The following is a 57,528-nucleotide window of genomic DNA, read 5'->3' as shown; positions in this document are numbered from 1 at the left end:
CGCGTCGTTGTACAGCACTTTGTAGGTGATGTTCGTCCCCGCCATCATCGCAAAGCGAATGGCCTGCACGCCGGAGTGGTTGTACGTCCCGTCGCCCAAATTCTGAAACACATGATCGCGGGTGGAAAACGGCGCCTCGCCCACCCAATTGGCCCCTTCGCCGCCCATTTGTGTGGACCCGATCGTGTCACGGTCCATCCATTGAACCATGTAGTGACAGCCGATGCCGGCATAGGCGCGATCACCCTCGGGCACGCGGGTTGAGGAATTGTGCGGACAGCCGGAACAGAAATAGGGCAACCGGGCCGCGATTTCTTCAGCGTTGTCGGCGCGTTTGGCCTCGGCCAGCTTGGCCAGCCCGCCCTCAATCGCGTCGGTGCCGCAGCCCTCTTCGATCAGGATCGCGCCCAGTTTTTCGGCGATCCACACAGGATCAAGGGCATAGCGTGTCGGGAACAATTCAACCTGCCGGCCATTTTCCCAACTGTCACCCTTATGCCAGCCATAAACCCGCCGACCGCCTCGGTCGTCAAAAATGGCTTCCTTGATCTGCACTTCGATCAACTTGCGCTTTTCTTCGACCACCACGATCAAATCCAGATCGGCAGCCCAGTCGTGAAAACTGGTGGCATCCAGCGGCCAGACCTGCCCCACTTTGTAGGTGGTGATGCCCAGCCGCGCGGCCTCGGCCTCATCCACGCCCAGCAAGGACAGCGCATGGTTGAGGTCGAGCCAGTTCTTGCCCGCCGCGACAAACCCGATCTTGGCGCCCTGTTTGGGCCAGACGATTTTATCGATCCCGTTGGCGCGGGCAAAAGCCTCAGCGGCGAAGCGTTTGTGATCAATCATCCGCGCTTCTTGTGCGACGGGCGTGTCCACGACACGGATGTGCAGCCCGTCCTCGGGCATCTCAAACTCAGGGTCTACAAAGGACAAACGGTGCGGGTCACCCTCCACCACGGATGTGACCTCAATGGTGTCTTTCATGTTCTTCAGCCCCACCCAAACACCTGCAAACCGCGACAGCGCATAGGCATAAAGGCCCATATCCAGAACTTCTTGCACACCAGCGGGCGACACGATCGGCATATAGGCATCGACCATGGCCCAATCGGATTGGTGCAAGGTGGTGGAACTTTCGCCCGTGTGATCATCACCCATGGCCATGACCACACCCCCATGGGGCGATGTGCCCGCCATATTGGCATGCCGCATCACATCACCGGACCGGTCCACGCCTGGCCCCTTGCCGTACCACAAACCAAAAACACCATCATGGGTGCCTTCCCCGCGCATTTCGGCCTGCTGGGTGCCCCACAGGGCCGTCGCCGCCAGATCCTCGTTCAAACCGGGTTGGAATTTCACATCCGCCGCTGCCAGAGGTTTCGCTGCCCTCTCCATCTGCATGTCCACGGCCCCCAAAGGTGATCCGCGATAGCCCGTCACGTAACCGGCTGTGTTCAGACCCGCCGCTTCATCGCGGGCCTTTTGCATCAACATCAACCGCACCAGTGCCTGCGTGCCGTTCAAAAGCACCTGATTTTTGGTCAGATCGAACCGATCGTTCAGCGAAATATCCTGACGGGTCATAAAGCACCTCCCATTGCTTGACGTCGCGAGTTTAACCCATCTTAGGTCAACAATTCTGACCTACCAAGACAATTTTGGCCTGACATCACGAACTGAAACAGACATAAAGGCCGCGCAACGACCCTAAAAATGTGAGCGGTATCAGATGCAACAAGGCTATCCGATGGACTGGGATAAGTTACGAATCTTTCATGCGGTGGCTGCTGCCGGGTCATTGACCCATGCGGGCGACATCCTGCATTTGTCCCAATCGGCCGTGTCCCGCCAAATTCGCGCGCTTGAGGAATCACTGTCCACCGTGCTGTTTCACCGCCACGCCCGTGGTCTGATACTCACCGAACAGGGTGAGCTGTTGTTTGACGCCACCAAATCCATGTCCCGCCGTCTGGATGCCGCCTCAGCGCGGATCAAGGACAGCGCAGAGGAGGTCTTTGGCGAGTTGAAGGTCACGACAACGACCGGATTCGGGACCCTCTGGCTCGCCCCACGGCTACCCGCGCTTTATGAAAAATACCCCGATCTCAACATCGACCTGATGCTTGAAGAACGGGTGTTGGACCTGCCCATGCGCGAAGCAGACGTCGCCATCCGCATGAAAGAGCCGTCTCAAGCGGACCTTATCCGCAAGAAACTGATGTCCGTGCGCATGCGCCTTTATGCCTCGCAAGAGTATCTGGACGCCGCAGGCACCCTTGATCAGATCGAAGACATCGGCCAGCACCGCCTGATCTGTCAGGCCCCCAGCGCGTTTCAGGTCTCAGCCGGGGCCACGTTGACGCAACATCTACTCAGCTATGACAAACCGCGCCTTTTGCACATGAACAACTATTTCGGGGTGTTGCAGGGCGTTCTCAGCAACCTCGGCATTGGCGTGCTGCCTGATTACGTGATCGAAGACTTCCCTGCCCTCGTGCGCGTCTTGCCCGATCTGGAAAGCGGCGAAGTGCCTGTGTTCCTCGCCTATCCGGAAGAACTGCGTCAATCCAAACGCATCATGGCCTTCCGCGATTTCGTACAGGACGAAATCATCGCCCACCGCAAAAGCATCCGCGACGCTGCTGCAGGTTAGGCGATCTTGGCCTGACACTCTTCGTAAAGTTTCACGAAGCCCGGACGGTTCATGTAAAGCGGCTTCTGGTGGCCCAATTCGACCAGTTGCGCGTGCATATCATGGGCATTCACAAACCGCCGCAACACGTGAACGAAACGGGGCCGCAACTCGGGTGGAAATCCGTCCCAGTTGGGCTCCAGCCCCCGCATAACCCCGAAATTCTGGATGATCCGCCACGATGATGCGCTGTCATCCACGGTGTGTTCGAACAGCGGCTCATCCCCCACCAGTTCGGTGTTGTAGCGTTTGTAAACGCGGCTTTGCCACAGCTTCACGACGCTGTCCTCACCCATTTCCTTGATCAGACGGGCCAACATATAGGGGCCCGCGAATTCCATTACCTGATAGACGTCCGTCTTGTCGCGCAGGTTGCGCGCAGTGCCTTCCATCATCGCTTTGGCCAAGGGCGACTTGGGCGGCATATACAAAAACCCGTTCATCACATCGCCCCGTTTGATCAGCCGGCGGCGGTTGTCGCGGAACACGATCACAGGCTTATCGCCCGTCAGGGGGCGCAAATCGCCCACGGGCAGCGTGTCTGCATCAATATACCAGCCGCCATAAGCATAAAGTGCAGCCATGCGCACGATGTCCGACCGGCAGGCGGGAATCCAAATATCATCATAGGCCGCCGCGATCTCGGGCCAGTCGCGCGCCAACAGGTCACGGCCGAAATCATCCGTCATCAACGCAAAGGTCCAATCGGGATAGGCGTCCATCGCGAAGCGGATGTTGTCGTGAAAGCGGTCTGACAGCGTGTCCAGATTGTCCCAGAAATAGAACAGGTTGGGGGTGGATGTGTCCAGCAAAGCGGCTTCTTGACCTAAGCTGGACAGGATCGACCCGTCGTTCATATCCAGTTTCGCCATGCTCTGCCCTTTGCCATTGTCCGGCCTTGCCAGCCGTTTTGTCTTTGTTAAACACTAGCCGCAGAACCCCCACCGGACAAGCGTGCGCAACACTCGCTTTGGGTGTAAATTGACGGACTTTGATCAACTGACCGTCGCGACCCATGTGCCACACGCATAGCGGGTTTGCACAACATCTGGTGTATATTCCTTGATCGAAACGCGGCAGCCCATTATGTCATCATGTATGAGGCGACGCGTTCGCTTTATACCTCCCTGTTGGACTTTGCCGGGCCTTGTGCCCGGCTTTTCTTTTTTAGCCTTTCAGGGATGCGCCTGCGACCGCAGTTAGAAACCGCCACTTTCGTTCGAAAAAAGACGCCAATGACGCGGCCGGTCCGCCGCGCGGGTCAGGACTGGAAATGCCCGATCATTGCGGCAACGCCGTCGCGGTACGAAGTCGGCGCGAAGTCAGGAAATCGCTTCCGAAACTTGTCGTCTGACATAATGGAGTCGCTCTTGTATTGGTAGTTCATTTCATGAACCTCCCGGATCAGCGGCTTGAACAGTGACAGACCGCGCAAGATCACATCAGGCACATGTGCGACCTTGTGGGAGGTCCCGAGCTGTTCGTTAAAGAGCGCCGCCATGTCTGACACGCGAACGGCTGGCCCGACAGGAAGATGAAATTCTTCACCATATGCCGCATCATCCAGCGCGGGTGTCACCAATGCGCGGCCGATGTCTCCGGTATAGGCATAGGTGTGTTGTGGACCCTCAGGCATCGCGACTTGAGGCCGCTTGCCGCGCAGCATGTTTTCAAGAAAGCTGATGTAGAAAGGCGAATTCACTGCGCCCGGGCCGTAGAAATCCGCAGCCCGCCCGACGGTTGCCCGCACGCGACCGGCACGATGCGCCTCCATCACGATCTCGACCGCGGCCTTGCGCGCCGCACCTTTTCGCGAAGGCGGCTGGCGCGACGTGGCCTCATCAAATGGCACGGGGAGTGGTGCCAGCCCGTAGAGATAGACGTTATCGAGATAAACAATCCTGGTCCCTGTTTTCTCACAAGCGGTGACCAAAGCCCGAGAGATCGCCGGAAATCCCCTCGTCCAGAGATCGGAATCGTACGGCAGCCCGACGCAGTGATAAACGACGTCAACGTCTCTCAGGACGCGCTCCAAGGCATCGGCATCCATCGCATCGGCATCGGCCCGCGTCAGCGCTTTTCCATCAAGGCCGTTCGCAGCAATGGCTTCAAGGGTTGCACGACCGATCGCCCCACCGGCTCCGAGCACTGCATGATATCCCATCCCCAAATTTCCGTCCTGCTAGTGCCGCTGCATAACATCGAAAGGAGACCTACAATAGTCTAAAGGGCACCGAAAATGGTCTAGAAACAGGACCATGCTGGGAAAGGAACCAGACATTCGTTCAATGGGCAGCACGCAACAAAAACGGCTCACTCCCACCATTCTTTCTATCGCCGCATAAATATTAATTCCCTCGGCTCTCCCTCAGGATCATTGCCCCCCATAGGAGGCACGCGTTCAACGCCACCTCCCCCGTTGAACCCCGCGCGCCCTTGGCATACACGTCGCGCAACGCATTTGAGGGGACCGTCATGCAAGAACCAGCCATCACCCAAGACTTGATCTCAGCCCACGGCTTGTCCCCTGACGAATACGACCGCATCCTAGAGATTATCGGGCGTGAGCCGACCTTCACCGAACTGGGCATCTTCTCCGCCATGTGGAACGAACATTGTTCCTACAAATCCTCCAAAAAATGGCTCCGCACCCTGCCCACGGAAGGCCCCCAAGTCATTTGCGGCCCCGGTGAAAACGCAGGCATCGTCGACATTGGTGACGGCCAGTGCATCGTCTTCAAAATGGAAAGCCACAACCACCCGTCATACATCGAACCCTACCAAGGTGCGGCCACCGGCGTTGGTGGCATCCTGCGCGATGTCTTTACCATGGGCGCGCGTCCTATCGCTGCCATGAACTCCTTGTCTTTTGGTGAACCCGACCACCACAAAACGCGAACCTTGGTCCACGGCGTCGTCGAAGGCGTGGGCGGCTACGGCAACTGCTTTGGCGTGCCCACCGTGGGAGGCGAAGTCCGCTTCCATCCCGCCTACAACGGCAACTGCCTTGTGAACGCCTTTGCCGCTGGCCTCGCTGACACCGACAAAATCTTCTACTCCGCCGCCTCCGGCGTCGGCATGCCGGTCGTCTATCTGGGTGCCAAAACCGGCCGCGACGGCGTGGGCGGGGCTACCATGGCCTCGGCCGAATTTGACGACACGATTGAGGACAAACGCCCCACTGTGCAAGTGGGCGACCCGTTCACTGAAAAGCGCCTGATGGAGGCGACGCTGGAACTCATGGCCACCGGTGCCGTGATCTCCATCCAGGATATGGGCGCCGCTGGCCTCACCTGCTCCGCGGTTGAAATGGGCGACAAGGGCGGCCTTGGCGTCAAACTCAACCTCGAAGACGTGCCCCAGCGCGAAGAGAACATGACCGCCTATGAGATGATGTTGTCTGAAAGCCAGGAACGCATGCTGATGGTCCTGAAGCCTGAGCTTGAGGCCGAGGCCCGCGCCGTCTTCACCAAATGGGACCTCGACTTTGCCATCGTGGGTGAAACCATTGCCGAAGACCGCTTCTTGATCTTGCACAACGGCGAAGTGAAGGCAGACCTGCCGCTGGCCACGCTCTCAGGCTCCGCCCCCGAATATGATCGCCCATGGGTGGAAACACCCGCCGCCGACCCGCTTTCAGATGTGCCGGGGATTGATCCCATTGACGGCCTCAAGGCGCTGCTGTCCTCCCCCAATTATGCGGCCAAACAGTGGGTCTATGAACAATACGACAGCCAAGTCATGGCCGACACCATTCGCCAACCCGGCCAAGGGGCTGGCATCGTGCGGGTGCACGGCACCGGCAAGGCCGTGGCCTTCACCTCCGACGTGACGCCTCGTTATGTCAAAGCCAACCCCGAAATGGGCGGCGCACAAGCGGTGGCCGAAGCCTACCGCAACCTGACCGCCGTGGGCGCCACCCCGCTGGCCACCACCGACAACATGAACTTCGGCAACCCTGAAAAGCCCGAAATCATGGGCCAATTTGTGGGCGCCATCAAAGGCATCGGCAAAGCGGTCAAAGCGCTCGACATGCCCATCGTGTCGGGCAACGTATCGCTTTATAATGAAACCGACGGCACCGCCATCCTGCCCACGCCCACCATCGGCGCCGTGGGGCTGCTCGCCTCCGAAGATGAGATGATCCTCGGCACCGCCCGCGACGGTCACGTGGCTTTGCTGATCGGCGACACAACCGGCCATCTGGGCCAATCTGCCCTACTCGCCGAAGTCTTCAACCGCGAAGAAGGCGATGCGCCTGCGGTGGACCTCGACGCCGAAAAGCGCAACGGCGACTTCATCCGCGCCAACCGCCAGTGGATCGATGCCTGCACCGACCTCAGCGATGGCGGTCTGGCCCTTGCCGCGTTCGAGATGGCCGAAGCGGCCGACACCGGTGTCACCCTTGACACCGCCGACACGCCGACACTCTTTGGCGAAGATCAGGCCCGCTATCTGATCGCCTGCAACTTCGACAAGGCCGAGGCCCTGATGACAGCCGCCGCCCAAGCCGGCGTTGCCGTCCAGACCGTGGGCAAATTCGGCGGCACGGATGTGACCATGGGCAGCGCCTCCGCCCCTCTCGAAGACCTTCAGGCGAAATACCGCGGCACCTTCGCAGACACGTTTGCCTAAAATCACCAGCGGGGGTGTTTTCATCGCCCTCCTTCATCTGGCCCAAAAAACTCCCCCCGGAGGGCCGATACCCAAATGGCACCCCGCCTTGCACGGGGTTACAACCCGCACCGCGCCGCAAAAATTCGTGGAATTTTTGCCGACCGCCCCGCAGGGACGCCCCCGCGTGACCGCGACAGACTTGCCCACGGCCCTCCCCCCTCCTACATTCAATCAAACAAGAACCGGAGCCCCCGCCCCCATGCCCATCACCGCCCATGAAATCGAAACCCTTTTGCGCGACGCCTTCCCTGAAGGCGACATCCAAGTTCAGGGCGACGACGGCCAGCATTTCGCAGCCTCCGTCACGGACCCCAGCTTCAAAGGCAAAAACCGCGTGCAGCAACAACGTGCGGTCTACGCGGCCCTCAAAGGCAAAATGGACGGCTCCCATGGCGAATTGCACGCACTGGCGCTGACCACCAAGGCGCCTGAATAATGCTCGGCTGGCTGACCATAGGCGGCCTTGCGCTGGTGGCGGCCATTCTGGCCGACGACTTGCTGGCCTCGCGCTATCGCCGCCCCCTCAGCCATATGCGCCCCACGCCAAAAGACGCCAAAAAACTCGGCATGGAAGAAACCGACATGAAAGCCGTTACGCGATCCATCGATCACAACCGGCGCTAAGACATGGAACAAACCGCTCCCTCCTGCGATCCGGCCCTTCTCAGCTGCATCACCCCAGCTGAGGTTCTGACCGTTCTGCCGTTCCTCGCAGCCGCCCTTCTGGCCCTTGGCATTTGGGGGCTGATCCGCCATGAACAGCGCAAACATGCGGGGCTGATGCCCAAACGCGGGACGGAACCCGGAGACGATGAACAACTGCTTTACGCCGGTGAACGCCATGTCTTTGGCCCCGGCAATGCCGATGCCAGCCGCGTCTACCGCGTCAGCCGCAACCCAAAAGATCACGCACGGGCGATGATGCCCGCCAAAGCACGAAAAAGGACGAACCGATGACAGCAGAGACCCAAATCAAAGAGACAGTGACCAACAACGATGTTGTGCTGTTCATGAAGGGCACAAAATCCATGCCGCAATGCGGGTTCTCAAGCCGCGTGGCCGGTGTTCTCAACTTCATGGGCGTCGAATTTCAGGACGTGAACGTGCTGGCCGATGAAGACATCCGGCAGGGCATCAAGGACTATTCCGACTGGCCCACCATCCCGCAGCTTTACGTCAAAGGCGAATTTGTGGGTGGCTGTGACATCATCACGGAAATGACCCTATCGGGTGAACTCGACACGCTTTTGGATGAAAACGGCGTGACCTACGACAAAGACGCGGCCAATAAAATTCGCGAAGCCAACGCCTAAACGGCTGTCACAAAAACAAAAAGCGCCCCGCCTTCATTAGGACAGGGCGCTTTTTTGTACTCTAAAAGGCGGTTCTAGCCTGCTTTGGCTTCGACCGTTTCAGCCAAAGCCTCGGCCTCGGCTGCGATGGCCTGCAAGGCTTCGATGGTTTGGGCGGGCACGACGGGCACTTCGACCTCGACCCGATCAGGGGCCACATCGCCCGATCCAGCGGCCTCCAGCTGGGCCTGCGCTTGGGCCAGACGGCCCTCGGCTTCGCGCACCTTATCCTCAAGCCCTGCCGTGCGGTCCGCCAGCAACAGACCCGCCATCAACAACATCCGGCTTTCAGGCATCCGCCCGATCTGCGTGCTCAGCGATGATGCTTCGACGTCCAACATGGCCGCGGCGGTCATCAGGAACTGTTCCTCGCCCTCTTGGCAGGCGACTTCAAAGGACCGGCCTCCGATCTTGATCTCAACTTGTGGCATCGCTGGCCTCCTTTTCGATGATCGGTGTCAATTCCTCCAAGATCGCGTCCATTTCGGCGGCGTCGGCGGACCGAGTGGCGCGCAGGGCGTCCAGTTCGGCCATCATGGCTTTGTTGACCAGATGCGGCTCACTCACGCCTTTGGCCACTGCATCGCGCAACTGGCTGTTGTTGTCGCGCAGTTCTGCATTGGTCTGGCGCAGACGTTGCAATTCACGGTCCATGCGGGCCGCACGGGCACGGGCCGCTTCGACGCTGGCCTCCAACTCCGCCAGTTTGCCGTCTTGCCGTTCTTTCAGCAGCTTCACACGTTCTTCCAGCTGGGCATTGGCTGTCTGTTCTTCATCCAGCTTGGCCGTCAGGTCCGCCACAGTGGCCTGCGCCTCGGCCTCGTCTTCGACCGGTGCCGCGGCCTCGGCTGGGGCATCCAGCCCCTGCAAACCCACTTTGATCCGTGCCAAAGCTGCCGCAATCCGGGCCTCTAATTCGGGAAGTTCACTCATCCGCCTGTCCTTTCCAGCCCCCCAAACCATGCGTGTTATCCGCCAAGAGGCCGCTGCCATCGGGCTGCTTGATCGAATCGCGCCCGCTTTCCAAAAGCCTAATGAAACGAATGGGGTCCCGCAAACGCCGAAAATCACGCCCGAACAGAACCTTACAGCAAAGCCTTCATGTAAAGGCACACCATCCTTGATCTTGGACCCTGCCCTGATATGACGCATCCAACACAATTCTCGTCAAATAAAGGATCATGCCCGTGGACATCCAAGCCCTTCGTTCAGCCCACCCCGAACATTGGATGCGCGCCGCCGCGATCCGCACATTGACACTTGATGCCGTGGCTGCGGCCAACTCGGGCCACTCCGGCATGCCCATGGGAATGGCCGATGTGGCCACTGTCCTGTTTGAAAAGCACCTGAATTTTGACCCCAAGGCCCCGCACTGGCCCGACCGCGACCGGTTCATACTGTCGGCAGGTCACGGGTCCATGCTGATTTATTCCCTGCTGCACCTGACAGGCTACGAACAGGCGACGCTTCAGCAGCTTAAGGATTTCCGCCAATGGGGTGCGCGGACGGCGGGTCACCCTGAATATGGCCACCTTGAAGGGGTTGAGACGACAACAGGTCCCCTTGGCCAAGGCATCGCCAATTCCGTGGGCTTCGCACTGGCCGAAGAAATCCTGCGCGCGCGCTTCGGCAAGACCGTAATCAACCACCACACCTATGTCATGGCCGGCGACGGCTGCCTGATGGAAGGCGTCAGCCAAGAGGCGATCGGCCGTGCGGGCATGCAAAAGCTGGGCCACCTGATCGTGTTCTTTGACAACAACAACATCACCATCGACGGCACAGTGGATATGGCTGACATCACCGACCAGTCCGCACGGTTCGAAGCCTCCGGTTGGCATGTGCTGGAAATTGACGGCCACGATCCGGTCGCGATTGACGAAGCGATTGTTGCGGCCAAGGCCGAAACAGGCCGCCCGACGATGATCAACTGCAAGACCCACATCGCATTGGGCCACGCAGCACAGGACACGTCCAAAGGCCACGGCGCGCTGACCGATCCAGAACAGCTTGAGGCCGCCAAGAAAGCCTATGGCGCCGATTGGGGCCCGTTTGAAATCCCCGCAGACATTAAATCCCAATGGGAAGCGTTTGGCGCACGCGGTGCAGCCGCCCGCGCCGATTGGGAAGCCCGTTTTGCCAAGTTGAGCAAAGCCAAGCAGGACGATTTCAACCGTGCCTTCGCGCTAGATGCCCCCAAGAAATTGTCGGCCACGATCAAGGCTTTCAAAAAGCAGGCGTCTGAGGCGGCCAAGAAAACAGCCACCCGGTCTTCATCCGAAGCCGTGTTGGAGGTCATCAACCCGATCATGTCCGAAACCGTTGGCGGATCGGCCGACCTCACCGGATCCAACAACACCAAAACCGCTGATTTGGGCGTGCACACGCCGGACAACCGCGCCGGTCGCTACATCCACTACGGCATCCGTGAACACGGCATGGCCGCAGCGATGAACGGCATGGTCCTTCATGGCGGCATCCGCCCCTATGGTGGCACGTTCATGTGTTTCACCGACTATGCGCGCGGTGCCATGCGTTTGTCCGCATTGATGGAGGTCCCGACCGTCTACGTCATGACCCACGACAGCATCGGTCTGGGCGAAGACGGCCCGACCCACCAGCCGGTCGAACATCTGGCCATGCTGCGCGCCACGCCCAACACCAACGTCTTCCGCCCTGCGGACACGGTTGAGGTTGCAGAAGCGTGGGAACTGGCGCTGACCGACAAGAAAACACCGTCCGTTTTGTGCCTGTCCCGTCAGGGCCTGCCTGTCGTGCGCACGGACCATAAGACCAAGAACATGACCGCCCAAGGTGCCTATGTTCTGGCCGATGCTGACGCAGGCAAACGTCAGGCGATCCTGATGGCCTCCGGCTCTGAGGTCAGTGTCGCCATGGAGGCCCGCGCCATTCTTGAGGCCGAAGGGATCGGCACCCGCGTGGTGTCCATGCCCTGCTGGGAATTGTTCGAAGCCCAGGATGAGAAGATCCGCAAGCGTGTGCTGCCCGGTGGTCCGGTCCGCGTCGCGGTTGAGGCGGGCGTGCGGCTTGGCTGGGACAAATGGCTGCTGGGCGAACGTGGCCGCGAAACCAAGGCCGGTTTTGTGGGCATGGACAGCTTTGGTGCCTCCGCCCCTGCCCCCACTTTGTTTGAAAAGTTCGGCATCACCGCCGAGGCCACGGCCCAAAAGGTCCGCGATCTGCTGGGCTAACCCCGCCGATACATGCTTTCAAACGCGCGTCTTGGGCCCCCAAGGCGCGCGTTTTGCGTTCCATTGCCCCTCACCCGCAATCTGCTACTGTTTGCGTCTCAACACCCAGAGGGCCCCATGATCAAATCCTTCACAGCGGCCCTTGCCGGCGTCCTTTTTCTGTCCGCCTGCGCGGACGGCGGCACACCTACCATCACCAAGCCCGGCGTGGGCCAGCCGGTGTCGGGGGGCTTTTCAGTGGTGGCGCCCAATGCGCCTTCGGGACCTGTGGTGGATCAGTTTGCGCGAAATTTTCTGAACACGATCCAAGCGGCGTCCATCCGTGATCGGGCGGAATATTGCGGCTATATCTTTAGGAACGCTGGCGGTCAGCTAGAGGCAACCCAGCCCCGCCGTGGCACCTTTGCCAGTTGCGAAATGCCTGTGCCCGAACGCGGGCGCGGCATCATTGCCAGCTATCATACCCATGGGGCCTTCGATCAGGGATATGACAACGAAGTCCCCTCCACCCTTGATCTGCTGTCGGATTTCCAGTTCGGGATGGACGGCTATGTGTCCACCCCCGGCGGGCGTGTCTGGTTGGTGGACGTCCAAACCCGCACCACACGGCAGCTGTGCGGGCGCGGCTGCGTGATCAGCGACCCGCAATACCGCGACACAGGCGACGCAAGCATCCGCCCCGTCTACACCCTACAGTCATTGCAACAACGCCAAGGCGCGTTCTAGGTCAGTGTGCTGCGGCTTTCTTGCCGCCAAACAATGGCTTGAGGATTTTCGTCACCATCGGGATCAGGGCCAACCCGATGATCAGCCCGAAAATACCGTCCAATCCGGCGGTGATCGCCCAGGCCACAAAACCCGTAAACCCGGCCGCCGCCGCTTTGATCGGCGCATAGGGCCAGTCTACGCCTAGGTAATGCAATTCGTTCACCAGAATGGACCCGCCAACCCAAAGCATCGCCAAAGTCCCCACAAAGGACAGCAAAATCAGGAAATACGGCATCGCCTTCACCAGACCGGTGCCCAGCGACCGTGTCAGCCCTGTGCGCCCGTTGGCGGCCATCCACAGCCCTGTATCATCGGCCTTCACGATCAAAGCGACAGCGCCGTAAACCACGACAGTGACCAGCACCGCAACAACGGCCAGCGCCATACCCTGCAGCCAGATCGACGCATCGGGGAAGTTGCTGGTGATCTCATTGAGGGTGATCGTCATGATCTCAGCCGAGAGGATGAAATCCGTCTTGATCGCCCCGCGCACACGGGTTTCTTCCAGATGGGCGGGGTCTTTGACCTCTTCTTTGTTGACGTGATTGTCCTTGTGCGGGGCCAACACGTGCCAGACCTTTTCGGCCCCCTCGAAGCACAGATAAAGGCCGCCCAGCATCAAAAGGAAAATCAACACAATCGGCGCAAAGGCCTGCAGCACCATGGCCACGGGCAGCAAAATCAACAGTTTGTTGAAAAACGACGCCCGTGCGATTTTCCAGATGATCGGCAATTCGCGCTTGGGATCAAGGCCGGTGACATATTTGGGCGTTACGGCGGCATCATCAATCACCACGCCTGCGGCCTTGGTGCCCGCCTTCGCCGCCATGCCTGCCACATCATCGACCGAAGCCGCTGCAATCCGCGTCAGGGCGACCACGTCGTCCAAAAGGGCAATCAATCCGCTCATGTCATTCTCCTTACGTCTTGCGCCGCAACCTAGCCCTTAGGCACGGCCACGCAAGCCCCCGCAGACAGCCAAGGCCAGACAGCCCCCGGCAATCGCCCAGTTTTTCACAAAGATCGTCATCTGCCACGGGTCATCCGGTTGCAAATGAAACAGGCTGGTGGCGGCGCTGTAGACCCCTGCCGCCAGTGCCACTGTGCGCAGCTGCCAGCCTGCGATCAAGGCCACCCCGATGACGCCATTGAACACCATCGCGGGCCAGACCAGCACCTCAGGCAGTCCGCGGTCCGCCAGCAACGCCATGGCCGGCGCTGCGTCTTGCACCTTTTGCACCGCCCCGCCTACAAACAGCACCGCAATCAACATCCGCGCTGTTGCGACCAATGCCGCGTCCCACCGATTCTCCATCTGCGCCCCTTTTCGTGTCCCACGCCCAACCGTTAGCGCAACCGCGCGCGAAGCGTTAGCGCAAACCTAAGATGTGAGCGCAACCATTACCGCTAACATATTGAAACCTATTCACCTTCCCTTGGTCCACAACGGCATACCGCCTACAAACACCCCAACTGACCAAAGGAGACTACCATGACCGTCACCATCGGCATCAACGGATTTGGCCGGATCGGCCGCTGCACCCTGTCCCACATCGCAGAGGCCGCGCGCAATGACGTTCAAGTGGTCAAAATCAACGCCACGGGTCCCGTAGAAACCAACGCCCACCTGCTGCGGTATGACAGTGTCCATGGCCGCTTCCCCGGTGAGATTACGGTCAATGACGGCAAGCTGGACCTTGGCCGTGGACCCATCGACGTGATGTCCACCTATGACCCGACAGAGCTGGATTGGGAGGGCTGTGATGTCGTCCTCGAATGCACCGGCAAATTCAACGACGGCGAAAAATCCAGCGTGCATTTAGAACGCGGCGCAGGCAAGGTCCTGATCTCTGCGCCTGCCACAAACGTCGACCGCACGATCGTCTACGGCGTCAACCACCGCGATCTTGAGGCCCGCGACCGTATGGTGTCCAACGGGTCCTGCACAACCAACTGCCTCGCCCCCTTGGTCAAGGTCCTCAACGATGCGATCGGCATCGAACGCGGGCTGATGACGACCATCCACAGCTACACCGGCGACCAGCCCACGCTGGACCGCCGCCATTCTGATCTCTACCGCGCGCGGGCTGCGGCCATGGCGATGATCCCCACCTCGACGGGGGCCGCCAAGGCGCTGTCACTGGTGCTGCCTGAAATGGAAGGTCGCCTAGACGGCACCGCCTTGCGGGTGCCCACGCCCAACGTCTCCGCCGTGGATCTGACGTTTGAGGCGGCCAAATCCGTCACCGTCGCAGACGTCAACGCCGTCGTGGCCGAGGCCTGCGCGGGCCACATGGGCATGGTCATGTCTTATGACCCCGACCCCAAGGTCAGCATCGATTTCAACCATACTCCGCATTCGTCCATCTTCGCCCCCGACCAGACCAAAGTGATCGGCGGCAAAACCGTGCGCGTGCTGGCGTGGTATGACAACGAATGGGGCTTTTCCGTGCGCATGGCCGATGTCGCCGCCCATATGGGCCGCTTGAACTAGGCCAAATTTCTGCCGCTTTGGCGTTGTGGTTTCAGGCGAACTTGAACGAAGACGGCCTTCTGCCCGTCCTCAGCATCTGTCTGGCCGGATTGATCATGGCCAGGGTGAATTTCGGCCTGCGGCGGTTCGTTAAAATTGGGCGCTACCTGACCTATCACCGCAAAAGCTGGACCCGCACTGGCACCGTGGCCCGCGCCAATGCGGTCTATGACGCAGTTAACAGCTTTGACGGCGATAGCACCGCCCTCCAGCGGCTGCAAAAAAGAACCGGATCGTGTTTTGGGGCCGGATGTGCGGCCTTGCGGTCATCGTTCTGCTGATCGCCGTAAACCCAGACCCGAACGTCAGGCGCATTTTGACCGCTACGGCACCTATTGCGCCGTGCACGGCAGCCTAAATTACACAGGCACCATGATCTATCAGCCCCAATGCTGATCGCCCCCTCGACAGACGCCCCGTTTCATGGCCTAACCCGATCATGACAACGCGCCTCGCCTTTCTCCTCATGGCCCTCATCGTGGGCTTCTTTGTCCTCGACCATTATGTCTTGCACCTCAACGCTTTCATTTTCATTTCGAAAAAAGGGCTTGAGCTGATCTCAGCTGTGGCCTTCTGGCGCTGACGCCAAATCGGGTTGACCTTCCGTCCATAATCGCGATGTTAGCGCCAACGGTGGACGCAACCTGCGGCCACGCTAGCTCTATCCAAAATTATGGAGGCTCCCATGACCGTCAAAGTAGCAATCAACGGCTTCGGCCGCATCGGCCGCAACGTATTGCGCGCCATCATCGAATCCGGTCGGACCGATATCGAAGTCATCGCGATCAACGATCTTGGTCCCGTGGAAACCAACGCGCATCTGCTGCAATATGACAGTGTGCATGGCCGCTTCCCGGTTGAGGTCAAGACAACCGCCGACAGCATCGACGTGGGCCGTGGGCCGATCAAAGTCTCCTCCATTCGCAACCCCGCCGACCTGCCGTGGTCCGACGTGGATGTTGTGCTGGAATGTACGGGTATCTTTACCTCTAAAGAGGCCTGTCAGGCGCACCTTGAAAACGGATCATCCCGCGTTCTGATTTCTGCCCCCGGCAAAGATGCCGACAAAACAATCGTCTTCGGCGTCAACGACGGTGAACTGACAGCCGACGACATCGTCGTGTCCAATGCGTCGTGCACCACGAACTGTCTGGCGCCTGTTGCCAAGGTCCTCAACGACGGGCTGGGCATCAAACGGGGCTTCATGACCACTGTGCACAGCTACACCGGCGACCAGCCGACGCTCGATACGATGCACAAAGACCTCTACCGCGCGCGCGCAGCCGCGATGTCCATGATCCCGACGTCAACGGGTGCGGCCAAGGCCGTGGGCCTTGTGCTGCCTGAGTTGGACGGCAAACTGGACGGCGTGGCCATCCGCGTGCCAACGCCCAACGTGTCCTGCGTTGATCTGACGTTTGAGGCCTCTCGCGATACAACAGCGGAAGAAATCAACGACATCATCCGCGCTGCTGCCGCCGATGGCCCGTTGAAAGGCATCCTCGGCGTGACGGATGCAAAGCTGGTGAGCCAGGATTTCAATCACGACCCGCGTAGCTCCACCTTTGCGACGGATCAGACCAAGGTGATGGACGGCAACCTGTGCCGGATCCTCACATGGTATGACAACGAATGGGGCTTCTCCAACCGGATGAGCGATACAGCCGTGGCCATGGCCAAGTTCCTGTAAAAAGACCCTCATCGAAATGACATCTGGGGTGGCCATCACGGCCGCCCCTTTTTTGTTCGGATCACAAAAAACCCATGCAAAAAACGCAACCCCGGCTGACCGAAACCGGCCCTAGTGCAGGGCACCAAAGCGCTTAAATCTGGGTCAAGACGAAACAGAGCACTCTTGAAAGGATGCACAGATGACTATGATCAACACCCTGCGTGACCGCCTTGCCAAACGTGCCGCCTACAGCCGCACCCGCCGCGCCATCGCCAACCTGCCCACGGACCTCGCTGTCGAAGATCTGGGCCTCTACCCCGGTGACGCCCGCGAAATCGCGACACGCGCGGTCTACGGGTAAGCGCCACGCCCCCGCTTCATCTGGCCAGATAAACTCCCCCCGGAGGGCCCCTGTCCAACAGGCGGCCCTCTTTGCCATTTTGGGCTCACATTGCCACTGACGCCTATAAAGGCAACGCCGCGTCAGCGGCTCATTTTTGCAACCGCGCCACAAGGGCCGCGCGCACAGCGGGGGTCACGAACTTCGACACATCCCCACCCAGTCGCGCGATTTCCTTGACCAGCTTGCTGGCAATCGCCTGATGCTGGGCTTCGGCCATCAAAAACACGGTCTCCACGCTGTCATCAAGCTGCCGGTTCATCCCGACCATCTGATATTCATACTCAAAATCCGCCACAGCCCGCAGGCCGCGAATAATGATCGATGCCTCAACATCCTTGGCGCAATCAATCAGCAGGTTTTCAAAGGGATGGGCCACGATCTCACAGCCGGTTTGCGCAGAGAGCGCCGCACATTCCGCCTCAATCATCGCCACCCGTTCTTCCAAGGAAAACAACGGCCCCTTATCGCGGTTGATCGCCACCCCGATGACCAAACGGTCCACCAGCGAACAGGCGCGCCGGATGATATCCAGATGCCCCAAGGTCACAGGGTCAAATGTGCCGGGGTACAATCCAATGCGCATGGGCAGGCCTCATCTTAGTTCACGCCGGCAAGCAACATCATTGCGCCCCCGATGGCAAGCCTAATGGCCCATCACCATCCCCTCAAGCGCGTCACGTTCCATCGCCAACTCCGCCAAACGCGCCTTGACCACATCCCCGATGGAAATCAGCCCCACCAGCTTGCCGTCCTCGACCACGGGCATATGGCGAAACCGGCCTTCGGTCATCTTGCCTAGGATCGAATCCGATGTGTCGCCCATGCCGCAAGTCACCAGCTTGGTCGTCATCATCCGCCCGACGGCTTCCGCCAGACAGCCCGCGCCCTGTTGGCCCAGATTGCGCACGATATCGCGTTCGGACAAAATGCCTGCCGCCGTGGCCCCGCCATCATCGCTGACCACGATCGTCCCGATCCGCCGGTCCGACATGATCGCTGCGGCCTCGGACACGGACGCATCAGACCCCAAGGTCAACACCCCCTCCACGGCCTTTGATTTCAAAATCTGGGACACGATCATGGCTTTCTCCTTATGTGATAGGCCCCCAGCCTAGCGCCCTGCCCCCCACACGTGTCAAGGGAAGGCCCCTTCGAGACGCGCAACCTCCGCGCGAAGACCTGCTGAAACGGCCTCAGCAAACCGCGTCAACCTCTCTGACTTGCGGTCGCTCAGATGGCGGACCAGATAGAAAGATCGCACCAGCGACACCTCCTCCGTCAGCACGCGGCGGACCTCGGGCATGGCGGGTAAAGCAAAGTCATGGACGATCCCCACGCCCGCACCTGCGCGCAGCGCCATGGCCTGCACCGCCACGGAATTGGACGCCAATTGCACCCCGCCTGCCGCCAGCGGGCCCAGATAATCCAACTCCTTGTCGAAAATCATATCGGGGATGTAACCCACGAAGGGCACGTCTTTGAGGTGCGCGCGGGTCGTGATTTTGGCCGCAATCTGCGCCTCAGCCGCCAAATGCAGGCGGTAGTCGGTGATTTTCTGCACCAACAGCCGTCCCGCATCGGGGGGCGACACGGTCAGGGCCATATCGGCCTCCCGTTTGCTGAGGTTCACCACCCGTGGCAGCGCGAGGATCTGGATTTCCAGCCCTGGATTATCGGCCCCGATGCGCGCGCAAACCTGCGGCAGCAGGTAATTTGCGGCCCCGTCGGGCGCACCAATGCGGATTTGGCCGCTTAACTGCCCTGTCTGCGCCACTGCGGCTTCGGCCACTTGGCCCAACGCGGTCTCCGCCGCTTCGGCGGCAGGCAGCATCCGCGCGCCTAGATCGGTCAGCGCGTAGCCTTGGGGGGATTTCACAAAACACGCCCCCACCCGCGCCTCCAGCCGCGCAATGCGTCGGCCCACGGTTGCGGCGTCCATCCGCAATTGGGGTGCTGCTCGGCTGAGGCTTTCGGCACGGGCCACCGCCAGAAACACCCGCATGTCATCCCATTGATCCATCCTGCACCCTTTGCGTTTCTGCAAAACAACTTTGGCAAACTGACGCTTTATGCAGCGAAAACGCAAGGCTATGGTGCCCGCAACCACACCTTTAGGGAGGACACCATGACAACCGAACTCACCCATTACATCGGCGGCGTACACGTCAAAGGCACGTCAGGCCGCTTTGCAGACGTCTTCAACCCCGCCACGGGCGAAGTGCAGGCCAAACTCCCCCTCGCCTCTGCGGCAGAGCTTGACCATGCAGTCGCCGTTGCCGCCAAAGCCCAACCGGCCTGGGCCGCCACCAACCCCCAGCGCCGCGCGCGGGTTCTGATGGCCTTTGTGGGGCTTTTGAACCGCGACATGGACAAATTGGCCGAAGCGCTCAGCCGTGAACACGGCAAAACCATCCCCGACGCCAAAGGCGACGTGCAGCGCGGGCTTGAGGTCGTGGAATACTGCATCGGCGCGCCGGAACTGCTGAAAGGCGAATACACCGATGGCGCCGGCCCCGGCATCGACATCTATTCCATGCGTCAGGCGCTGGGTGTGACCGCAGGCATCACGCCATTCAACTTCCCCGCGATGATCCCCATGTGGATGTTCGCGCCCGCCATCGCCTGCGGCAATGCCTTCATCCTGAAGCCGTCCGAACGGGACCCGTCTGTGCCGCTGATGCTCGCTGAATTGATGGAGGAAGCAGGCCTGCCGCCAGGAATCCTGCAGGTCGTGAACGGCGACAAGGAAAGCGTCGATGCGATCCTTGATAATGAGGTCATCCAATCTGTGGGCTTCGTCGGCTCCACCCCTATCGCCGAATACATCTACGGGCGCGGTTGTTCCAATGGCAAGCGTGTGCAGTGTTTCGGCGGCGCGAAAAACCACATGATCATCATGCCCGATGCGGACATGGGCCAAGCCGCCGACGCGCTGGTCGGTGCGGGCTATGGTGCGGCCGGCGAACGCTGCATGGCGATTTCCGTGGCCGTCCCAGTGGGGGACGAGACGGCGGATCGTCTGATTGAAGAACTTGTCCCGCGCATCGAAAAGCTGCGCGTCGGCCCCTATACCTCGGGCGATGATGTGGATTACGGCCCTGTTGTCACGGCGGCCGCCAAACAAAACATCCTTGGCCTTGTGCAATCCGGCATTGATCAGGGCGCTGAATTGGTGGTCGACGGGCGCGATTTCTCCCTTCAAGGGTATGAAGACGGCTTCTTTGTGGGCCCGCATCTGTTTGACCGCGTCACGCCTGACATGGACATTTACAAAAAGGAAATCTTCGGCCCTGTCCTGAGCACCGTGCGCGCGGGCAGCTATGAAGAGGCGATTGGCCTCGCCATGGATCATGAATACGGCAACGGCACCGCGATCTTCACCCGCGACGGCGACGCCGCCCGTGATTTCGCCAACCGCATCAACGTCGGCATGGTGGGCATCAACGTGCCTATTCCGGTGCCGCTGGCCTATCACACCTTTGGCGGTTGGAAAAAATCCGCCTTTGGTGACCTGAACCAGCACGGCCCCGATGCCTTCAAATTCTACACTCGGACCAAGACCGTGACCTCCCGTTGGCCGTCAGGCATCAAGGAAGGTGGCGAATTTAATTTCAAAGCGATGGATTAATTTCAACCGTTAACTAAAAAATGTAACAGGTGTTGAAACTTAAGTAATCGGCACCTCGTAGCTACAGCTGTCCGGTTCGAAAGGATCGGGCAGTTTGCATTTGAAAGGACTTCCCCATGACCAACCGTCGCCAATTCCTCACCCGTGCTGCAACCGCCGCAGCGGCCCTTCCCCTTCTGGCGACAGTCGCCCGCGCCGAAACCCATGTTGTGACCATCAAAAACATGGCCTTTTCCCCCGCCGACCTGACAATTGCCCCTGGCGATACGGTGACTTGGGTCAACGAAGATCGCATGCGCCACTCCGCCGAGGATCTGAACGGTGCGTTTGACACCGGCCTTCTGGGTCGCGGCGACAGCGCCAGCCTGACGTTTGGCAACTCCGGCTCATTCAGCTACCGCTGCGGTCCGCACCGCAACATGCGCGGCACCATCACGATCGCATAATTTCGCCGATCACGCGCCCGTGAGGGGAGTTCCATTGCAGCGGCGTCTCGTCCATGTGAACCACGGATTGATCCACATTGATGGGGCAGGTTATCCAATCGAAACGCACATTCCTCCTCACGGCGACTGCCGCGCTGGCAACCCCTATGCTGGCGCGTGCGCAACAGGCCACACCTGACCGCAACGCATCGTCCTTTTTTACGCAAGACTGGCAGGACCATTTCCAGTCCCTGGGTAAAGGCGCGATCCTTGCCGACATTACATCGCGCGTGCTGCACTATTGGGATCCGGATGGGACATATCACCTCTATCCGTCCTCCGTTCCCCTGACCGAAGAACTGACCCGTCGCGGGTATTCCGAAATCGTGCGCAAGCGCGTGGGCCCCTCTTGGACGCCCACCGCCAACATGCGCGAGCGTGACCCGACGCTGCCGCAACGCATGGAAGGCGGCGAACCGGGCAATCCGCTGGGCACATATGCCATGTACCTGACATGGCCCGCCTATCTGATCCATGGCACACACGACACGCGCAAAATCGGACGGCAAAGTTCATCCGGGTGCATCGGTCTGTACAATGAACACATCGCTGACCTGTTTGGACGCACGCAGGTGGGCTGTCAGGTCCGCCTGCTGTGACTTTACCAAATGCCCTAAACCCGTCAGGGTTGGGGCATGACAGAACCTGAATTTACAATCGGCGTAGAGGAGGAGTACCTCCTCGTTGACACGAAAACCCGTGCTTTGGCCGAAGTGCCAGAGGCCATGATGGCGGCCTGCAAGGACGCCCTTGGTGATCAGGTCAGCCCTGAATTTTTGCAATGTCAGATCGAAATCGGCACGGGCATCTGCCAAACCGCAGAGGACGCCCGCGCAGATTTGGCCCATTTGCGCCGCACCATCCGCGACCTTGCCGCAGACCACGGTTTGGCGCCCATCGCGGCCTCATGCCATCCGCTGGCCGATTGGAAATACCAAAGCCACACAGACAGGGACCGGTACAACCAGTTAGAACGTGATCTGGGCGGCGTCGGGCGGCGCATGTTGATCTGTGGGATGCATGTCCATGTGGGGCTGAACGACAACGCCCTGCGTGCGGACCTTATGGGTCAACTCAGCTATTTTCTGCCGCATCTTCTGGCCATGTCCGCGTCTTCGCCATTCTGGCAGGGGGAAGATACCGGCCTTGCCTCTTACCGTCTATCGGTCTTTGACAACCTGCCCCGCACCGGCCTGCCGCCAGCTGTGGACAGCTGGGACGCCTATCAGCGGTCCGTGGATACGCTGGTCGATCTGGGCATCATCGAAGACAGCAGCAAAATCTGGTGGGATCTGCGCCCCTCTGCGGCCTTTCCCACGCTGGAGGCGCGCATCTGCGATGTCACGCCCCGCCTCAGCCATACGGTCGGCCTTGCCGCGTTGATTCAATGCCTCACCCGGATGCTTTGGCGGCTGAAACAGAAAAACCAGCGCTGGCGCAAATACGATATGTTCTTGGTGCAGGAAAACCGCTGGCGTGCCCAGCGGTATGGCACCACCGAAGGATTGATCGACTTTGGCCGGGGCGACATCGTGCCCTTCGCCGAATTGTTCGACGATCTCATGACACTGGTGGAAGAAGACGCCGGCATCCTGCAATGCACCCGCGCCTTGGACGACCTGCGCGATATCGTGACCAACGGCACCAGCAGCGCCCGTCAACGCGCCGTCTATGACGCAACCGAAGGCGACAAGCCCACCAAATGCGCCGCTGTCGTCGATCACCTGATCGCGGAATTCAGCGCCGATCTGTGACCGACGCCGCTGGTCTTATTCCGCCGCGACCTTGCGCGCCTGCAACATGGGTTTGAGGTAATGGCCCGTGTGCGACCCCTCAACCTCGGCCACCTTTTCTGGCGTGCCGATGGCCACGATCGTGCCGCCGCCGTCACCGCCCTCAGGCCCCACATCAATGATGTGATCGGCGGTTTTCACGACGTCCAGATTGTGTTCGATGACAATGACCGTGTTGCCGCTATCGACCAATTCATGCAGCACTTCCAACAGCTTACGCACATCTTCGAAATGCAGACCTGTGGTCGGTTCATCCAGAATGTACAGCGTGCGACCGGTGGACCGTTTGGCAAGCTCCTTGGACAGTTTGACCCGCTGCGCCTCGCCCCCTGATAGAGTCGTGGCCTGCTGGCCTACCTTGATGTAACCAAGGCCGACCCGCATCAGCGCGTCCATCTTTTCACGGATCGACGGCACCGCCTTAAAGAAGGTCTGCGCCTCTTCCACAGTCATGTCCAAGACATCGGCGATCGACTTACCCTTGAACTGAATTTCCAGCGTTTCGCGGTTGTAGCGTTTGCCCTTGCAGGTCTCACATTCCACATAAACGTCGGGAAGGAAGTGCATCTCAATCTTGATGACACCATCGCCCTGACAGGCCTCACACCGTCCGCCCTTGACGTTGAAGCTGAAGCGGCCGGGCTTATAGCCCCGCGCCTTGGCCTCGGGCAGGCCGGCGAACCAGTCACGGATGGGCGTAAACGCCCCCGTATAGGTCGCAGGGTTTGACCGCGGCGTGCGCCCGATGGGGCGCTGGTCAATGTCGATCACCTTATCAAGGTGTTCCAACCCCTTGATCGTCTCACAGGGCGCTGGTGTTTGCCGCGCGCCGTTCAGCGCCATCGACGCGGTCTTGAACAACGTCTCAATCGTGAGGGTCGATTTGCCACCGCCGGACACGCCGGTCACGCAGACAAACTTGCCCAGCGGGAAGTCGACCGTGACGTTTTGCAGGTTGTTTCCGCTGGCCTTTATCACCGTCAGCTTTTTCTTATTGCCCTTACGACGCTTCGCAGGCACCGCGATTTCGCGACGGCCCGCCAGATAATCGCCGGTGATGCTGTCGGGGTTGGCGATGATTTCAGCGGGCGTGCCCTTGGCCACCACTTTGCCGCCATGAACACCGGCGCCGGGGCCGATATCAAAGACATAATCCGCCTCACGCACGGCTTCTTCGTCGTGTTCCACGACGATCACCGTGTTGCCCTGATCGCGCAGGTTTTTCAGCGTCGTCAGCAGGCGGTCGTTGTCGCGCTGGTGCAACCCGATGCTGGGTTCATCGAGCACATAAAGCACCCCCTGCAGGCCGGACCCGATCTGCGACGCCAGTCTGATCCGCTGGCTTTCACCGCCCGACAAAGTGCCGGAATTCCGGCTCAGCGTGAGATATTCCAGCCCGACGTTGTTCAAAAAGCCCAAGCGTTCGCTGATCTCTTTCAGGATTGGCCCCGCGATAGCGTTCTTTTGCACGGTCAGGGCGTCAGGCACCGACCCGCACCACTCAAACGCCTCGGAAATCGACATCTGCACCACCTGACCCGCGTGCAGCAGGTGATCGGGTGTGCCGATTTTAACAGCCAAAGCCTCCTCCCGCAGGCGGTAGCCATGGCATGTCCCGCAGGGGCGGTTGTTTTGGTAGCGTTCGAATTCTTCCCGAATCCAGTTGCTGTCCGTTTCGCGGTAGCGGCGTTCCATGTTTGGAATCACGCCCTCAAACGCGCGTTTGACTTCATAAACGCGGCCACCTTCGTCGTAGCGGAACTTGATCTCCTCATCACCCGATCCGTGCAGGAAAACCTGCTGCACAAAGGCAGGAAGGTCTTTCCAACGGCTGTTCTTGTCGAATTCATAATGCTTGGCGATGGCTTCGATGGTCTGCAAGAAATAGGGCGACTTGCCTTTGCGCCAGGGTGCCAAGGCGCCGTCATAAATCTTCAACGTCTGGTCGGGCACGACAAGGCGTTCGTCAAAAAACAGCTCAACCCCCAGACCATCACAGGCAGGGCATGCCCCGAAGGGCGCGTTGAAGGAAAACAAGCGCGGCTCAATCTCCGGAATGGTGAACCCGCTTTCAGGGCAGGCGAAATTTTCGGAGAAGGTAAAACGTTCCGGCTCCCCCTCTTTGGGGGCCGTTTCGAGAATGGTGATCCCGTCCGCCAGATCTAGTGCGGTGCGGAAGCTGTCGGCCAGCCGGGTTTCCAACCCGTCGCGCACCACGATCCGGTCCACCACCACATCAATGTCATGGCGGAATTTCTTGTCCAGAGTGGGCGGTTCATCAAGGTCATAGAATTCCCCGTCGACCTTCACCCGCTGAAAGCCCTGCTTGCGCAGTTCCAGAAATTCCTTGCGGTATTCGCCTTTGCGGTCGCGGATAATGGGGGCCAGAAGGAACCCACGGGTCCCCTCCTCCATCGCCATGACGCGGTCGACCATGTCCTGCACCTGCTGGGCCTCAATCGGCAAGCCGGTGGCGGGGGAATAGGGCGTGCCAACGCGCGCAAAAAGCAGGCGCAGGTAGTCGTAAATCTCAGTCACAGTACCGACGGTGGACCGTGGGTTTTTCGACGTGGTCTTTTGTTCAATGGAAATCGCGGGGCTTAACCCGCTGATGTGATCCACATCGGGCTTTTCCATCATATCAAGGAACTGCCGCGCATAAGCTGACAGGCTTTCAACATAGCGCCGCTGTCCTTCGGCATAGATCGTATCAAAGGCCAACGAGGACTTGCCCGACCCCGACAGCCCCGTGATCACCACCAGCTGGTCGCGCGGAATATCCACATCGATGTTCTTAAGATTGTGTTCACGCGCGCCGCGCACTTCGATGTTCTTCAGCTCAGCCATAAGGGCCCCCAGTCTATGCTCGATCACCACATAGGCAGCCTACGTCCAGTGACCAGACCCCATATAGAACAGAGGGCGAACAAACGGAAGAATTAACGCAAGGTTGCTGACATCCGTGCCGCGGCATAGGCCCAGCCGCCCAAAACAGCGCCTAGAACGCAAATTGAAATGGCCATCCCCGCGATGCCCCACAGGCTGCCCGCCACCAAAGCAAAAAGAGGTGTGCCCGCAAAGGTGCCCATGTTGCCCACCTGCGCCATGGCCCCGTTGCACCGCGCCTGATCCTGCGGATCAGGGCTGAATTCTGGGACCGCTGCAAAGTTGGCCCCTGCCGTCAGTCCGGTGAAAAACAATGCGGCTATGGCAATGATCGTCGATCCGGTGACAGCCATGAGCGCAAAAAGCACCCCCGCCACGACAAAGCCCCAGACCGACAGACGGGACGCGGGCATCCGTTGTGCCACAAAGCCGCTGGCGAAGGTGCCCGACAGGTTGGACAGCGGCAGAACCACCGTCAACCAAGGTGCGGCCATGGCCGCAGGCAAAAAGGCCACCAAAGCAATAAACAAAGAGGTGTAGATGCCGTGCCCGACCCCTGGGGCGAAATAGCGCGGCGTGCGAAAGATTGTCCGGTGCAGCGTGATCAGGTTTGGGATCGCGACGCCCTGTTCCATCACCCGCGGCAAGGCCCAAAACAGGATCGGAAAGATCAGCGCCAGCAACAGCCCGTGTCCTGCATAAACGGCACGCACGCCGCCCCACGCCTCAAGAGGTGGTATAAACCAAGCCAAAATGGCAAAGCCCACGCCGAAAAACGTGCCCCACAGGCCCATCACCACCGGTTTGTCCGTGGGACGGGCCAGTGCCACCATCATGGTGGGCAGTGCGACCACCAACAACAAATGGCCAAAGCCCTCAACCAAGCGGGTGGTCATGAACGCGCCGAACGGCATGTCCGGCCCTTGAACCAGCGACACCAGCGCAGATCCGGCAATGGCCCACAAAACCGACCGTCGCACCCCTAAACGGGCCACAACAAAGCCCGAGACCGACCCGCCCACGATACCCACAACAGACACGGCTGACACCGCCAAAGGCACGGGCGCGCCCGCGTAAATGTCGCCCAGCGTCTCAAGCGTGAGGGTGATTTTCGCAAACTGGGCCGCCGCCAACAGGCCGGTGGTCCAGAGCAAGGCAATCAGTGGCCAATTTGTGCGAGGGGTGGTCATGCCCCTCGCTACGCCGCACCCCCGGCCGGAGCAACTAACAAAATTCCGGAATTTTGCGCGGCTCTTACATGTGGATCACACGGTCGTAGGCGTCGAGAACGCTTTCGTGCATCATCTCGGACAGGGTTGGATGGGGGAACACGGTTTCCATCAGGTCCTCTTCCGTGGTCTCCAGCTTGCGCCCGATCACATAGCCCTGGATCATCTCGGTCACTTCCGCACCGACCATATGCGCACCCAGCAATTCGCCCGTCTTTTCGTCGAAGATGGTCTTCACCATGCCCTCCGGTTCACCCAAGGCAATCGCTTTGCCGTTGCCGATAAATGGGAAGCGCCCGACCTTGATTTTATAGCCCTTTTCCTTGGCTTGCGCCTCGGTATAGCCGACGGATGCGACCTGTGGGTGGCAGTAAGTGCAGCCTGCGATGCTTTCGGGTTTCACCGGATGGACGTTGTTCTGCCCTGCGATCAGATCTGCGACCATCACGCCTTCATGGGAGGCTTTGTGCGCCAGCCACGGGGCACCCGCGATATCGCCAATGGCGTAGAGCCCCTCTACGCCCGTGCGGCAGTATTCGTCAGTGACCACATGGGTGCGGTCGATTTTGACGCCCAATTCTTCCAGCCCGAGGTTTTCGACATTGCCGACGATTCCCACCGCAGAAATCACCGTATCGAACTCCATCTTTTCGACCTTGCCGTTCGCTTCGATATGCGCGGTCACCTTGTCTTTGCCGCGATCGAGCTGTTTGACGATCGACTTGGCCATGATCTTCATGCCCTGTTTCTCGAAGGCCTTGTGCGCAAATTTTGAGATTTCTTCATCCTCAACCGGCAACACGCGGTCCATGACTTCGACCACCGTCGTGTCGGCCCCAAGCGTGTTGTAGAAGCTGGCAAATTCAATGCCGATGGCGCCAGAGCCGATGACCAGCAGTTTCTTGGGCATATATTTGGGCTGCAAGGCGTCCTTGTACATCCAAACGCGGTCGCCGTCGGCCTCAAGGCCGGGCAGATTGCGCGCGCGCGCACCGGTGGCCAAAACGATGTTCTTGGCCGTCAATTCCTCGGTGCCCTTGTCGGTTTTCACGCTGACCTTGCCCTTGGATGTGATCTTGGCCTCACCCATGACCACGGTGCATTTGTTCTTTTTGAGAAGATGCCCAACACCGCCCGACAGTTGGCTCGCCACTCCACGGGATCGTTTGACCACGGCGGGCAGATCATAGTCGATCCCGTCGGCTTTCAGACCAAAGTCCTTGGCGCGGTGCATCAGATGAAAAACCTCGGCCGACCGCAGCATCGCCTTTGTCGGAATGCAGCCCCAGTTCAGACAGATCCCGCCCAGATGTTCGCGTTCAACAACGCACACCTTCAGGCCCAATTGCGCGCCCCGAATGGCCGCCACATAGCCGCCTGGGCCTGCTCCAATTACGATCATGTCAAAGTTCTGAGCCAAGGTTCGGTCCTCCAATTGCGAATTTAGTTTAGCATTAAACTATTTCGGCATGTAGGGCCAGTGACCAAGGGTCAACTCTGCTATGCAACAAAGTCGCAGCTAGCGGGCCGCCTTGGCATCCACCGCCCGCAAGGCACCGGCGTAGCCTTCGGTGTCCATCCACGTGGTCTCAGCGGTGGTGGAGGCCCGTTCAAGGGCCGCGTTGCGATAGGGAAACCGGCCAAAGGTGCGGATGATATGGCGGTGCGCGCAGGCGTGCCGCACCCCACTGCCCTCATCTTGGGTCATCCGGCTCGACATCAGACGCACACAGCGATCCTGATCCACAAGGTTTTCGGAATGCATCAGCGGCATGTAGAAAAACTGTCGTTCCGGTTCCGGCACCGACATATCCCACCCCCGATCCACCGCCAGTTTGGCCGCCGCCCGTGAAGACCGATCAGCGGCAAAGGCCAATCCCTTGCCGCGAAACATATTGCGCGGGAATTGATCGGTGAGGATCACATAGGCCAAACACTCCTTAGGGGAGGTCAGCCACAGCCCGTAAGCCCCGTTGCGGGCCTCATCCCATGCGTCCGCAAACTTGTCGCGGATGCTGGCATCCAGATCGTCCCCGCCCTGATACCAGCCCTTCGGCCCCACCTCATCGAGCCAAAACGTCAAAACCTGATCCGGCGTTACCATAGCGATCCCTCGCGCACCCTTAACCTGTGATCAAGCGTTACAGGATTCTTGAAATCTGACAAGGGTTTAGGGCATCGGATTAGGGGAAATTTACATCCACATCTGCCTGATCTTCCAGTTCCGTCTCAATGTAGATTTCCTGTGCGACCTCCATGGCGACGGGCGATGCGCTGGCCATCACGGGCGCATAGCTCACCTGATCCTCGACAGAGATGTCGCTGGGACGTTGCAGCATCCGCACCAAACCATAGCCGGCCATCGCCGCCATCAAGACAGCGACCACCGCCCAAAATGCGGCTTCGCCAAAGACGCCCATGATCCAACCGATCAGGACCGGCCCCATAATCGCGCCCACCCCGTTGATAAAGATGAAACCGGCCGAGGCTGCAGGCATTTCCTCATGTTCCAGAAAGTCGTTCGCATAGGCGATATAAAGGGCATAGAGCGGGTTCGACGTGCCGCCCACCAAGGCCGCCCCGATCAGCAAAGTCGTAAAGGTGCCGCCGCTGATCCACGCCAGCGCAGCCCCCCCCGCGCCCAGCGCGGCGACCCCGACAATCAGGACACGTCGATCCATCCGGTCCGACAGCCATCCGATGGGATATTGTGCGGCCAAGGCCGCGATATAAATGACCGACACCAGCAGCGAAATTTGTGCCACGCTCAGCCCCACAGCAGTGCCATAGACGGCTGTCATACCGAATTGCGCGGCAAACACGCCACCCAGCAGGAACATACCCACGGAGGCCAGTGGGGAGGCGCCCACAAGGTTCCGCAAGCTCATGGGTTTGGTGGCTTCAAACGCAGGCGTGGGCTGAACGGACAACAAAATTGGCGCGAAAGCGAGGCTCACCAAGACCGAAGGGATGATGAACAAGATGAACCCTTCAACGTCCCCCACGCTCAAGATGCCTTGGGCGACAACGATGCCGGACATCTGTGCCAACATGTAAAGCGACAAGGATTGGCCGCGGTTTTCATTGGTGGCCGCATTGTTCAGCCAGCTTTCTGCGGTCACGTACACGCCCGAAAAGCAGAACCCGATGATAATGCGGCCCAAGGTCCACGCCCAGATGTCCACCAACACTGGATACATGATCAAGACGGCGGAAATGGTCGACCCGAGGGCCGCAAAGACCCGCACATGACCGACCCTGCGGATCATCTCAGGCGCCAAACGCGATCCGCCCAGAAAGCCCAGGAAATAGGCCGACATGACGATCGACATCTCAAAGGTGGAGAAATTCTCCAGCCCGCCGCGCACACCCAAAAGCGTGCCTTGCAGACCGTTGCCCACCATCAGCATGAACATGCCCAAAAACAACGCCCAAGAGGTCACAAAAACCTGGATCATGTCATGCACCTTTCAACCCGTGCCCCTTCGTCAGACTGCGGCCCGACGCAAACTGGTGTCGCCCCTAAAGACGACACCAGCATGACGCAATGGGGTGTTTTTGATTACGCTGGCAAGAGTTTCGAAAAGATGACTTTTGCCTTTGTTTACGACCAAAAGCGCGGAAAATCGCCTGCCAGTGGGATGCGGTGTCCACGGACTTTCTGCGCCCTCGCCCTGTGCCGGTTCCTTTACGATGACTGCGGCAACAGGATCGACGAATCCCCGTAGCTGAAAAACCGGTAGTCGTTGGCGATGGCATGGGCGTAAATCTCTCGGATGCGGTCCACCCCCATAAGGGCGCTGACCAGCATCATCAGGGTGGATTTGGGCAGGTGGAAATTGGTCATCAGCCCGTCAGCAATCTGGAATTCAAACCCCGGCGTGATGAAAATATCCGTGTCGCCTTCCCACGCCTCAAGCCGTCCGGACCGGCCTGCCGTTTCAATCAGCCGCAGGGCGGTGGTCCCCACTGGGATCACGCGCCCGCCTGCGGCCTTGGTCGCCATAATGTCCGCTGCGGCCTGCGGCGACACCTGCCCCCATTCGGCGTGCATCTTGTGATCGGACACATCATCGACCTTCACAGGCAAAAACGTGCCCGCCCCCACATGGAGCGTGACATGGCTGAACGCCACACCCAGCGCGGCCAGATCGTCCAGCAGCCATTGTTCGAAGTGCAAAGACGCTGTCGGGGCGGCCACGGCACCGGATTTGTCGGCCCAGATGGTCTGATAATCCTGCTTGTCTTGCGCATCCGCCGCCCGTTTGGCGGCAATATAGGGCGGCAGCGGCATAGCCCCTGCGGCATTCAGGGCGGCATCGAAATCATCACCTGTCAGGTTGAACCGCAGCAGCGCCTGATCCTCCATGCGGCCTTCAAAGACCGCGCTCAAGTCAGGGGAAAAGACGATCTCCTCCCCCTCTTTGACTTTGCGCAGGGGTTTGACCAGTGCAGCCCACATGCCATCGGCCTGTGGTTCAAGCAGCGTGACCTCAATCTTGGCCACGCCGTCGCCGTGGGCCGACACGCGGCTGCGCGTGCCAAAGAGCCGCGCGGGGATTACCTTGGTGTCGTTGAGGACAAGCCGGTCCCCTGCCCGCAAGACAGCCCCCAAATCCGCCACGGTCATGTCGCGAGTGGCTGCCCCTTCGGCCACCAGCAGTTTGGCCGATGTGCGCGGCCGCGCAGGGCGGGTGGCGATCAACTGTTCAGGCAGGTCGAAATCAAATTCGCTCAACTTCATGGGGCAGGTCCTATTGTCCAACTTGCGGAGGCGGACGCCGGAAAATCTCTCTGAACATGCCGGGCGTCAGCGCTGAGAGCGGATTGACAGAAACCTGCGGGCTGTCAACCGCCCCCGTTAGATTGAAATTGAACCCGATAAGGCCTTCGCCGCGTCGTGTCAGCACGGCACCCAACCCGTTCAGAAGATAGACAGGCGACACCACGCCCTGCAGATCAATGGTGCCCGCGCCTTGATTGATAAAGCCATCCAGCGACAGGCCAATGCTCGGCCCCACGGCAGAGGATTGCGTCAGAATAACCCGATCCGGCGTCAGACGGAATTGGGCATCCACATCGGAAAACATCAGCCCCTGACCGTCAAGCTGCGTCAAAAGCCCCACGATCGACACCGCATCGAGCAAGGACGCCAGCGCCGGTGCATCGCGGACCCGCAAATCGCGCCCTGCCACGACGCCATCATAGGCGCCTTCGGCGCCTGTGGGCACCAAGGTCATCTCCATCCGGCCCCCCAAAGCGCCGCGCCACAGGCCTGTTGCGCGCAACAGCGCCCCCGCAGCGCCGCGTTGGATCCGGACGGCGGAGCCGCCGTTGGCCGGAACCATGGTGCCCGACACAGGGGCTCCGCCGTTGACCAGCCCCTCAAACGTGCCCTGCAATCCGCCCGCAGATGTGAACTGTCCACGGAAATTATCGAGGTAAATGGCGTCGGTCACGCGCAGCCGGTCCAAGGCCACATCCAAGGGGCCGCCGTTACCGCCCCCGCCGCCACCCTGCCCGCCAAAACGTGCCGAGCGTAAATCAAGCGATCCGCCCGCCACCTGCACTTCGGCTGCGCGCCCCGGCCCGCGCCCGATCAAGACCACGGGCGCATCCAGCCAGCCGCCCAGTCGCACCCTGTCAAAAGCCGCGCGGGCCAGCCCGCCGCCCGGCGACAGCGTCACCCGCCCGTCCGTTTCCAGCCCCGGGGCCGAAATCGACAGCCGGTCAATGCTTGGGCTGTCCCCCAAATGTCCGGTCACCCGCAGGTTGCCTGACGCGCCCCGCGCTTTGGCATAGCCCACACTGGGCAGGTTCAACCCTATGCCGCGCAAATCGGAGGTCAGGGTGAAATCAGGGCGCGCAGGGTCTGCCAGATCAAGGGTCAGCCGTGCAGGCCCTTCGCCAGTGACCATCCCCCGCGGCAGGGTTATGTTAAAAGTGCGCAGGAAATCCGGCCCGATGGTCACCTCTGCTTCTAGCCTTGAGGTGCCTTGCGACCCCGCCCCCAAAGCGCGGCTAAAGGTGGCGCGACCGGCCACCTCACCCACCCGCGCAGGCCCACGCACGACCAAACTGTCCGCGTCCACACGCACCTCAGCCGTTGACGCGGTCAGCACCTGACCGGGCACCAACACCTCAGACCGCAGATTACGCAAGGATGCGGTGGCCTGCCATGTTCTTTCATCCGGCGCGACATCACGACCCAGCGGGGTTTCAATCAAGACGTCCACCTGTGCCTGGCCTTGGGCAAAGCTGACCGGCAGGTCGCTGTCGGCCAAGACGTTGAACGGCGGCAACCGCAATATCGCCATCATCGCGGTCAGCCGTCCCGACAGGGACAGATCAAAGACCGCAGGCGCGCGTTGTCCTGTTTTCGGGATCACCATTGTGCTGCCCGCCATATTGATCCGCCCGCCTTGGGGGGCGGCCACATGGCCTTCATCAACGGTCAAGGCGTAGCGCCCATCCACCAAGGACATCGTCCCACGGGCGTTTTCGATGGGCGGCATGGTGCGCATAAACCCGACGGTCGCATCGACGTATTCCATGGTCATGGCAAAAACAGTCGGCGCGTCAGCGGCCCCACGGTACGCCACAGCCACATCGCGCAGCACGCCCTGTTGGATATTGTCATCCAGCCAGCCCCGTGTGCCCGGCGCGGCCCCCTCGGGCCACAGGGACAGAACATCGCGGGTCTCGACCTCATCGGCCGCGACATCCAAGGCAACGGACCACCCGTCAGCCCCTGCGCGGACCTGACCCGACACGGACAGCGGCACCGGGGCTTCGGCGCCGCCGGTCTGGATCACGGCCTCCCCGATGTCCAAGGTGAAGGGCGTCAGGTTCAGCCGGAACCCCACGTTGGCGTGCGGCACCACGACGGATTGGGGAAAGAACTCACTCTCTTCAACTGCAACATCCGTCAGTTCGATCTGACCCAAGAGAGATGCAGGCCAGCCATTGCGGTAGTCGCGCAAATGGGTCTGGGCCGTGCCTGCGACACGCCCCAAGGCGCTGTCGATCTCAATCAGATCAAAGGTCAGCGCTTCGGCCAGCGGATCGTAGGTCAGGTAGGTTTGGGCAGATTTGAACGGGATGGGCCGTGTGGCGGAGTTGGGCTGCAATTCCCCCTCCCCGATCTGAAGAGTGGCCGACAGTGACGCCAGCGCCCCGTCTTCATCCAAGCGGCTGCGCATGGCCCCCGAAATGGGCGCATCCAGAACGCCCAGAAACGCCAGCACGGGCGCTTGGCTGGCAATGTCGGGGGCTGCCGCATCGGTGATGGTCACACCCAGTTCCGCCGTTCGGCTGCCCCGTAGGCTGTCGTAGGTCAGCTCCGCCGTGGTTACAAAGGACCGTCCCGACAAAAGGGCGATATCCGCCCGCAAAGCCAAGGCATCGCCGCGCAGATCAAGACCGATCCGCCCCCCGTCCACGACCCAAGACCGCCCCGCGCGTGCATCGCTGTAGTTGATGATCAGCCCCGTGGCGCGGACCTCCTCCAGCGCTTCCAACGCTGCGGCTTCAAACGTCTGATCGACGAGGTCCAGAAGCCCAAGAAACCCGTCGGCTGCGGCGATATTCTGCCCGCTTTGATCAAAGGCAAAGGCCACGGTGCCGTCTTTGGACCGCCGGACCGAAATCTGTGCGCCGCGCAGGTCGACCCGCTGCGCCAAAAGCCGCCCCTGCAAGATGCCACGCGGCGACACCAGCCCTTCGATGCGGGGCACCTCGGCGATCTTGGCCCCATCGGCATCGCGCAACACCGCGTTGCGCAGCACCAGACGCGGGTGCAGATCGGTGCCCACCGTGACTTTCAGTTCACCAAAGCCCAGCGACCCGCCGCCCAGAACCTCAGCTGCGCGGGCTTCGACGTCGCGCACGATCCAACTGGGGGCCGTGACCTCTCGCCCGATCAGCAGCACGGCCGCGATCATTGCCATCAACACCGGCGCCGCCAGAACCAGCAGCCCCGCGCGCAGCCAGAGCCAGATGCGCCGCCTCGGGCGCCCGGATGCCTGCCCTGACGCTGGCACAGACGCCGGCGCAGGCGATTGCTCCGGCGCCTGCTGTGGTGCCTCATTATCGGGACGGATGTCATTCATCCCCTTTATCTTCGCCGCTTGCGCCCTAGAACGCTAGGGGAAACCCGCAACGAAAGGCCCCTGCGATATGACTGATTTGACCCCCGGTACACCCGCCCCCGATGTGACGCTGCCGCGTGATGGGGGCGACACCGTTTCCCTTGCCGATCTGAGCGGGCCGATCGTCCTTTATTTCTACCCCAAAGACGACACCCCCGGCTGCACAAAGGAGGCCATCGGGTTTACCGAACAGGCAGAGGCCTTTGCCGCGTCCGGTGCGACAGTCATCGGTGTCAGCAAAGACCCCGTGGCCAAGCACGAAAAATTCATTGCCAAGCACAACCTTGGCATCATGCTGCTGTCCGACGCGGAGGGCGATGTTTGTGAACGCTACGGCGTCTGGGTTGAGAAAAACATGTACGGCAAAACCTACATGGGCATCGAACGCGCGACGTTCCTGATCAACGACGGCAAAATCGCGCAGGTCTGGCGCAAGGTCAAAGTCCCCGGCCACGTGGATGCGGTTCTTGAAGCGGTCCGCGCCCTGTGATGGCGTCAAACGGCGCACGCCGATCGGCCTGACATGGACGATATCGACATCGACACCCCGCAGTCCCTGTGGGACTGGCTTGACGCCAATCACGCCCGCCCGAAAGGAGTGCGGATCGTCACGTACAAAGCCCATGTGCCCGACAAATATGTCAGCCGCGACGATATCCTTGATGCGGTAATGGCCTATGGTTGGGTCGATGGGCGACGATTTACCGTCGACGCAGATCGCACCGCGCAGCTGATCGCGCCGCGCCAGCAACAGGCTTGGTCACAAAGCTACAAGGACAGGGTTGAAAGGCTGCAGGCGGACGGTCGGATGCGCCCCGCCGGAGAGGCGGCAGTGGCCGCAGGGCGCGCCCCAGGTCTGTGGGATCACTACGCGGATGTGGATGCGCTGATTGTGCCTGACGATCTGGCCGCAGATCTGGACCGCAGCACGTGGGACGCGATTGCGCCGTCCTATCGGCGCAATGTGCTGCGTTGGATACATGACGCCAAAACCGCGCCCACCCGCGCCAAACGCATCGCGGCCGCACAAGATGCGACCGCGCGCGGCATCAAACTGCCGCAGATGTAAGGCACAGCCCCCGCGCACCTGTGATCAGATGCGCAAGGTGCCGGTGTCACCCCATCAACTGCCCCGCTTCAGGCACCCAACGGTAGGCCGCATCGCCGGTGCCGACATCGACATATCCCACAGCCGGAAACGGCATGTGGTAGCCCACCGCAGGCAGCCTGTCCGCCACGATCATATCCAGCACAGAACGCCGCGCCATGGCAGCCGCCTCCTTGTCGGCATCAAACCGGACCTCCCAATCAGGGCGCGCCAGCGACCAGACAGGATGATTTGCCAGATCGGCAAAGATCACCAACCCCTCGCCTGCGCTGTCCAGACGGTAGACCATATGCCCCGGCGTGTGCCCAAAGGCGGCCATGCCGGTCACGCCGGTGACCACATCATCACCGTCGCCGACAAAGGTCATCTGTTCGCTCAGCGGGCGCACGTTTGCTTCGAACCCGTCGTTGCTTTGCCCCGCCCAGTGGTCATATTCCACCTGGCCTGCCACATAGCGCGCATTGGTGAAGGTAGGCGCACCGTCCGACATCAGACCGCCAATGTGATCGCCGTGCATATGGGTCAATACCACCACATCCACCTGATCCGCTGTATATCCGGCGCCTTGCAACGCCTGCGTGGTCGCTGCGGCATTCAGGCCGGTGTCAAACAGGATCAGCTCCGCCCCCGTGTTCACCAAAGTTGGCGTGAAAAAGAACTGCGATTGCTCCGTCGACAGAAAATTGTCGCGTGAGACCTGTTCGAATTCAGCCGGATCGACGCTCATGCCAAAAATACCTTGCGGGTTTTCGCGCGGGGTGGTGCCCCCCAGAATGGTCGTGACTTCGAAATCACCAATCGAGAAACGGCGGTGGCTGGGGGCGCTCGCACCCAACATGGGCGCGCCAGCCGGTGCCGAGGTGGCACCCAAGGTGACGAAAGGAGCGGCAAGGCCGGTGGCCAGAAGAGTACGACGAGACGTGCGGATCATATGAGACATCCTTTATTTGAGGCGCAGCGCGGGGCCGCTGTGCGAGGAAAGACTGGGTATTGACTTGAAGCACGCCCCACAGATTTCAAGGGACGGCGCTGTGATGGCTTTCCAAGCCACGGTCGGACCGATACATCGCCCCTTATGACACAGCTTCCCAAACCCCTCGCCCAGATGGCCGACGACGTTTTGCGCTGCGCTGATGGGCGCGCCAAAACAGCCCTGTCGCGGGACTATGCCGCCCTGTGGCGCGCCGCCCGCGACGCAGGTGAAGTCCCCGAGATCGGCACCGCCAGCCCGCCCCTGCAACCCGCCCGCCCCGCGACCCCAGCCTTGCTGGACCCGCGCGACGTCCCTCGCCGCAAGCCCGGAACCCCGGAAGGCCGCATCGCTATTTTACATGCGGTGGCACATATCGAACTCAACGCCGTGGATCTGCACTGGGACATCATCGCGCGGTTCACGGATACGCCAATGCCCATCGGGTTTTACGATGACTGGGTGAAATCGGCGAACGAAGAATCCAAACATTTCAACCTGATATGCGACTGTCTTGAAGCGCAGGGATCACACTATGGCGCGCTTGACGCCCACGCAGGCATGTGGCGCGCAGCCGAAGACACAGCGGATGATTTTATGGGACGCCTCGCCGTTGTGCCCATGGTGCTTGAGGCCCGTGGCCTTGATGTGACACCGGGCATGATCAAGATTTTCAAACAGGCCAAAGACCATCAGGCCATCGACGCCCTCGAAGTCATCTACGCCGAGGAGGTCCATCACGTGGCCTATGGGTCAAAATGGTTCCACTACCTGTGCGGTGCTGCGGGCCTTGATCCGACACCGGTCTTTCATGATCTGGTGCGCCGGTATTTCCACGGCCCGCTGAAGCCGCCGTTCAATGAGGAGAAACGTGCCGAGGCCGGTATCCCGCCAGATTTCTATTGGCCCCTCGCGACCTAGGCCGACTTCACGAAACAGTTAACCAAGTTGTCGGCGGTTCACCGCCCATTTTCACACATATCCTTTTGTTTTCCCGCAAATTTGGCCAAAAACCTTGCCAGCGATTCCCTCAGTCGTTAACAGGTTCAAGACGTCTGAAGCTGGGGGGCTTGCGTCAGGGATAGGGATGGGATCAGGACACTCACGTGAAAACACGGCTGATACACAAATTGCACGTGGCCCTTGAAAAGCGTTTCCCCGAGAAACGGCTTTTCCTGCGGTCCGACACCGAAACACGGTTCATTCGGCTTAAGCCGGAAACCCAATTGATGGCTTGGACCGGTGGCGTCGTCGTCGTCAGCTGGACAATCATTGCCACCGCGATCTTGTTGATGGACAGCATCGGCGCTGGCAATTTCCGCGCCCAAGCCCAACGGGATCAAGCCACCTACGAAGACCGCCTGAACGCCCTGTCCGACGAACGCGACAGCCGCGCGAATGAGGCCGTCGCCGCCCAACAACGGTTCTCCTCCGCCCTTGATCAGATTTCGCTGATGCAATCGGAATTGCTGCGCTCTGAAGACCGGCGCCGTGAACTCGAAACGGGGCTTGAGGTTGTGCAGGCCACCCTGCGCCGCACCATGACTGACCGTCGAGCCGCCGAAGAACAGGTCGCAGACCTTGAGGCCGCAATCGCAAGCGATGGCACCGCTCCTGCTGGCTTTGCCCAAAGTGACGACGCCTCCGGCACCGTTGATCTGCTAGCAAACGCGTTGGCCGAAACCGCCGCCGAGCGGGACAAAATCGCCTCTGACGCGGAATTCGCCCTCAGCCACGCGGCTGAGATGGAATTGGAACTGCGTCTGCTGCAAGAACGCAACGACCAGATCTTCCGCCAGTTGGAAGAGGCCTTTACCGTCTCCGTCGAACCGCTGGACAACATGTTCCGCGCTGCGGGAATGAACCCTGACGACGTGCTGGAACAGGTGCGTCGCGGGTATTCCGGCACCGGTGGCCCGCTCACGCCTTTGCAATTCTCGACCCGTGGCGGTCAGGAAGACCCCGACGCCGCCCGCGCCAACGGAATCTTGTCGTCCATGGACCGGCTGAACCTTTACCGCATCGCGGCCGATAGCATCCCGTTCGACATGCCGGTGCGCGACAACTACCGCTTTACATCCGGCTTCGGTATGCGTTGGGGACGGATGCACAATGCAGCTGACTTTGCGGCCCCCATCGGCACCCCGATTTATGCCCCCGCGGACGGGGTCGTGACTTTTGCGGGTTGGTCCTCGGGTTATGGCCGCTTGATTAAAATCCAGCACGCATTCGGTATCGAAACCCGCTATGCGCATCAAAACAGACTGCGCGTAGAAGTTGGACAAAGAGTCTCGCGCGGCGACCGGATTGGTGATACTGGTAACTCCGGACGGTCAACCGGCCCGCACCTGCACTACGAAATCCGAGTGGGCGGACGGCCCGTAAACCCCATGATTTATATAAGAGCTGGACAAGATGTTTTCTAAAAGCAAAATCAACGAACCCGGCACGCCCGCAACGCCGTCAACCGACGCCGCCAAACCTGCGAGCCCTGCCCCGTCTTCCGCCCCTGCGAGCGATTTCAAATCCGCAGCCCCAAAGGCAAAGCCACCTGCCTCGCAGTTGAGCACCGATCTGCACATCACCGGCAACCTGAAAACCACCGGCGACATCCAGATCGAAGGCACCGTAGATGGTGACATCCGCGCGCACCTGCTAACGGTCGGCGAAGGCGCCACCGTGAACGGCGAATGTGTGGCTGATGATGTTGTCGTCAACGGCCGCATCGTGGGCACCGTGCGCGGCCTCAAGGTTCGCCTGACATCAACCGCACGGGTCGAAGGTGACATCATCCACAAGACCATCGCCATCGAATCCGGCGCCCACTTCGAAGGCTCCGTTCAGCGTCAGGATGACCCTTTGAACGCAGGTGGCAAAGCCGCCCCACGGGCCGCTGCTCCGAAAGAATAAACGCCGCACCAGACCAATCGCAAAGGGGCCTCGCAGTTGCGACGGCCCCTTTTTGCTTCATGGGCCTCACACGAAACTGTCAGCCCCTGATCGCAGCCCCCGTTTCTCTGGTTCAAAAATACCTAAAGACCAAGACGACGCTCCGCGCCGCCCCCACCGCAAAGCCACCCCTAAAATTCGTAGAATTTTAGCCCCTGCCGTCCGCAGGACCTGATCTTCAGATCACTCTTCGGCGTTGGCATCCGCGCGGCTTTTGCCGCTGACGTCCATGGCCAAAGTCGCGGCCATGAACCCGTCCAGATCACCGTCCAGCACGCCCTTGGTGTCGGACGTCTCATGAGACGTCCGCAGGTCTTTCACCATCTGATAGGGCTGCAACACATAGGACCGGATCTGGTTGCCCCAGCCCGCATCGCCCGCGTTCTCATGCACCTCGTTGACCAAAGCGGACCGCTTGTCCAATTCCATCTGATACAACCGCGACTTCAACGCTTTCATGGCGATATCGCGGTTCTGGTGTTGGGATTTCTCGGATGACGTCACCACGATCCCCGTGGGGTGGTGGGTGATCCGCACTGCGGAATCCGTGGTGTTCACGTGCTGGCCACCTGCGCCCGACGACCGGTAGGTGTCGATTCGAATGTCTGACGGGTTCACTTCGATTTCGATGTTGTCGTCCACCACTGGATAGACCTTCACGGATGTGAACGATGTGTGCCGTTTGGCGGCACTGTCAAAGGGTGAAATACGTACCAGACGGTGCACACCGCTTTCGGATTTCAACCAGCCGTAGGCATTGTGACCACTGATCTTATAGGACGCGGATTTGATGCCCGCTTCTTCGCCCGCAGACTCGGACTGCAATTCGACCTTGTAGCCCTTCTTTTCGGCCCAGCGGACGTACATGCGCGCCAACATAGACGCCCAATCGCAGCTTTCCGTGCCACCGGCACCGGAATTGATCTCAAGGAACGTATCATTGGCATCGGCTTCGCCGTTCAACAACGCCTCAAGCTCTTTCTCGGCGGCGCGGGTTTTGAGGGCTTTCAGCGCCTCTTCGGCCTCAGTGACGACTTCGGCGTCGTCTTCCATCTCACCCAGTTCGATCAGCTCTTGGCTGTCGGTGAGCTCCTGTTTGATGCCGTCATAGCTCGCCAGTGCGTCGACCAGGTTCTGGCGGTCGCGCATCAGTTTTTGGGCAGCCTCTGGGTCATCCCACAAGGTCGGGTCTTCGACCCGTGCGTTGAATTCCTCAAGCCGGTAGGCGGCGGTTTCATAGTCCATCCGCTGGGCCAGCAACGTCAGGCTGTTTTCGATGTCTGTAACGATAGATTGAATTTCAGCGCGCATGTGGGACGTCTCTCATCAGGGGGTGTGCGGGGTCTAACCGATTGCCCCAAAAGGGGCAATCGACCCGTTAGTACAAACCGCCCGAAGACAGGGACCCGAAGGACGCATTCGAGTTGATCGTCGCCGTTTCTCCGGTGGATGTCGTCACGCTGACCGCCGCAGGAGGCCGCACTTCGTCGAAGAGCGGCAGGTCGGCGGCCATGGCAAAGCCACCGTCAAAGGTGATACCAAAGATCGGCTCCTCACCCTCACGGAAACATTCGCGCACCACATTGTCACCTGATGCACCGTCGGGCAGGCGCGCACCTGTGAACCGGTCAATATTGATGAACTGACAGTTCGATGGCACGCGGAAATCGCCGCCACCATACCGCTGGATCGCTGTCTGCATAAAGCTGTTGAACACAGGCCCACACAGCCCCCCTCCGGACGCAGACCGACCCAGTGACCGCGGCGTGTCAAACCCGATGTAACAGCCCGCCACGATGTTGGAACTAAAGCCCACAAACCACACATCTTTCGCGTCATTTGTCGTACCGGTCTTGCCAGCGATCGGCACGGGCAGATTGACCGCGCTGCGGGCCGTGCCGCGCTGGACCACGCCGCGCATCATCGATGTCAGCTGATAGGCGGTGACTTCGTTCATCACACGTTCGCGGTCCGACACGATGCTGGGGGCCTCACCGCTGGGCAGGTTGGCGTCAAAGCAATCGGTGCAGCTGCGCTGATCGTGGCGATAGATCGTGGCCCCGGTGCGGTCTTGCACACGGTCCACAAGCGTGGGTTCCACCCGTTCGCCACCATTGGCAAACATCGCATAGGCTGCGACCAGTTTATAAAGTGTGGTTTCCTCGGACCCCAGAGAGGCCGACAAAAACGCATTCATCCGTTCATACACGCCGAACCGTTCCGCGTATTCCGCGATGGTCCGCATTCCGACCTCTTGCGCCAAACGCACGGTCATCACGTTGCGCGATTGTTCGATGCCGGTGCGCAGGGGCGTGGGGCCATAGAACCGGTCGGATGCGTTTTGTGGGCGCCAGATTTCACCACCGGCTACGACCTCAATCGGGGCGTCAACGACGATGGTGGCAGGCGTATAGCCCGAATCTAGGGCCGCTGCGAAAACGAAAGGCTTGAAGGCCGAACCGGGCTGACGTTCCGAATAGGCACGGTTGAGTTCCGAGATGCGGATTTCATAGCCAAAGCCACCCTGCATCGCCAGAACACGGCCCGTGTTCACATCCATCGCCATAAACGCGCCCTGCACCTCGGGCACCTGCCGCAAAGTCCAACGGATGAAAGACCCATCACTGTCGGCGGTCATACGGCGCACATGCACCACGTCGCCGACCTCAAAGTTGTCAAAGAAGTTGCCGCGCATCCATTCGATATCGTTGCGGGGCACCACGGGGGCCGGATCGCCCTCTTCCCAACCTTCGATGCCAAGGATCAGTTGATTGTCCTGCACCTCACGCACGACGGCGGGGAACCACTTGTTTTCCAGATCAATTGTGCGGATCACGGGGGCAGATCCCAGTGCCGCACGCCACGCGGTTTCATCGCTCAGCGTGTCCGCAGGGATGGTCAGCCCCGTGCCGCGCCAGACACCGGCGCTGCGGTCATAGCTTTCAAGCTGGCGCTGCAACGCATCACGGGCCGCAGCCTGCATTTCATTGTCCACGGTCGCACGGATCGACAAACCGGCGCTGTCCATTTCCAGATCGGGGAACAGACCTTCAACCTCGGATCGGATGGCGGCGGTGAAGTAGTCCCGCTCTTCGCGTTCTTGCTGGAACGACGGATAATCGCCGCCCTGCACAGACAACAGCGGCTGTTCAATTTCGCGCTGGTACACCGCTTCTGAGATATATCCGTTCTCGAACATCTCTCGCAGCGTGTTGTCACGGCGGAACACGGCAATATCGCGGTTGCGCACGGGGTGCATGTCCGACGGGCGGCGGGTGACTGAGGCCAGATAGGCCGCCTCCCCCGGTGTCAGTTCACGCAACGTCTTGTTGAAATAGGTCCGTGCAGCTGCTGTCACGCCGTAGGAGTTCTGACCCAGAAAAATCTCATTCAGGTAAATCTCCATCACGCCGTCCTTGCCCACCACAGCCTCAAGCCGGGGTGCGAGGATGATTTCCTGCACCTTGCGTTCAATCGTGCGCGACCCGTCCAACAACAGTCCCTTGGCCACCTGCTGCGTGATCGTGGAACCACCCCGCACCGTCTGGCCCCGTGACAGTACAATGTCGCGCGCCGCCGACAGGATCGCGGGGATGGAATAACCGTCGTGGGTGTAGAATTCTTTGTCCTCGGCACTGACGAAAGCATGAACGACCAGATCGGGGATTTCCTCAATGGCCGTGAACAGGCGCTGTTCTTCGACGAATTCGTCGATTACGCGGCCTTCACCGGAATAAATCCGGCTGATGGTCTTGGGCTGGTAATTCGCCAAAGCCTCAGAATCAGGAAGGTTTTTCCCATACATGTAGAAAATCGCCCCCAGCGTCAGGGCGGCCATGCCAGCCCCGAGTGTCAGCATCGAAAAGATGCCGCCAAAGAACGAAAAAATGAAACGCAAGATCATTGCGGGTATCCCCAAATCAGTTGCCCCGCTTATATGGGCAACCGCCCCAAGGGTCAAAAGATGCCGTCGTGTTTTCGGCCAATCCCCGCCGGTCTCGATGCCGCCGTCTGTGCAGGGCTTGCGCCACCCGCCCACAGGCCGCACATGCACGATATGCAAACCCTGTCCTCCCCCGATGATATCTTGGCAACCTACGACCGTGTGGCCCGCGATTTCCAAGCACAGCGCAACCGCAGCCTGTTCGAAAAACCCATGCTGGACAGGCTTTTGGGCGTGGCACCGCGCAACCAATCGCCCCGCCGCCTTCTTGATCTGGGCTGTGGCACCGGCGCGCCTTTGGCCACCTATCTGGCTGAACGGGGCATGGACATCACCGGCGTGGATGGTGCCGCGACGATGGTTGATATTTTTGCCGAAACCCTGCCCTGTGCCACCGCCCTTCACGCAGATATGAGGACGCTGGACCTCGGCCAGACCTACGACGCGATCCTCGCTTGGGACAGCTTCTTTCACCTCAGTCCCGACGCGCAGCGCGCCATGTTTGCGGTTTTCCGTGCCCATGCCGCGCCCAAGGCCGCATTGATGTTCACATCAGGCCCCGCCGCTGGCGAAAGCTGGGGTCACGCCGCAGGCGCGCCGGTCTATCACGCCAGTCTGGACCCCGCCGAATACCGCGATCTGCTGGCCGCCCATGATTTCAAGGTGATCGACTATCGCCCCGAAGATCCCGAATGTGACCGCCACACCATCTGGCTCGCGCGTTTCACGGGCTAGGGCCGGTGGACATCGTAGGCGTCCAAAGGCCCTGTTACTGGCGCACCAAAGGCGCCAAGGCGGCCTCCTCGATCGCCCATCGTCCCACGGCCAATGTGACAGCTGCCACGATGGGCACCCGTCCCTCAGGCGATGTCAGCCGTGCGCGGTCCACCTCGTTTGACAAAAACCCGACCTCTAACAGGACCGACGGGAAATCTGCCGCGTTCAACACAGCCAAGGGGGCCGACCGCCGCGGCCGTGTATTCAGGGGTGCGCCGGCGTCCTGCATTGCTTGCACCAGCTGGTCGGCAAAGCGGTCGCCAGCGGCGGCACTTTCGATCCGCGCCAAATCCTGCAAAATCATCGCGACCTCATCGCCCTGCCCGCTCAGATCAATCCCGGCCAGCAAATCACCTGCGTTGTGCCGCTCCGCCATGCGCTGGGAGGCTTGCGATGCCGCCTCGTCGGTAAGGGTATAGACCGAGGCGCCGGTGGCCTGTTCGCCCTCCAAGGCATCTGCATGAAGGGATATGAACAAATCCGCCCCCGCACCGCGCGCCAAAGTCAGGCGCTCTTGCAAGGGCACAAAACTGTCGTTCGTGCGCGTGACCGCCGGTTGCACCCCCTCAAGCCGCCCCAAAGCCGCCGCAAGCTCTAACGCCAACGCCAACATGACCTCGGCCTCTTGCGTGCCGCCATGCTCCGCACCGGGATCAATACCGCCATGGCCCGGATCAATCACAACCACCACCGGTCCGTCATCGACCGCGGCCACGGCAGGTGTGTCCGCCACAGAAAACACCCAGTCGGGATCATCCGGCGCACCGGCGAGGGTTGCGAAATCCGCCTCATCCGTGGGCCGCAGAACCAGCGTGATCTGCGCTGTGCCGTCCACCTCATCCACGACCATCCCCGCCTCATCGACCATCACCGGGGCCGCCAGATCAAGGATCATCCGGCTCCACCCCGGGCGCAAACCGCCAAACCGCGCGCCGTCAATCCGGTCGCTGGCCGCAAAACCCGCAGCCTGCGCGCCGCGAAAATCAACCTCCCGGAAATCCAAAACCACCCGGCGCGGGTCATCCAACGTGAAGACGCGGTACGGCACGGGCTGGGACAAAAACAAATCCACCTGCGTGCGCCTGAACCGATCCTGCGCGCCCGATTGTTCCACATCGAGCCGTGCGAGCGCCGAAAATTCCTGTGCTGCCCCAGGCGTCACCGCCAGCCAAAGCAGCGCCAGTCCTATCTTCATCTGGCTAAAAAAACTCAAGTCTTCACCTGCGTCTGGGCCATGTAACCTGCCAGCCGGGCCAGCCCCTCACGGATATCTTCGGTCGATCGCGCATAGGACAGCCGCACCCAGTGTCCGCCCTCCACCGGATCAAAATCCAACCCCGGCGTGACGGCCACACCGGCCTTCTCCAGCACATCCGCACAAAACGCGAGGCTGTCGTCGGTATAGTCCCCCACATCCACATAAACGTAAAACGCCCCATCGGGCGGCGCGAATTTGCCAAGCCCCATGGCGGGCAACGCCGCGATCATAAGATCGCGGTTGGTGCGGTAGACATCCACATGGGCATCCAGCACCGCCCCCTCCTCCATCGCGTAAAGCGCCAGTTTCTGGGAGGCATGAGACGGACAGATAAACATGTTCTGCGCCAGCCGTTCGATCCGCCGCACATGGTCCTGCGGGACCACCATCCAGCCCACACGCCACCCGGTCATGGAGAAATATTTGGAAAACGAATTGATGACATAGACCTCATCGGTGACCTCAAGCGCACTCACCGCGCGGCCCTCATAGCCCAGCCCGTGATAAATCTCATCGCTGATGAACGCGGCATCTGCGTTCTCACATGCGGCGGCCAACGCGGCCATGGCATCGCGGTCTAGCATGGTGCCCGTGGGATTGGCCGGTGATGCCACGATCAGCCCGTCCAGTCCGTGGGCCGCCACATCCGCCGCCACCGGCTGCATCCGCGCGGCCATGGTGGTGGGCATGTCAACGGGGCGTAAATCCAGCGCCTTTAGGATCTGCCGATAGGACGGATAGCACGGCGCGCCCAGCCCGACCCGCGCGCCTGTGTCAAACAATGCGGAGAACGCCAGCAAGAACGCCCCCGACGCCCCTGCTGTGATCACCACGCGGTCTGGGTCCAATTCAACGCCGTACCACTGCGCATAATGCTGTGCGATGCGCGCGCGCAAGGCAGGCAGGCCCAGACCCACGGTATAGCCCAAAGGGTCACCGGTCATGTCGGCGGACAATCGCTCAAGTGCTGCTTGGGGCGCACCGGTGCCCGGCTGGCCCACTTCCATATGGATAATATGACGCCCCGCGGCCTCCGCCGCACGGGCGGCCTCCATCACGTCCATCACAATGAACGGATCAACCTCACCACGTCTTGAGTTCCGCATCCGCCCCGCCCTATCCTGCTGCAACCCCTGTTTGCCCTGACCCGCCGGAGCCCGTCAATGCGCCTTTCCATCCTCCCCCTTCTGGTCTGCGGCTGGGTCGCCCTTCTGGGTCTATTTCAGCCGGCCCAAGCGGTCAGCCTGATCCGAGACGCCGATATCGAACACAGCCTTGATCAACTGGCCGCCCCCATTTTGCGCGCCGCAGGGTTGAACCCCAACCGTGTGCGTATTCTGGTTGTCAACGAAAGCAGCCTGAACGCTTTTGTGCTGGGCAATGATGCGATCTTCATTCATTCGGGCCTGCTGCAACGGCTAGGGTCAGCGGGCGAAGTGCGGGCCGTCATTGCCCATGAGGCGGCCCATATTGCCAACGGTCACATTTCGCGCAGGCTGAGCAATCTGCGCGGCAGCCGCAACGGTGCGGCCTTTGGTCTGGCCTTGGCATTGGCCGTGGCGCTGGCATCTGATAATGCGCAGGCCGCAGGCGGCGTTGCTGCCGGTGCTGCCGGGGCCGCCCAACGTCAGTTCTTCGCTCATACCCGCGCCGAAGAAGCCGCCGCCGATCAATCCAGCATCCGGTTCATGTTAGCCGCCAGCGTTGACCCAGAGGCCGCCACCCGCGTGTTGGAGATTTTTCGCGGGCAAGAGGCCCTGTCCCAGTCCCGTCAGGACCCCTATGCGCGCACCCATCCCCTCACGTCTGATCGCATCCGCACCCTGCGCGGCCTTGTGGCGGCCAACCCCGGCACGCCGACCGATCAATCCTCCGCCGATTTCTGGTTCGCCCGCGCCCAGGGCAAGCTAAGCGCATGGACACAAAGCCCAAGCTGGACCCTGCGCCGCGTGCGCAATGACACCACCGCCATCGGCACCATGCGCCGCGCCGTGGCCTACCACCGCCAAGCCGACGCCAACAACGCAATCCGCAACATGCAAGCGCTGCTGCAGCAATATCCCAACGACGCCTATTGGCATGAATTGTTCGGTCAAATCCTTCTCGAAAGCCGCCAGCCTGGCCCGGCGGTCCAAAGCTACCGCAATGCGGTGAACCTCAATGGCAACGAACCCCTGATCTTGGGCGGCTACGGGCGCGCACTTTTGGCGCTGAACACCGCCGACAGCAATGCCCAAGCTGTGCGCACACTGGAACGCGCCCGTGCGCTGGACGGGCAGTCGTCAGCCGTCTTGCGCGACCTCGGGCAGGCCTATGCGCGCACCGGCCAGCCCGGATTGGCGTCCTTGGCGACCGCAGAACGCTATGCCCTGCAAGGCCGGATCAATGACGCGATTGTGCACGCCACCCGCGCGGCAGATCGCCTACCGCGGGGCTCTGCTCCTTGGCAGCGGGCCCAAGACGTGCTTTCTGCTGCCCAATGATCGCCCAGACCGGAGACGACACATGCGCCTGATACCGACCCTCACCGCCTTGGCCCTGACGGCCACCTCCGCACTGGCTCTCGATCTGGATGCCGTGACAGAAGCAGAACGTGACACATTCCGCGCCGAAGTCCGCGCCTACCTGCTGGACAACCCTGAGGTCCTGATGGAAGCCATCGGCGTGCTGGAAGCCTGGCAAGAACAGGCCGAAACGATGCGCGACGAACAATTGGCGCAACTGAACGCCAGCACGTTGCTGGACGACGGCGTGTCCTAGGTGGGCGGTAACCCGGACGGCGACGTGACAATCGTTGAATTTATTGACTACCGCTGCAGCTTTTGCCGCCGCGCCCATCCTGAGGTGGCCGAATTGGTGACAAGCGATGGCAACATCCGCATCATCACCAAGGAATTTCCGATCTTGGGCGAACAATCCGTCCTCGCCTCGCGGTTCGCTTTGGCGACAAAACGCATCGAGGGAGATGCGGCCTATAAGGACAGCTCGGACGCGCTCGTGGCCTCGCGCTTCGATGTGTCCAACGCCAGCCTTACGGCGCTGGCTGAGGCCTACGATCTTGATGTGGAAGATATTTTCGAGGAGATGGACAGCCCCGAAGTGTGTAATATCCTCGCCGCGAACCGCGCCTTGGGCGAACGGATGCAGATCACCGGCACCCCGACCTTCGTCTTCGGTGACCAGATGGTGCGTGGCTATGTGAACTTGGCCCAGATGCGCCAGATCATCGAGGCTGAACGCGCCGACGGGTAATAGTCCATCGGTCGCTTTCCCAAACAGGCTTTGCGCCGTGCTTCGCACGTCGCCCCGCGCGCCTGCGGCGCGCAGTGGGGCTGTCCTGCAAGGCAGTCAAAACAGATTTGGCTGCTTAGTGTTAACGTGGCTCAATAGGTATTTTTGAACCAGAGAAACACAGCCGCGCGACAACCGGCCTGTTCAGCCCCCGCCCCAGAGGGTCGCTTGGCGCCAGTAGAGCGAGGGCCGTCTCAGGTTACGGCCATCGGCTCCTCAGCCTGTACCGCGACATCAGCGTAGCGCGCTATGGTTAACGTTTTGTCACCGCGCGTGCTTTTCTCTGGTTCAAAAATACCTCTTTGCAACGTTTGGTTCCCGCGCACCCTAGAACGCAGAAAACAACACACCAAACACAGCTTCGCGCCGAAGGCGCGCGGGTCGGATTTGCGAAGCAAATTCGAAATCAACACAGCAAGGGATCGGATTGGCGAAGCCAATCCGACTGCTATTCAGCGGCCTCAGCGGCGGCATCCAGTTCGGCGGCCTTCGTCTCAACCTGCTCGACGATGTGATCGACCATCTGATCGTTGCTGAACTTGTGGCTTTGCTTTCCGGCCAGATAAACCATACCCGCGCCGTTGCCGCCCCCAGTGAAGCCCACATCCGTCATCAGCGCCTCACCCGGTCCGTTCACCACGCAGCCGATGATCGACAGGCTCATCGGAGTTTTGATGTGTTCCAGCCGCTTTTCCAGCTTTTCGACCGTCTTGATCACGTCAAACCCCTGCCGCGCGCAGCTGGGGCATGAGATGATGTTCACACCGCGGTGGCGCAAGCCCAGTGACTTCAGGATTTCATATCCCACCTTTACCTCTTCCACCGGATCAGCGCTGAGGCTGACGCGGATCGTGTCGCCGATCCCCATCCACAGCAAATTACCAAGCCCGATGGCCGATTTAATCGTGCCGGATGTCAAACCACCGGCCTCTGTGATGCCAAGGTGAATGGGCGCGTCGGTTTGTTCAGCCAGCTGTTGGTAGGCCGCGGCGGCCATGAACACGTCAGAGGCTTTGCAGCTGATCTTGAATTCGTGAAAGTCGTTGTCTTGCAGGATCTTGATATGATCGAGGCCGCTTTCGACCATCGCATCGGGCGTGGGTTCCCCGTATTTATCAAGAAGATGCTTTTCCAATGACCCCGCATTCACCCCGATCCGGATGGAGCAGTTGTTGTCGCGGGCCGCTTTGATCACTTCCTTCACGCGGTCTTCGGAGCCGATGTTGCCGGGGTTGATCCGCAGACAGGCGGCCCCGGCTTCGGCAGCTTCGATTCCGCGTTTGTAGTGAAAATGGATATCGGCGACGATAGGCACGGGGCTTTCGCGGCAAATCTCCTTCAGCGCGCGGGAGCTGTCTTCATCAGGCACCGAAATCCGCACAATGTCCGCGCCTGCGTCGGCAGCGGCCTGCACCTGCGCGATGGTCGCTTTCACATCCGGCGTCAGCGTGTTGGTCATCGTCTGCACAGTGATCGGTGCGCCGCCCCCGACGGGAACATTCCCGACCATGATCTGGCGGCTTTCACGCCGGTAGATGTTGCGCCATGGACGAATGTGATTGATGGACATGAGGCACCTGTCAGGTTTTCGTTACACCAGAACCTAATCTGCCTGCGCCGCACGGGCAACGGCCTGCGACAGTTTGTTTGGTGGAATGTCGTGCAAATGATGCCCGGGGTGGCCCGTTACGGGCACTGGAACCCTTCGTCGATGCCAGCGACCTGAACCGCACCGCTTTGTGCAAGTCCGCAGAAATCCCCGTCGGCGGCCACATTGGCCACGGCATAGGTCTCTGTCAGGCTGTCGACGGACAGGGCCACGTTGGATGTCACCTGCCCGCGCGGGCCCACAGGGCCATAGTGCGCACCGTTGACAGCGAAATACACCGCACCGGATTCACCGATCCGCAGGGTGGCGGGATCTTCGGTTTGGGGGACATCAAAGGTATCGCCTGCGGTCATGACCGCTTCGTAAATCACAGACCCATCCGCCGACCGGACACGCACCCAGGCATCACGCACCGCAACCAATTGCACGCCGGGACGTGCGGGTTCCGTGACCTGGACCGGTGACGCATCAAGCGCACCATCAAGACCGTCAACGTCCACCTGCGCCAAAAGTCCGGGGCGTTCTTGTTGCGTCGGCGCAAGCACCCCACCCTGACGCGGGTCCAGGGTGGCAATCGGGCCATCGCGGGGCACCAGTACCGGCGCATCAAGGGCTTGTGGCCGGTACAAGCGGTCCAGCGCTTCGGTCGACGGGGCCTGAAATCCCGCCGTCACATCGACACCCGCATCCACTGCCCCCAGACCACCACCGGCGAGCGGATCAATGTCGGCCACCACTGTGGGTGTGTTTTCCACTGGGGCCAGTTGAACCTTTTGCACCTCTTGCAGGACGGTCCAGCCGCCGTAGCCCAAGCCACCGACCAGTGCCAAAAGCACCATCAGGGAGCCCACAGCGCGGGGTTCAACACTGGCAAACATCGCGTCGTTGGCGGGCACGAAAGGCGTGGCCGGTGTCGCGAAGATGTCTTTTTCGAACGCCGCAGGCGCTGCTTTGACCGGTTTCGCACCGGAGGCCTGTTCGGACATGCCGTGGGCCGTGGCAAAGCCACTTTCAGTGCAGAACGTTTCAAAGGCCCAATCAGGGTCCATGTTCAGATAACGCGCATAAGACCGCACGTAACCGGCGATAAAGCCGGGGGTGTCAAAGGCTGTCGGATCGGAATTCTCGATGGCGGCGATATAGGCGGCTTTGATCTTCAGCTCACGTTGCACATCCAACAGGCTTTTGCCCATGGTGGCCCGTTCCCCCCGCATGAGGTCACCCAAACGCAATTCAAAGGCGTCAAAACCCGATGGTTCGACGGCCTCTTCTTGCTTTGCGCGTCTGAATCCCCTGCGGATCATACGTACCCTTCGTGTCGCCCAGTGCCCCAATTGAATCGACTCGATTCGTTGATTCTGTCGATTACTTAAAGCCGTGTTAGCACATCACAAAGTGTTTTGCACATGCAGAGAAATCAGCCCGCCAGTTCGGCGCGATTAAGCGCACAGTGGGACCAAAGCGCATCCAAAGCAGACACCAATGCATCCATTTCACGCGGACCGTGAACAGGCGACGGTGTGAACCGCAGACGTTCGGTGCCACGCGGCACAGTTGGGAAATTGATCGGTTGCACGTATATCCCATGATCCAGCAGCAACATGTCGCTGAGCTTTTGGGTGTGCACAGGGTCGCCCACGATCAGCGGCACAATGTGGCTTCCGTGGTCAATAATCGGCAGGCCTAGGCCGCGCAGACGGGTCTTCAAAATCCGCGCCTGCGTTTGCTGCTGGTCGCGCAGGTCTTGGTCGCCCTTCAAATGCGCCACAGAGGCGGCAGCACCGGCGGCCACGGCAGGCGGCAAGGATGTCGTGAAAATAAAGCCCGGCGCATAGGACCGCACCGCATCGCACATCTTGGCGGAGGCTGCGATGTAGCCGCCCATGACGCCAAACGCCTTGGCCAGCGTGCCGTTGATGATGTCGATGCGTTGGGACAGCCCGTCGCGTTCCGCGATGCCGCCGCCGCGTGCGCCGTACATGCCCACGGCGTGCACTTCGTCCAGATAGGTCAGCGCGCCGAATTCTTCGGCCAGATCGCACATCTCGGCCAGGGGGCCGAAATCGCCATCCATGGAATAGACAGATTCGAAGGCGATCAGTTTGGGCGTGGCTGGATCATCAGCCTCCAACTTGGCGCGTAGATCGGCCATGTCGTTGTGCTTGAAGATGCGTTTTTCACCACCGTTGCGGCGGATGCCTTCGATCATGGAGGCATGGTTGAGACTGTCGGAATAGATAATCAGACCGGGAAACAGGCGTGGCAGCGTGGACAGGGTCGCATCATTGGCGATGTAGGCGGAGGTGAACAACAACGCCTCTTCCTTGCCATGCAGATCGGCCAATTCGGCCTCAAGCCGTTTGTGATAAACCGTGGTGCCAGAGATGTTGCGCGTCCCGCCCGACCCTGCACCGGTGGCGTCCAGCGCCTCATGCATGGCCGCAAGAACGACCGGATGCTGGCCCATGCCAAGATAGTCGTTGCCACACCACACGGTGATGTTCTGCTCTTGCCCATCGGGGCGCGTCCACACGGCATGGGGGTATTGCCCCTTGCGGCGTTCGATATCAATGAACGTGCGGTAGCGGCCTTCTTCGTGCAGGCGTTGGAGGGCGGTGTCGAGTTTGGCGTTGTAGTCCAAGCGTTTTTCCCCAATTGGTGCAGCCGTGGCGCGCCACGGCAGGAGGTATGTGAGCGTCATATAGGGCCGGATTTCATCAGGCAACACTTGGAACGTCTCTAATATGTGCCTGCTGCCCCGTGTCGCACATGAACCGGACTGAGATCAGACAACTGGTTGACGCGGCACGCGACTGTGCGAATGTCAGGCCAACCGATCCCAACCCGCTGGAGAGACCCCATGTCCGCTGCCCCCGCCCTCGACGCAGTTCTGACCCAGATCGACACCGATATCGACGCCGCGATGGAACGCCTGATGGGGCTGTTGCGTCTGCAGTCCGTCTCCACCGATCCGGCCTACAAGGCAGAGGTCGACAAAGCCGCCGACTGGCTGGTCGAGGACCTGAAAACACTAGGCGTTGAGGCCACAAAACGCCCCACGCCCATGCACCCGATGGTCGTCGGACACGTTGGTGACAGCGGCCCGCACCTTTTGTTTTACGGCCATTATGACGTCCAACCCGTCGATCCGATTGATTTGTGGGACCACGACCCGTTTGAACCCTTTATCGAAACCCGCGACGGCAAGAAAATCATCCGCGGGCGCGGCACCTCGGACGACAAGGGCCAGTTGATGACTTTTATGGAGGCCTGCCGCGCGTGGAAAACCGTGCACGGCACCCTGCCCTGCCGCATCACATTTTTGTTTGAGGGCGAGGAAGAAACAGGCTCCCCCTCCCTCGTGCCGTTTATGCAAGAGAACGCCGATGAATTGAAAGCCGACCTTGCCCTGATCTGCGACACCGGCATGGTCGCCCCCGGTGTGCCGTCGATCGCAAGCCAGCTGCGCGGGATGCTGAAAGACGAATTCACCCTGCACGGCCCCGCGATGGACCTACATTCGGGCCATTATGGCGGACCAGCGGTGAACCCCTTGAAAGAAATCAGCCGCATCATCGCGTCTTTTCATGATGCCGAAGGCCGCGTCACCATTGATGGCTTTTATGACGACGTGATCGAAATTGGCGACAATCTGAAAGCCCAGTGGGAAACCTGCGGCTTTGATGAAGAGGACTATATGGCCAACGCGGGCCTGACCACATCTGCAGGCGAAATGGGCTATTCCATCCTCGAACAGCAATGGTCGCGCCCCACGCTTGAGGTCAACGGCCTTTGGGGCGGCTACCAAGGCGCAGGTTCCAAAACCGTCATCCCGGCGGAGGCCCATTGCAAAATCACCTGCCGTCTGGTGGGCGACATGGACCCTGACGACATCCGCGACAAGCTGCGCGCCCATGTGGAAGACCAGTTGCGCCCGGACACCCGTGTGACTTGGGACAACGACCTTGAAGGCGCGCCCGCGTCGGTCATGAACACGGACCGGCCCGAATTCGAACAGGCGCGTCAGGCTTTGTCGGATGAATGGGACCGCGAGGCCGTCTTTGTGGGCATGGGCGGGTCGATCCCTATCGCGGGGCATTTCAAAACCGTGCTGGACATGGACGCCATGTTGATCGGCTTTGCCTCGGAAGATGACCGCATCCACTCCCCCAACGAAAAATACGATGTGGAGGCGTTCCACAAAGGCATTCGGTCTTGGGCGCGGGTTTTGGCGGCTTTGACCTAGGGTGCGGTTGCTGCGTCAAATCTGGATCACCCTCGCGGTGTTGGTGGGTGCCTTCGCGGTGTCTTGGGTCGTCTACAAACCGGACGCCACCCAACGCGGCACATGGCAATCGGACACGGGCGCCTACCTTTTGCACCTGACGGCCTTTACCGCCACTCTCTATTCAGAAACGCGGCAGACCTGTTTGCAGCAAATCCGCTTTCCCGCGCACCTGAAACTGGTGGAATGGGCCGAAGGGGCGACGATCTCAGCTGAGGGTGACAGACTGGAACTGTCCGTCGATGGCGCGTTTGAACCGTTGTCTTTCACGCGCATCAATGACCTACCTGCCGCCTGCGGCCCCGCTGACCCCGAGACCGCAACCCCGCGTGCGGTGTTTGACACCATGTGGGATGCCATGGACGCCCATTATGCGTTCTTTGACCTTTACGGTGTTGATTGGGACGCGCGCCGCGATCTGGCCCCTGCCCCTGACGCCACGATGACCGACGCAGACCTTCTTGATCTGTTGATGACCGCCTTGGACGGTCTTGATGATGGCCACATTCGCATCGGCACACCTTTTGACGTGCGGTCCCCGCGTGTCTGGCCGGACTGGGCGCGCGCATCGCCCGTGTTTGATCGCGGCGCGCTGACCCAGATCGCCCGCCGCACCGTGGGCGCTGATCTGACCTTGGTCGAACAAACAGCCATTGAATTCACCCTTTTGGCCAATGGCGTGGGCTACGTGCTGATCCCCGTGATGGACATCAACACCCCCTTTGGCGCGCAAAGCGGCCCTGCCATGGCGCTGGCTTTTGAAGAGGTCGCCACAGCCATGGCCGACGCCCGCGCGCTGATCCTTGATATCCGCTACAACCCCGGCGGGTCCGACACGATTGCCTTCGGTGTCGCGAGCCATTTTACCGACACGGCCCTGCCGGTCTTTACCAAAACCTCCCGTTTGGGGGATGGTCAGTCAGCCCCCTTCACCGCCGCGCTTGCCCCCTTTGACGACACACCACTGGGGATGGAAGTCGTGATCCTGACGTCAGAACTGACCGGATCGGCGGCGGAAATCTTCACACTCGCCATGCGGGAATTGCCGCAGGTCACGGTGATGGGCACGCCCACGTCGGGGGCAATGTCCGATATCCTCGACATCAAACTGCCCAACGGATGGGATTTGGGGCTGTCAAACCAGACCTACCGCGCCATGGATGGATCAATCTTTGAAGGTGTGGGCATCCCGCCCGATGTGATGTTGCCGGTCGACGTGGACGCCCTGTTGGCCGGTGAGGACGCGACCCTGCGCGCGGCCTTCGACCGGCTGCGTTAACCGACGCCAAGAATCGGCCCCAAACCGTTTAAAGTTTTGTCCAACCGCCCCTGTACAACCGAAGGACGAACCGGAGGACACAGCATAGACACATCATTCGCAGACCGTCTTGCCCGCATTCAAGCCACGCAAGAGGCCCTCGCCGTTCCGGGCGGAGAGGCCGCCCAACTGATCGGACAAAGCCCGCGCAACCAGACGCCCTCAATACAAGAGCATTATCCCACCCACGCGCCCAAAACCTATGACCAACGGTCCAAGATGGCGATCATCAACAACCTGATCCTTGGCCTGATCTGGATGGTCCCCACCGGCTTTGCCGCCGTGAACTTCTTTGCGGTGGTGGACTTTCTGGCAGGTAAAGACGCCTCAGCCGAGGCGGTTTTGAACACGCAAGTGGGCCTCGGGATGGCGATTTTGGTGTCCGGTGGCCTGTTTTACTGGGTCGGACGGGAAGCCTTGCGCGATCTGGGCAAAGTCCACGGCATGCCGCTGTCGCTGGCCATTGGCGGCGCATTGGGTGCTGTGATCGGCGCGGGTCCGGTGACCCTGGCGCGTGCCTTTATGGGCAACGGC

54 protein-coding genes (1 of these 54 only partly in view) are annotated in these 57,528 nt (G+C 60.4%); 29 read left to right on the top strand and 25 right to left on the bottom strand.

Annotated features, from left to right (window positions below; translation table 11 throughout):
* Positions 1–1,590: the 5' end (the start) of an indolepyruvate ferredoxin oxidoreductase family protein gene (locus ACTG36_RS13250; protein ID WP_439142579.1), read on the bottom strand. The gene continues 1,824 nt to the left of window position 1, outside the view; 1,590 of the gene's 3,414 nt are visible here — the first part of the coding sequence; its start codon is at positions 1,588–1,590; its stop codon lies beyond the left edge, outside the window.
* 163 nt (positions 1,591–1,753) lie between these two features.
* Between ACTG36_RS13250 and ACTG36_RS13245 the strand changes: the two genes are divergently transcribed.
* A complete protein-coding gene (locus ACTG36_RS13245) occupies positions 1,754–2,659 on the top strand; it encodes a LysR family transcriptional regulator (RefSeq protein ID WP_375281426.1) in 906 nt (301 codons plus the stop codon).
* On the opposite strand, the gene ACTG36_RS13240 is transcribed toward ACTG36_RS13245, so the two are convergent.
* Positions 2,656–3,570, bottom strand: coding sequence for a glycosyltransferase family 32 protein (locus ACTG36_RS13240; RefSeq protein WP_375281425.1), 915 nt, complete (start codon positions 3,568–3,570; stop codon positions 2,656–2,658). The two genes, ACTG36_RS13245 and ACTG36_RS13240, sit on opposite strands and share 4 nt — an antisense overlap.
* 389 nt (positions 3,571–3,959) lie before the next feature.
* Positions 3,960–4,862, bottom strand: a complete 903-nt coding sequence (locus ACTG36_RS13235) for an NAD-dependent epimerase/dehydratase family protein (RefSeq protein ID WP_375281424.1) — start codon at positions 4,860–4,862, stop codon at positions 3,960–3,962.
* Positions 4,863–5,173: 311 nt separating this feature from the next.
* Between ACTG36_RS13235 and purL the strand changes: the two genes are divergently transcribed.
* The 5 genes from purL (at position 5,174) to grxD (ending at position 8,688) form a co-directional block, all read left to right on the top strand.
* Entirely contained in the window at positions 5,174–7,333 is a 2,160-nt protein-coding gene (gene purL, locus ACTG36_RS13230) for a phosphoribosylformylglycinamidine synthase subunit PurL (protein WP_375281423.1), read from the top strand.
* A gap of 241 nt (positions 7,334–7,574) precedes the next feature.
* The gene (locus ACTG36_RS13225) at positions 7,575–7,811 is read left to right on the top strand and encodes a BolA/IbaG family iron-sulfur metabolism protein (RefSeq protein WP_296417605.1); all 237 of its coding nucleotides are present in this window, start codon (positions 7,575–7,577) and stop codon (positions 7,809–7,811) included.
* Positions 7,811–7,999 carry a hypothetical protein gene (locus ACTG36_RS13220; RefSeq protein WP_375281422.1) on the top strand — a complete coding sequence of 63 codons (189 nt, stop codon included), beginning with the start codon at positions 7,811–7,813 and terminating at the stop codon, positions 7,997–7,999. Before ACTG36_RS13225 ends, ACTG36_RS13220 begins: the two co-directional genes overlap by 1 nt.
* 3 nt (positions 8,000–8,002) lie before the next feature.
* Positions 8,003–8,332 carry a hypothetical protein gene (locus ACTG36_RS13215; RefSeq protein WP_375281421.1) on the top strand — a complete coding sequence of 110 codons (330 nt, stop codon included), beginning with the start codon at positions 8,003–8,005 and terminating at the stop codon, positions 8,330–8,332.
* Positions 8,329–8,688 carry a Grx4 family monothiol glutaredoxin gene (gene grxD / locus ACTG36_RS13210; RefSeq protein WP_375281420.1) on the top strand — a complete coding sequence of 120 codons (360 nt, stop codon included), beginning with the start codon at positions 8,329–8,331 and terminating at the stop codon, positions 8,686–8,688. Before ACTG36_RS13215 ends, grxD begins: the two co-directional genes overlap by 4 nt.
* A 74-nt stretch (positions 8,689–8,762) precedes the next feature.
* Here grxD and ACTG36_RS13205 read toward each other — a convergent pair whose 3' ends face one another.
* Positions 8,763–9,158 (bottom strand): cell division protein ZapA, encoded by a 396-nt coding sequence (locus ACTG36_RS13205; RefSeq protein WP_375281419.1) that lies wholly within the window; start codon positions 9,156–9,158, stop codon positions 8,763–8,765.
* Complete coding sequence (locus ACTG36_RS13200) at positions 9,145–9,660, bottom strand: hypothetical protein (RefSeq protein ID WP_375281418.1); 516 nt, start codon at positions 9,658–9,660, stop codon at positions 9,145–9,147. The genes ACTG36_RS13205 and ACTG36_RS13200 overlap by 14 nt, the downstream gene beginning before the upstream one ends.
* 254 nt (positions 9,661–9,914) lie before the next feature.
* Here ACTG36_RS13200 and tkt point away from each other — a divergent pair, with 254 nt between their 5' ends.
* Positions 9,915–11,939, top strand: coding sequence for a transketolase (gene tkt / locus ACTG36_RS13195; RefSeq protein ID WP_439142583.1), 2,025 nt, complete (start codon positions 9,915–9,917; stop codon positions 11,937–11,939).
* Positions 11,940–12,056: 117 nt separating this feature from the next.
* Complete coding sequence (locus ACTG36_RS13190; RefSeq protein ID WP_439142574.1) at positions 12,057–12,665, top strand: DUF4329 domain-containing protein; 609 nt, start codon at positions 12,057–12,059, stop codon at positions 12,663–12,665.
* Position 12,666: 1 nt separating this feature from the next.
* Here ACTG36_RS13190 and ACTG36_RS13185 read toward each other — a convergent pair whose 3' ends face one another.
* Positions 12,667–13,617, bottom strand: a complete 951-nt coding sequence (locus ACTG36_RS13185) for a DUF808 domain-containing protein (RefSeq protein WP_439142572.1) — start codon at positions 13,615–13,617, stop codon at positions 12,667–12,669.
* Between the two features lie 36 nt (positions 13,618–13,653).
* Positions 13,654–14,022, bottom strand: a complete 369-nt coding sequence (locus tag ACTG36_RS13180) for a DoxX family protein (protein ID WP_375281415.1) — start codon at positions 14,020–14,022, stop codon at positions 13,654–13,656.
* 177 nt (positions 14,023–14,199) lie between these two features.
* Between ACTG36_RS13180 and gap (ACTG36_RS13175) the strand changes: the two genes are divergently transcribed.
* From gap (ACTG36_RS13175) to ACTG36_RS13155, 5 genes are all read left to right on the top strand, one after another.
* Complete coding sequence (gap, locus tag ACTG36_RS13175; protein ID WP_375281414.1) at positions 14,200–15,201, top strand: type I glyceraldehyde-3-phosphate dehydrogenase; 1,002 nt, start codon at positions 14,200–14,202, stop codon at positions 15,199–15,201.
* A gap of 41 nt (positions 15,202–15,242) precedes the next feature.
* Entirely contained in the window at positions 15,243–15,521 is a 279-nt protein-coding gene (locus ACTG36_RS13170) for a hypothetical protein (RefSeq protein WP_375281413.1), read from the top strand.
* A 158-nt stretch (positions 15,522–15,679) separates the two neighbouring features.
* A complete protein-coding gene (locus ACTG36_RS13165; protein ID WP_375281412.1) occupies positions 15,680–15,823 on the top strand; it encodes a hypothetical protein in 144 nt (47 codons plus the stop codon).
* Positions 15,824–15,925: 102 nt separating this feature from the next.
* The gene (gap, locus tag ACTG36_RS13160; RefSeq protein ID WP_375281411.1) at positions 15,926–16,930 is read left to right on the top strand and encodes a type I glyceraldehyde-3-phosphate dehydrogenase; all 1,005 of its coding nucleotides are present in this window, start codon (positions 15,926–15,928) and stop codon (positions 16,928–16,930) included.
* Between the two features lie 181 nt (positions 16,931–17,111).
* Positions 17,112–17,273 carry a hypothetical protein gene (locus tag ACTG36_RS13155; RefSeq protein ID WP_375281410.1) on the top strand — a complete coding sequence of 54 codons (162 nt, stop codon included), beginning with the start codon at positions 17,112–17,114 and terminating at the stop codon, positions 17,271–17,273.
* A 130-nt stretch (positions 17,274–17,403) separates the two neighbouring features.
* Here the strand turns inward: ACTG36_RS13155 and coaD are convergent, their stop codons facing one another.
* The 3 genes from coaD to ACTG36_RS13140 are packed head-to-tail and all read right to left on the bottom strand — an operon-like array spanning position 17,404 to position 19,335.
* On the bottom strand, positions 17,404–17,898 hold the full coding sequence (gene coaD, locus ACTG36_RS13150; RefSeq protein ID WP_375281409.1) for a pantetheine-phosphate adenylyltransferase: 495 nt from the start codon (positions 17,896–17,898) through the stop codon (positions 17,404–17,406).
* A gap of 60 nt (positions 17,899–17,958) precedes the next feature.
* Complete coding sequence (locus tag ACTG36_RS13145; RefSeq protein ID WP_375281408.1) at positions 17,959–18,396, bottom strand: CBS domain-containing protein; 438 nt, start codon at positions 18,394–18,396, stop codon at positions 17,959–17,961.
* 54 nt (positions 18,397–18,450) lie between these two features.
* Positions 18,451–19,335: a LysR family transcriptional regulator gene (locus tag ACTG36_RS13140; RefSeq protein WP_375281407.1), complete on the bottom strand. Its 885-nt coding sequence runs from the start codon at positions 19,333–19,335 to the stop codon at positions 18,451–18,453.
* A 105-nt stretch (positions 19,336–19,440) separates the two neighbouring features.
* On the opposite strand from ACTG36_RS13140, the gene ACTG36_RS13135 reads away from it, so the two are divergent.
* From ACTG36_RS13135 to ACTG36_RS13120, 4 genes are all read left to right on the top strand, one after another.
* Entirely contained in the window at positions 19,441–20,943 is a 1,503-nt protein-coding gene (locus ACTG36_RS13135; RefSeq protein ID WP_375281406.1) for a CoA-acylating methylmalonate-semialdehyde dehydrogenase, read from the top strand.
* Between the two features lie 116 nt (positions 20,944–21,059).
* Complete coding sequence (locus ACTG36_RS13130) at positions 21,060–21,389, top strand: cupredoxin domain-containing protein (RefSeq protein WP_375281405.1); 330 nt, start codon at positions 21,060–21,062, stop codon at positions 21,387–21,389.
* A gap of 80 nt (positions 21,390–21,469) precedes the next feature.
* Entirely contained in the window at positions 21,470–22,027 is a 558-nt protein-coding gene (locus tag ACTG36_RS13125) for a L,D-transpeptidase (protein ID WP_375281404.1), read from the top strand.
* Between the two features lie 36 nt (positions 22,028–22,063).
* A complete protein-coding gene (locus tag ACTG36_RS13120) occupies positions 22,064–23,182 on the top strand; it encodes a carboxylate-amine ligase (RefSeq protein ID WP_375281403.1) in 1,119 nt (372 codons plus the stop codon).
* A 15-nt stretch (positions 23,183–23,197) separates the two neighbouring features.
* Here ACTG36_RS13120 and uvrA read toward each other — a convergent pair whose 3' ends face one another.
* The 7 genes from uvrA to ACTG36_RS13085 all read right to left on the bottom strand — a co-directional run bounded on the left by uvrA (position 23,198) and on the right by ACTG36_RS13085 (position 35,447).
* Complete coding sequence (uvrA, locus tag ACTG36_RS13115; RefSeq protein ID WP_375281402.1) at positions 23,198–26,068, bottom strand: excinuclease ABC subunit UvrA; 2,871 nt, start codon at positions 26,066–26,068, stop codon at positions 23,198–23,200.
* 92 nt (positions 26,069–26,160) lie between these two features.
* Positions 26,161–27,297: an MFS transporter gene (locus ACTG36_RS13110; protein ID WP_375281401.1), complete on the bottom strand. Its 1,137-nt coding sequence runs from the start codon at positions 27,295–27,297 to the stop codon at positions 26,161–26,163.
* A gap of 64 nt (positions 27,298–27,361) precedes the next feature.
* The gene (lpdA, locus tag ACTG36_RS13105) at positions 27,362–28,738 is read right to left on the bottom strand and encodes a dihydrolipoyl dehydrogenase (protein ID WP_439142564.1); all 1,377 of its coding nucleotides are present in this window, start codon (positions 28,736–28,738) and stop codon (positions 27,362–27,364) included.
* A 117-nt stretch (positions 28,739–28,855) separates the two neighbouring features.
* Positions 28,856–29,440 (bottom strand): DUF924 family protein, encoded by a 585-nt coding sequence (locus ACTG36_RS13100; protein ID WP_375282118.1) that lies wholly within the window; start codon positions 29,438–29,440, stop codon positions 28,856–28,858.
* Between the two features lie 79 nt (positions 29,441–29,519).
* Positions 29,520–30,794 carry an MFS transporter gene (locus ACTG36_RS13095; protein ID WP_375282117.1) on the bottom strand — a complete coding sequence of 425 codons (1,275 nt, stop codon included), beginning with the start codon at positions 30,792–30,794 and terminating at the stop codon, positions 29,520–29,522.
* Between the two features lie 230 nt (positions 30,795–31,024).
* Complete coding sequence (gene queA, locus ACTG36_RS13090) at positions 31,025–32,080, bottom strand: tRNA preQ1(34) S-adenosylmethionine ribosyltransferase-isomerase QueA (protein WP_375282116.1); 1,056 nt, start codon at positions 32,078–32,080, stop codon at positions 31,025–31,027.
* Between the two features lie 10 nt (positions 32,081–32,090).
* Positions 32,091–35,447, bottom strand: a complete 3,357-nt coding sequence (locus tag ACTG36_RS13085; RefSeq protein WP_439142561.1) for a DUF3971 domain-containing protein — start codon at positions 35,445–35,447, stop codon at positions 32,091–32,093.
* A 67-nt stretch (positions 35,448–35,514) separates the two neighbouring features.
* Between ACTG36_RS13085 and bcp the strand changes: the two genes are divergently transcribed.
* Both bcp and ACTG36_RS13075 read left to right on the top strand, forming a co-directional pair.
* Entirely contained in the window at positions 35,515–35,976 is a 462-nt protein-coding gene (bcp, locus tag ACTG36_RS13080) for a thioredoxin-dependent thiol peroxidase (RefSeq protein WP_375282114.1), read from the top strand.
* A gap of 33 nt (positions 35,977–36,009) precedes the next feature.
* Positions 36,010–36,555 carry a YdeI/OmpD-associated family protein gene (locus ACTG36_RS13075; protein WP_375282113.1) on the top strand — a complete coding sequence of 182 codons (546 nt, stop codon included), beginning with the start codon at positions 36,010–36,012 and terminating at the stop codon, positions 36,553–36,555.
* A 46-nt stretch (positions 36,556–36,601) separates the two neighbouring features.
* Here ACTG36_RS13075 and ACTG36_RS13070 read toward each other — a convergent pair whose 3' ends face one another.
* A complete protein-coding gene (locus tag ACTG36_RS13070; protein WP_375282112.1) occupies positions 36,602–37,525 on the bottom strand; it encodes an MBL fold metallo-hydrolase in 924 nt (307 codons plus the stop codon).
* 144 nt (positions 37,526–37,669) lie between these two features.
* Here ACTG36_RS13070 and ACTG36_RS13065 point away from each other — a divergent pair, with 144 nt between their 5' ends.
* The 3 genes from ACTG36_RS13065 (at position 37,670) to ACTG36_RS13055 (ending at position 40,474) form a co-directional block, all read left to right on the top strand.
* Entirely contained in the window at positions 37,670–38,485 is an 816-nt protein-coding gene (locus ACTG36_RS13065; RefSeq protein WP_375282111.1) for a ferritin-like domain-containing protein, read from the top strand.
* 185 nt (positions 38,486–38,670) lie between these two features.
* Complete coding sequence (locus ACTG36_RS13060) at positions 38,671–39,990, top strand: DUF5930 domain-containing protein (RefSeq protein WP_375282110.1); 1,320 nt, start codon at positions 38,671–38,673, stop codon at positions 39,988–39,990.
* Positions 39,980–40,474, top strand: a complete 495-nt coding sequence (locus ACTG36_RS13055) for a bactofilin family protein (RefSeq protein WP_375282109.1) — start codon at positions 39,980–39,982, stop codon at positions 40,472–40,474. Before ACTG36_RS13060 ends, ACTG36_RS13055 begins: the two co-directional genes overlap by 11 nt.
* Positions 40,475–40,696: 222 nt before the next feature.
* Here ACTG36_RS13055 and prfB read toward each other — a convergent pair whose 3' ends face one another.
* Both prfB and ACTG36_RS13045 read right to left on the bottom strand, forming a co-directional pair.
* A complete protein-coding gene (gene prfB / locus ACTG36_RS13050; RefSeq protein WP_375282094.1) occupies positions 40,697–41,824 on the bottom strand; it encodes a peptide chain release factor 2 in 1,128 nt (375 codons plus the stop codon).
* A 67-nt stretch (positions 41,825–41,891) separates the two neighbouring features.
* Positions 41,892–44,414 (bottom strand): penicillin-binding protein 1A, encoded by a 2,523-nt coding sequence (locus ACTG36_RS13045; RefSeq protein WP_375282095.1) that lies wholly within the window; start codon positions 44,412–44,414, stop codon positions 41,892–41,894.
* Positions 44,415–44,561: 147 nt separating this feature from the next.
* Here ACTG36_RS13045 and ACTG36_RS13040 point away from each other — a divergent pair, with 147 nt between their 5' ends.
* Positions 44,562–45,191, top strand: coding sequence for a class I SAM-dependent DNA methyltransferase (locus ACTG36_RS13040; RefSeq protein WP_375282093.1), 630 nt, complete (start codon positions 44,562–44,564; stop codon positions 45,189–45,191).
* Between the two features lie 34 nt (positions 45,192–45,225).
* Here ACTG36_RS13040 and ACTG36_RS13035 read toward each other — a convergent pair whose 3' ends face one another.
* Together ACTG36_RS13035 and ACTG36_RS13030 are read right to left on the bottom strand one after the other, a co-directional pair.
* Entirely contained in the window at positions 45,226–46,446 is a 1,221-nt protein-coding gene (locus ACTG36_RS13035; RefSeq protein ID WP_375282092.1) for an N-acetylmuramoyl-L-alanine amidase, read from the bottom strand.
* Positions 46,443–47,597: a pyridoxal phosphate-dependent aminotransferase gene (locus ACTG36_RS13030; RefSeq protein WP_375282091.1), complete on the bottom strand. Its 1,155-nt coding sequence runs from the start codon at positions 47,595–47,597 to the stop codon at positions 46,443–46,445. Before ACTG36_RS13030 ends, ACTG36_RS13035 begins: the two co-directional genes overlap by 4 nt.
* 57 nt (positions 47,598–47,654) lie before the next feature.
* Here ACTG36_RS13030 and ACTG36_RS13025 point away from each other — a divergent pair, with 57 nt between their 5' ends.
* From ACTG36_RS13025 to ACTG36_RS13015, 3 genes are read left to right on the top strand one after another with little or no spacing between them, the layout of a single operon-like run.
* Complete coding sequence (locus ACTG36_RS13025; RefSeq protein WP_375282090.1) at positions 47,655–48,974, top strand: M48 family metalloprotease; 1,320 nt, start codon at positions 47,655–47,657, stop codon at positions 48,972–48,974.
* Between the two features lie 22 nt (positions 48,975–48,996).
* A complete protein-coding gene (locus ACTG36_RS13020) occupies positions 48,997–49,251 on the top strand; it encodes a hypothetical protein (RefSeq protein WP_375282089.1) in 255 nt (84 codons plus the stop codon).
* The gene (locus ACTG36_RS13015; RefSeq protein WP_375282088.1) at positions 49,252–49,743 is read left to right on the top strand and encodes a DsbA family protein; all 492 of its coding nucleotides are present in this window, start codon (positions 49,252–49,254) and stop codon (positions 49,741–49,743) included.
* A 487-nt stretch (positions 49,744–50,230) separates the two neighbouring features.
* On the opposite strand, the gene ispG is transcribed toward ACTG36_RS13015, so the two are convergent.
* The 3 genes from ispG to hemA form a co-directional block, all read right to left on the bottom strand.
* Positions 50,231–51,352, bottom strand: a complete 1,122-nt coding sequence (gene ispG / locus ACTG36_RS13010) for a flavodoxin-dependent (E)-4-hydroxy-3-methylbut-2-enyl-diphosphate synthase (protein WP_375282087.1) — start codon at positions 51,350–51,352, stop codon at positions 50,231–50,233.
* 116 nt (positions 51,353–51,468) lie between these two features.
* The gene (locus ACTG36_RS13005) at positions 51,469–52,695 is read right to left on the bottom strand and encodes a helix-turn-helix domain-containing protein (protein ID WP_375282086.1); all 1,227 of its coding nucleotides are present in this window, start codon (positions 52,693–52,695) and stop codon (positions 51,469–51,471) included.
* A 113-nt stretch (positions 52,696–52,808) separates the two neighbouring features.
* Positions 52,809–54,032, bottom strand: a complete 1,224-nt coding sequence (gene hemA / locus ACTG36_RS13000) for a 5-aminolevulinate synthase (RefSeq protein ID WP_439142581.1) — start codon at positions 54,030–54,032, stop codon at positions 52,809–52,811.
* 219 nt (positions 54,033–54,251) lie between these two features.
* Here hemA and ACTG36_RS12995 point away from each other — a divergent pair, with 219 nt between their 5' ends.
* The 3 genes from ACTG36_RS12995 to ACTG36_RS12985 all read left to right on the top strand — a co-directional run.
* On the top strand, positions 54,252–55,637 hold the full coding sequence (locus tag ACTG36_RS12995; RefSeq protein ID WP_375282306.1) for a dipeptidase: 1,386 nt from the start codon (positions 54,252–54,254) through the stop codon (positions 55,635–55,637).
* 1 nt (position 55,638) lies between these two features.
* Entirely contained in the window at positions 55,639–56,955 is a 1,317-nt protein-coding gene (locus tag ACTG36_RS12990) for a S41 family peptidase (protein ID WP_375282305.1), read from the top strand.
* Between the two features lie 36 nt (positions 56,956–56,991).
* Positions 56,992–57,528, top strand: a 537-nt coding sequence (locus ACTG36_RS12985) for a hypothetical protein (protein WP_439142553.1), incomplete at its 3' end; no start/stop codon positions are given.

It is taken from the genome of Pseudooctadecabacter sp. (genome assembly GCF_965657175.1).
Classification (GTDB): domain Bacteria; phylum Pseudomonadota; class Alphaproteobacteria; order Rhodobacterales; family Rhodobacteraceae; genus Octadecabacter.
The sequence above is the reverse complement of the archived record's forward strand: the minus strand, read 5'-3'. Positions and strand labels throughout refer to the sequence as shown.

Excerpts from the sequence above, each read along its gene's own strand:
- lpdA (WP_439142564.1), bottom strand. The coding sequence starts at position 28,738 with ATGATCGTAATTGGAGCAGGCCCAGGCGGCTATGTGGCGGCCATTCGG.
- ACTG36_RS13180 (WP_375281415.1), bottom strand. The coding sequence starts at position 14,022 with ATGGAGAATCGGTGGGACGCGGCATTGGTCGCAACAGCGCGGATGTTG.
- ACTG36_RS13070 (WP_375282112.1), bottom strand. The coding sequence starts at position 37,525 with ATGATCCGCACGTCTCGTCGTACTCTTCTGGCCACCGGCCTTGCCGCT.
- ACTG36_RS12995 (WP_375282306.1), top strand. The coding sequence starts at position 54,252 with ATGTCCGCTGCCCCCGCCCTCGACGCAGTTCTGACCCAGATCGACACC.
- gap (WP_375281414.1), top strand. The coding sequence starts at position 14,200 with ATGACCGTCACCATCGGCATCAACGGATTTGGCCGGATCGGCCGCTGC.
- ACTG36_RS13100 (WP_375282118.1), bottom strand. The coding sequence starts at position 29,440 with ATGGTAACGCCGGATCAGGTTTTGACGTTTTGGCTCGATGAGGTGGGG.
- ACTG36_RS13190 (WP_439142574.1), top strand. The coding sequence starts at position 12,057 with ATGATCAAATCCTTCACAGCGGCCCTTGCCGGCGTCCTTTTTCTGTCC.
- ACTG36_RS13200 (WP_375281418.1), bottom strand. The coding sequence starts at position 9,660 with ATGAGTGAACTTCCCGAATTAGAGGCCCGGATTGCGGCAGCTTTGGCA.
- ACTG36_RS13155 (WP_375281410.1), top strand. The coding sequence starts at position 17,112 with ATGACTATGATCAACACCCTGCGTGACCGCCTTGCCAAACGTGCCGCC.
- ACTG36_RS13095 (WP_375282117.1), bottom strand. The coding sequence starts at position 30,794 with ATGATCCAGGTTTTTGTGACCTCTTGGGCGTTGTTTTTGGGCATGTTC.
- ACTG36_RS13145 (WP_375281408.1), bottom strand. The coding sequence starts at position 18,396 with ATGATCGTGTCCCAGATTTTGAAATCAAAGGCCGTGGAGGGGGTGTTG.
- bcp (WP_375282114.1), top strand. The coding sequence starts at position 35,515 with ATGACTGATTTGACCCCCGGTACACCCGCCCCCGATGTGACGCTGCCG.
- purL (WP_375281423.1), top strand. The coding sequence starts at position 5,174 with ATGCAAGAACCAGCCATCACCCAAGACTTGATCTCAGCCCACGGCTTG.
- ACTG36_RS13005 (WP_375282086.1), bottom strand. The coding sequence starts at position 52,695 with ATGATCCGCAGGGGATTCAGACGCGCAAAGCAAGAAGAGGCCGTCGAA.
- ACTG36_RS13235 (WP_375281424.1), bottom strand. The coding sequence starts at position 4,862 with ATGGGATATCATGCAGTGCTCGGAGCCGGTGGGGCGATCGGTCGTGCA.
- grxD (WP_375281420.1), top strand. The coding sequence starts at position 8,329 with ATGACAGCAGAGACCCAAATCAAAGAGACAGTGACCAACAACGATGTT.
- ACTG36_RS13125 (WP_375281404.1), top strand. The coding sequence starts at position 21,470 with ATGGGGCAGGTTATCCAATCGAAACGCACATTCCTCCTCACGGCGACT.
- uvrA (WP_375281402.1), bottom strand. The coding sequence starts at position 26,068 with ATGGCTGAGCTGAAGAACATCGAAGTGCGCGGCGCGCGTGAACACAAT.
- ACTG36_RS13110 (WP_375281401.1), bottom strand. The coding sequence starts at position 27,297 with ATGACCACCCCTCGCACAAATTGGCCACTGATTGCCTTGCTCTGGACC.
- prfB (WP_375282094.1), bottom strand. The coding sequence starts at position 41,824 with ATGCGCGCTGAAATTCAATCTATCGTTACAGACATCGAAAACAGCCTG.
- ACTG36_RS13085 (WP_439142561.1), bottom strand. The coding sequence starts at position 35,447 with ATGAATGACATCCGTCCCGATAATGAGGCACCACAGCAGGCGCCGGAG.
- ispG (WP_375282087.1), bottom strand. The coding sequence starts at position 51,352 with ATGTCCATCAATCACATTCGTCCATGGCGCAACATCTACCGGCGTGAA.
- ACTG36_RS13120 (WP_375281403.1), top strand. The coding sequence starts at position 22,064 with ATGACAGAACCTGAATTTACAATCGGCGTAGAGGAGGAGTACCTCCTC.
- ACTG36_RS13225 (WP_296417605.1), top strand. The coding sequence starts at position 7,575 with ATGCCCATCACCGCCCATGAAATCGAAACCCTTTTGCGCGACGCCTTC.
- ACTG36_RS13135 (WP_375281406.1), top strand. The coding sequence starts at position 19,441 with ATGACAACCGAACTCACCCATTACATCGGCGGCGTACACGTCAAAGGC.
- coaD (WP_375281409.1), bottom strand. The coding sequence starts at position 17,898 with ATGCGCATTGGATTGTACCCCGGCACATTTGACCCTGTGACCTTGGGG.
- ACTG36_RS13240 (WP_375281425.1), bottom strand. The coding sequence starts at position 3,570 with ATGGCGAAACTGGATATGAACGACGGGTCGATCCTGTCCAGCTTAGGT.
- ACTG36_RS13020 (WP_375282089.1), top strand. The coding sequence starts at position 48,997 with ATGCGCCTGATACCGACCCTCACCGCCTTGGCCCTGACGGCCACCTCC.
- ACTG36_RS13130 (WP_375281405.1), top strand. The coding sequence starts at position 21,060 with ATGACCAACCGTCGCCAATTCCTCACCCGTGCTGCAACCGCCGCAGCG.
- ACTG36_RS13055 (WP_375282109.1), top strand. The coding sequence starts at position 39,980 with ATGTTTTCTAAAAGCAAAATCAACGAACCCGGCACGCCCGCAACGCCG.
- ACTG36_RS13140 (WP_375281407.1), bottom strand. The coding sequence starts at position 19,335 with ATGGATCAATGGGATGACATGCGGGTGTTTCTGGCGGTGGCCCGTGCC.
- ACTG36_RS13245 (WP_375281426.1), top strand. The coding sequence starts at position 1,754 with ATGGACTGGGATAAGTTACGAATCTTTCATGCGGTGGCTGCTGCCGGG.
- gap (WP_375281411.1), top strand. The coding sequence starts at position 15,926 with ATGACCGTCAAAGTAGCAATCAACGGCTTCGGCCGCATCGGCCGCAAC.
- ACTG36_RS13165 (WP_375281412.1), top strand. The coding sequence starts at position 15,680 with ATGACAACGCGCCTCGCCTTTCTCCTCATGGCCCTCATCGTGGGCTTC.
- queA (WP_375282116.1), bottom strand. The coding sequence starts at position 32,080 with ATGAAGTTGAGCGAATTTGATTTCGACCTGCCTGAACAGTTGATCGCC.
- ACTG36_RS13065 (WP_375282111.1), top strand. The coding sequence starts at position 37,670 with ATGACACAGCTTCCCAAACCCCTCGCCCAGATGGCCGACGACGTTTTG.
- ACTG36_RS13185 (WP_439142572.1), bottom strand. The coding sequence starts at position 13,617 with ATGAGCGGATTGATTGCCCTTTTGGACGACGTGGTCGCCCTGACGCGG.
- ACTG36_RS13030 (WP_375282091.1), bottom strand. The coding sequence starts at position 47,597 with ATGCGGAACTCAAGACGTGGTGAGGTTGATCCGTTCATTGTGATGGAC.
- ACTG36_RS13220 (WP_375281422.1), top strand. The coding sequence starts at position 7,811 with ATGCTCGGCTGGCTGACCATAGGCGGCCTTGCGCTGGTGGCGGCCATT.
- ACTG36_RS13215 (WP_375281421.1), top strand. The coding sequence starts at position 8,003 with ATGGAACAAACCGCTCCCTCCTGCGATCCGGCCCTTCTCAGCTGCATC.
- ACTG36_RS13075 (WP_375282113.1), top strand. The coding sequence starts at position 36,010 with ATGGACGATATCGACATCGACACCCCGCAGTCCCTGTGGGACTGGCTT.
- ACTG36_RS13205 (WP_375281419.1), bottom strand. The coding sequence starts at position 9,158 with ATGCCACAAGTTGAGATCAAGATCGGAGGCCGGTCCTTTGAAGTCGCC.
- ACTG36_RS13040 (WP_375282093.1), top strand. The coding sequence starts at position 44,562 with ATGCACGATATGCAAACCCTGTCCTCCCCCGATGATATCTTGGCAACC.
- ACTG36_RS13025 (WP_375282090.1), top strand. The coding sequence starts at position 47,655 with ATGCGCCTTTCCATCCTCCCCCTTCTGGTCTGCGGCTGGGTCGCCCTT.